53 protein-coding genes and 1 pseudogene (2 of these 54 cut by a window edge) are annotated in these 57,257 nt (G+C 62.3%); 6 read left to right on the top strand and 48 right to left on the bottom strand.

The window, feature by feature from the left end:
* The 5 genes from EGM87_RS23830 to EGM87_RS23810 form a co-directional block, all read right to left on the bottom strand.
* A protein-coding gene (locus EGM87_RS23830) for a DEAD/DEAH box helicase (protein ID WP_171010096.1) crosses the window boundary here: on the bottom strand, positions 1 to 844 show its 5' portion. Its footprint begins 1,958 nt before the window's first position; 844 of the gene's 2,802 nt are visible here — the first part of the coding sequence; it begins with the start codon at positions 842 to 844; its stop codon lies beyond the left edge, outside the window.
* On the bottom strand, positions 841 to 5,955 hold the full coding sequence (locus EGM87_RS23825; protein ID WP_015449354.1) for a DEAD/DEAH box helicase family protein: 5,115 nt from the start codon (positions 5,953 to 5,955) through the stop codon (positions 841 to 843). Before EGM87_RS23825 ends, EGM87_RS23830 begins: the two co-directional genes overlap by 4 nt.
* 168 nt (positions 5,956 to 6,123) lie before the next feature.
* On the bottom strand, positions 6,124 to 8,754 hold the full coding sequence (locus EGM87_RS23820; protein ID WP_015449353.1) for an AAA family ATPase: 2,631 nt from the start codon (positions 8,752 to 8,754) through the stop codon (positions 6,124 to 6,126).
* A complete protein-coding gene (locus tag EGM87_RS23815) occupies positions 8,751 to 9,860 on the bottom strand; it encodes a metallophosphoesterase family protein (protein WP_030091334.1) in 1,110 nt (369 codons plus the stop codon). Before EGM87_RS23815 ends, EGM87_RS23820 begins: the two co-directional genes overlap by 4 nt.
* A gap of 3 nt (positions 9,861 to 9,863) precedes the next feature.
* On the bottom strand, positions 9,864 to 13,163 hold the full coding sequence (locus EGM87_RS23810) for a TM0106 family RecB-like putative nuclease (RefSeq protein WP_015449351.1): 3,300 nt from the start codon (positions 13,161 to 13,163) through the stop codon (positions 9,864 to 9,866).
* Between the two features lie 104 nt (positions 13,164 to 13,267).
* On the opposite strand from EGM87_RS23810, the gene EGM87_RS23805 reads away from it, so the two are divergent.
* Positions 13,268 to 14,251, top strand: coding sequence for a helix-turn-helix transcriptional regulator (locus EGM87_RS23805; protein ID WP_015449350.1), 984 nt, complete (start codon positions 13,268 to 13,270; stop codon positions 14,249 to 14,251).
* Between the two features lie 36 nt (positions 14,252 to 14,287).
* Here the strand turns inward: EGM87_RS23805 and EGM87_RS23800 are convergent, their stop codons facing one another.
* The 20 genes from EGM87_RS23800 to EGM87_RS23705 form a co-directional block, all read right to left on the bottom strand.
* A complete protein-coding gene (locus EGM87_RS23800; RefSeq protein WP_050983539.1) occupies positions 14,288 to 15,064 on the bottom strand; it encodes a protein NO VEIN domain-containing protein in 777 nt (258 codons plus the stop codon).
* Between the two features lie 60 nt (positions 15,065 to 15,124).
* Complete coding sequence (locus EGM87_RS23795; protein WP_015449349.1) at positions 15,125 to 15,817, bottom strand: HEPN domain-containing protein; 693 nt, start codon at positions 15,815 to 15,817, stop codon at positions 15,125 to 15,127.
* A gap of 45 nt (positions 15,818 to 15,862) precedes the next feature.
* Positions 15,863 to 16,726, bottom strand: coding sequence for an LPD7 domain-containing protein (locus tag EGM87_RS23790; protein ID WP_015449348.1), 864 nt, complete (start codon positions 16,724 to 16,726; stop codon positions 15,863 to 15,865).
* Positions 16,716 to 18,677 (bottom strand): type IV secretory system conjugative DNA transfer family protein, encoded by a 1,962-nt coding sequence (locus tag EGM87_RS23785; RefSeq protein ID WP_015449347.1) that lies wholly within the window; start codon positions 18,675 to 18,677, stop codon positions 16,716 to 16,718. The genes EGM87_RS23790 and EGM87_RS23785 overlap by 11 nt, the downstream gene beginning before the upstream one ends.
* Positions 18,661 to 19,665 (bottom strand): P-type DNA transfer ATPase VirB11, encoded by a 1,005-nt coding sequence (gene virB11 / locus EGM87_RS23780; RefSeq protein ID WP_007684605.1) that lies wholly within the window; start codon positions 19,663 to 19,665, stop codon positions 18,661 to 18,663. Before virB11 ends, EGM87_RS23785 begins: the two co-directional genes overlap by 17 nt.
* A gap of 3 nt (positions 19,666 to 19,668) precedes the next feature.
* On the bottom strand, positions 19,669 to 20,892 hold the full coding sequence (gene virB10 / locus EGM87_RS23775) for a type IV secretion system protein VirB10 (RefSeq protein ID WP_015449346.1): 1,224 nt from the start codon (positions 20,890 to 20,892) through the stop codon (positions 19,669 to 19,671).
* A gap of 3 nt (positions 20,893 to 20,895) precedes the next feature.
* Positions 20,896 to 21,753 carry a P-type conjugative transfer protein VirB9 gene (gene virB9, locus EGM87_RS23770; RefSeq protein ID WP_137710504.1) on the bottom strand — a complete coding sequence of 286 codons (858 nt, stop codon included), beginning with the start codon at positions 21,751 to 21,753 and terminating at the stop codon, positions 20,896 to 20,898.
* Complete coding sequence (locus EGM87_RS23765; protein WP_015449344.1) at positions 21,750 to 22,448, bottom strand: VirB8 family type IV secretion system protein; 699 nt, start codon at positions 22,446 to 22,448, stop codon at positions 21,750 to 21,752. The genes virB9 and EGM87_RS23765 overlap by 4 nt, the downstream gene beginning before the upstream one ends.
* A 334-nt stretch (positions 22,449 to 22,782) precedes the next feature.
* Positions 22,783 to 23,727 carry a TrbL/VirB6 family protein gene (locus EGM87_RS23760; RefSeq protein WP_015449342.1) on the bottom strand — a complete coding sequence of 315 codons (945 nt, stop codon included), beginning with the start codon at positions 23,725 to 23,727 and terminating at the stop codon, positions 22,783 to 22,785.
* 18 nt (positions 23,728 to 23,745) lie between these two features.
* Positions 23,746 to 23,958, bottom strand: a complete 213-nt coding sequence (locus tag EGM87_RS23755; protein WP_171010097.1) for an EexN family lipoprotein — start codon at positions 23,956 to 23,958, stop codon at positions 23,746 to 23,748.
* The gene (locus EGM87_RS23750; RefSeq protein WP_015449341.1) at positions 23,958 to 24,677 is read right to left on the bottom strand and encodes a TrbJ/VirB5 family protein; all 720 of its coding nucleotides are present in this window, start codon (positions 24,675 to 24,677) and stop codon (positions 23,958 to 23,960) included. Before EGM87_RS23750 ends, EGM87_RS23755 begins: the two co-directional genes overlap by 1 nt.
* 3 nt (positions 24,678 to 24,680) lie before the next feature.
* Positions 24,681 to 27,092: a VirB4 family type IV secretion/conjugal transfer ATPase gene (locus EGM87_RS23745; protein ID WP_137710506.1), complete on the bottom strand. Its 2,412-nt coding sequence runs from the start codon at positions 27,090 to 27,092 to the stop codon at positions 24,681 to 24,683.
* Positions 27,085 to 27,435: a VirB3 family type IV secretion system protein gene (locus tag EGM87_RS23740; RefSeq protein ID WP_021245260.1), complete on the bottom strand. Its 351-nt coding sequence runs from the start codon at positions 27,433 to 27,435 to the stop codon at positions 27,085 to 27,087. Before EGM87_RS23740 ends, EGM87_RS23745 begins: the two co-directional genes overlap by 8 nt.
* Entirely contained in the window at positions 27,432 to 27,770 is a 339-nt protein-coding gene (locus EGM87_RS23735) for a TrbC/VirB2 family protein (protein WP_021245259.1), read from the bottom strand. Before EGM87_RS23735 ends, EGM87_RS23740 begins: the two co-directional genes overlap by 4 nt.
* Positions 27,767 to 28,435, bottom strand: a complete 669-nt coding sequence (locus EGM87_RS23730) for a lytic transglycosylase domain-containing protein (RefSeq protein ID WP_030089506.1) — start codon at positions 28,433 to 28,435, stop codon at positions 27,767 to 27,769. The genes EGM87_RS23735 and EGM87_RS23730 overlap by 4 nt, the downstream gene beginning before the upstream one ends.
* Positions 28,432 to 28,773 (bottom strand): hypothetical protein, encoded by a 342-nt coding sequence (locus EGM87_RS23725; protein WP_081876097.1) that lies wholly within the window; start codon positions 28,771 to 28,773, stop codon positions 28,432 to 28,434. The genes EGM87_RS23730 and EGM87_RS23725 overlap by 4 nt, the downstream gene beginning before the upstream one ends.
* A 50-nt stretch (positions 28,774 to 28,823) precedes the next feature.
* Positions 28,824 to 29,771: a phytanoyl-CoA dioxygenase family protein gene (locus EGM87_RS23720; protein ID WP_137710507.1), complete on the bottom strand. Its 948-nt coding sequence runs from the start codon at positions 29,769 to 29,771 to the stop codon at positions 28,824 to 28,826.
* 10 nt (positions 29,772 to 29,781) lie between these two features.
* Entirely contained in the window at positions 29,782 to 30,393 is a 612-nt protein-coding gene (locus EGM87_RS23715) for an acyl-homoserine-lactone synthase (RefSeq protein ID WP_030089508.1), read from the bottom strand.
* Between the two features lie 72 nt (positions 30,394 to 30,465).
* The gene (locus EGM87_RS23710; protein ID WP_244309909.1) at positions 30,466 to 31,209 is read right to left on the bottom strand and encodes a LuxR family transcriptional regulator; all 744 of its coding nucleotides are present in this window, start codon (positions 31,207 to 31,209) and stop codon (positions 30,466 to 30,468) included.
* Between the two features lie 16 nt (positions 31,210 to 31,225).
* Positions 31,226 to 31,987: a helix-turn-helix transcriptional regulator gene (locus tag EGM87_RS23705; RefSeq protein ID WP_015449332.1), complete on the bottom strand. Its 762-nt coding sequence runs from the start codon at positions 31,985 to 31,987 to the stop codon at positions 31,226 to 31,228.
* A gap of 220 nt (positions 31,988 to 32,207) precedes the next feature.
* On the opposite strand from EGM87_RS23705, the gene EGM87_RS23700 reads away from it, so the two are divergent.
* Positions 32,208 to 32,810, top strand: coding sequence for a hypothetical protein (locus EGM87_RS23700; protein WP_030089511.1), 603 nt, complete (start codon positions 32,208 to 32,210; stop codon positions 32,808 to 32,810).
* On the opposite strand, the gene EGM87_RS23695 is transcribed toward EGM87_RS23700, so the two are convergent.
* The 18 genes from EGM87_RS23695 to EGM87_RS23610 all read right to left on the bottom strand — a co-directional run bounded on the left by EGM87_RS23695 (position 32,807) and on the right by EGM87_RS23610 (position 46,625).
* Positions 32,807 to 32,980 (bottom strand): hypothetical protein, encoded by a 174-nt coding sequence (locus EGM87_RS23695; protein ID WP_171010098.1) that lies wholly within the window; start codon positions 32,978 to 32,980, stop codon positions 32,807 to 32,809. The two genes, EGM87_RS23700 and EGM87_RS23695, sit on opposite strands and share 4 nt — an antisense overlap.
* A 49-nt stretch (positions 32,981 to 33,029) precedes the next feature.
* Positions 33,030 to 33,386 (bottom strand): hypothetical protein, encoded by a 357-nt coding sequence (locus EGM87_RS23690; RefSeq protein ID WP_137710509.1) that lies wholly within the window; start codon positions 33,384 to 33,386, stop codon positions 33,030 to 33,032.
* Between the two features lie 110 nt (positions 33,387 to 33,496).
* Complete coding sequence (locus EGM87_RS23685) at positions 33,497 to 33,652, bottom strand: DUF488 family protein, N3 subclade (RefSeq protein WP_410483122.1); 156 nt, start codon at positions 33,650 to 33,652, stop codon at positions 33,497 to 33,499.
* Positions 33,652 to 33,981: a hypothetical protein gene (locus tag EGM87_RS23680; protein ID WP_015449330.1), complete on the bottom strand. Its 330-nt coding sequence runs from the start codon at positions 33,979 to 33,981 to the stop codon at positions 33,652 to 33,654. The genes EGM87_RS23685 and EGM87_RS23680 overlap by 1 nt, the downstream gene beginning before the upstream one ends.
* Before the next feature lie 78 nt (positions 33,982 to 34,059).
* Positions 34,060 to 34,305, bottom strand: a complete 246-nt coding sequence (locus EGM87_RS23675) for a hypothetical protein (protein ID WP_015449329.1) — start codon at positions 34,303 to 34,305, stop codon at positions 34,060 to 34,062.
* A 34-nt stretch (positions 34,306 to 34,339) separates the two neighbouring features.
* Complete coding sequence (gene metB / locus EGM87_RS23670; protein WP_137710510.1) at positions 34,340 to 35,512, bottom strand: cystathionine gamma-synthase; 1,173 nt, start codon at positions 35,510 to 35,512, stop codon at positions 34,340 to 34,342.
* A gap of 356 nt (positions 35,513 to 35,868) precedes the next feature.
* Entirely contained in the window at positions 35,869 to 36,078 is a 210-nt protein-coding gene (ccoS, locus tag EGM87_RS23665; protein ID WP_004212718.1) for a cbb3-type cytochrome oxidase assembly protein CcoS, read from the bottom strand.
* Positions 36,075 to 38,336 carry a heavy metal translocating P-type ATPase gene (locus EGM87_RS23660; RefSeq protein ID WP_004212717.1) on the bottom strand — a complete coding sequence of 754 codons (2,262 nt, stop codon included), beginning with the start codon at positions 38,334 to 38,336 and terminating at the stop codon, positions 36,075 to 36,077. The genes ccoS and EGM87_RS23660 overlap by 4 nt, the downstream gene beginning before the upstream one ends.
* A gap of 2 nt (positions 38,337 to 38,338) precedes the next feature.
* Positions 38,339 to 39,157 carry a DUF2189 domain-containing protein gene (locus EGM87_RS23655; protein ID WP_004212715.1) on the bottom strand — a complete coding sequence of 273 codons (819 nt, stop codon included), beginning with the start codon at positions 39,155 to 39,157 and terminating at the stop codon, positions 38,339 to 38,341.
* Positions 39,158 to 39,355: 198 nt separating this feature from the next.
* Complete coding sequence (ccoP, locus tag EGM87_RS23650) at positions 39,356 to 40,234, bottom strand: cytochrome-c oxidase, cbb3-type subunit III (RefSeq protein ID WP_004212713.1); 879 nt, start codon at positions 40,232 to 40,234, stop codon at positions 39,356 to 39,358.
* On the bottom strand, positions 40,225 to 40,395 hold the full coding sequence (locus EGM87_RS23645) for a cbb3-type cytochrome c oxidase subunit 3 (protein WP_004212711.1): 171 nt from the start codon (positions 40,393 to 40,395) through the stop codon (positions 40,225 to 40,227). Before EGM87_RS23645 ends, ccoP begins: the two co-directional genes overlap by 10 nt.
* A 15-nt stretch (positions 40,396 to 40,410) precedes the next feature.
* On the bottom strand, positions 40,411 to 41,163 hold the full coding sequence (ccoO, locus tag EGM87_RS23640) for a cytochrome-c oxidase, cbb3-type subunit II (protein ID WP_004212709.1): 753 nt from the start codon (positions 41,161 to 41,163) through the stop codon (positions 40,411 to 40,413).
* A gap of 3 nt (positions 41,164 to 41,166) precedes the next feature.
* Positions 41,167 to 42,810, bottom strand: a complete 1,644-nt coding sequence (gene ccoN / locus EGM87_RS23635) for a cytochrome-c oxidase, cbb3-type subunit I (RefSeq protein ID WP_004212708.1) — start codon at positions 42,808 to 42,810, stop codon at positions 41,167 to 41,169.
* A 345-nt stretch (positions 42,811 to 43,155) separates the two neighbouring features.
* Complete coding sequence (locus EGM87_RS23630) at positions 43,156 to 43,944, bottom strand: YbaY family lipoprotein (protein ID WP_004212707.1); 789 nt, start codon at positions 43,942 to 43,944, stop codon at positions 43,156 to 43,158.
* Positions 43,945 to 44,193: 249 nt separating this feature from the next.
* Positions 44,194 to 44,655, bottom strand: coding sequence for a hypothetical protein (locus EGM87_RS23625; RefSeq protein ID WP_137710511.1), 462 nt, complete (start codon positions 44,653 to 44,655; stop codon positions 44,194 to 44,196).
* A 12-nt stretch (positions 44,656 to 44,667) separates the two neighbouring features.
* On the bottom strand, positions 44,668 to 45,879 hold the full coding sequence (hmpA, locus tag EGM87_RS23620; protein WP_004212704.1) for an NO-inducible flavohemoprotein: 1,212 nt from the start codon (positions 45,877 to 45,879) through the stop codon (positions 44,668 to 44,670).
* Positions 45,880 to 45,919: 40 nt separating this feature from the next.
* Positions 45,920 to 46,195, bottom strand: coding sequence for a TehB family protein (locus tag EGM87_RS23615; RefSeq protein ID WP_004212703.1), 276 nt, complete (start codon positions 46,193 to 46,195; stop codon positions 45,920 to 45,922).
* A complete protein-coding gene (locus tag EGM87_RS23610) occupies positions 46,188 to 46,625 on the bottom strand; it encodes a group III truncated hemoglobin (protein WP_004212701.1) in 438 nt (145 codons plus the stop codon). The genes EGM87_RS23615 and EGM87_RS23610 overlap by 8 nt, the downstream gene beginning before the upstream one ends.
* A 109-nt stretch (positions 46,626 to 46,734) precedes the next feature.
* Between EGM87_RS23610 and EGM87_RS23605 the strand changes: the two genes are divergently transcribed.
* The 3 genes from EGM87_RS23605 (at position 46,735) to EGM87_RS23595 (ending at position 50,261) form a co-directional block, all read left to right on the top strand.
* Positions 46,735 to 47,193: an Rrf2 family transcriptional regulator gene (locus EGM87_RS23605; RefSeq protein WP_137710512.1), complete on the top strand. Its 459-nt coding sequence runs from the start codon at positions 46,735 to 46,737 to the stop codon at positions 47,191 to 47,193.
* 257 nt (positions 47,194 to 47,450) lie between these two features.
* Positions 47,451 to 47,915 (top strand): cupin domain-containing protein, encoded by a 465-nt coding sequence (locus EGM87_RS23600; RefSeq protein WP_004212697.1) that lies wholly within the window; start codon positions 47,451 to 47,453, stop codon positions 47,913 to 47,915.
* 78 nt (positions 47,916 to 47,993) lie between these two features.
* Entirely contained in the window at positions 47,994 to 50,261 is a 2,268-nt protein-coding gene (locus EGM87_RS23595; RefSeq protein WP_025549136.1) for a nitric-oxide reductase large subunit, read from the top strand.
* A 675-nt stretch (positions 50,262 to 50,936) separates the two neighbouring features.
* Here EGM87_RS23595 and EGM87_RS23590 read toward each other — a convergent pair.
* Positions 50,937 to 51,530, bottom strand: a complete 594-nt coding sequence (locus EGM87_RS23590) for a recombinase family protein (RefSeq protein WP_137710513.1) — start codon at positions 51,528 to 51,530, stop codon at positions 50,937 to 50,939.
* A 139-nt stretch (positions 51,531 to 51,669) separates the two neighbouring features.
* Here EGM87_RS23590 and EGM87_RS23585 point away from each other — a divergent pair, with 139 nt between their 5' ends.
* On the top strand, positions 51,670 to 54,627 hold the full coding sequence (locus tag EGM87_RS23585) for a Tn3 family transposase (RefSeq protein WP_137710514.1): 2,958 nt from the start codon (positions 51,670 to 51,672) through the stop codon (positions 54,625 to 54,627).
* A gap of 129 nt (positions 54,628 to 54,756) precedes the next feature.
* On the opposite strand, the gene EGM87_RS23580 is transcribed toward EGM87_RS23585, so the two are convergent.
* From EGM87_RS23580 to EGM87_RS23565, 4 genes and pseudogenes are all read right to left on the bottom strand, one after another.
* Positions 54,757 to 55,185: a TonB-dependent receptor domain-containing protein gene (locus tag EGM87_RS23580; protein ID WP_021245211.1), complete on the bottom strand. Its 429-nt coding sequence runs from the start codon at positions 55,183 to 55,185 to the stop codon at positions 54,757 to 54,759.
* Between the two features lie 201 nt (positions 55,186 to 55,386).
* The gene (gene istB, locus EGM87_RS23575; RefSeq protein ID WP_025549137.1) at positions 55,387 to 56,115 is read right to left on the bottom strand and encodes an IS21-like element helper ATPase IstB; all 729 of its coding nucleotides are present in this window, start codon (positions 56,113 to 56,115) and stop codon (positions 55,387 to 55,389) included.
* Positions 56,102 to 56,794 (bottom strand): annotated as a pseudogene (locus EGM87_RS23570) (Mu transposase domain-containing protein); the annotation flags it as partial. The gene istB and the pseudogene EGM87_RS23570, both read right to left, overlap by 14 nt.
* A gap of 401 nt (positions 56,795 to 57,195) precedes the next feature.
* Positions 57,196 to 57,257 carry the final stretch of a type II toxin-antitoxin system YafQ family toxin gene (locus EGM87_RS23565; RefSeq protein ID WP_004212690.1) on the bottom strand. 220 nt of this gene lie beyond the right edge of the window, so 62 of the gene's 282 nt are visible here — the last part of the coding sequence; its start codon lies beyond the right edge, outside the window — the gene reads right to left on this strand; the stop codon is at positions 57,196 to 57,198.

Here is a 57,257-nt window from a genome sequence, read left to right as displayed (position 1 = left end):
GCGCATAGGCATCCTGATTGCCGCTATGCGGGGTCGCTGTGAGCAGGAGCAGGTGGCGCGTGGCGTCTTCCGCGAGCCGTTCGAGCAGAGCGTAGCGTTGCTGTGTGCCCTTCTCGCTACCGCCGACGCAGGTGTGGGCCTCGTCAACTATGACGAAGCCAGGACAAGCCTGCGCGAAGCTTTCCCGCCGGCTGTCGGCCTTGATGTAGTCGAGGCTGACGACGGTGTAGGGATAGACGCCGAAGATGGTGTCGCCGAGCGCCAGTCCGCGTTCCAGCGAACGGGCGCGCGCCGATGTGACGGCCACGGCATCAATATCGAACTTTTCCGCCAGCTCGCCGACCCACTGATCCACGAGATGCGGCGGACACAACACGGAGAAGCGCTCGACCTCGCCTCGGTCGATCATCTCGCGGAGGATCATGCCCGCCTCAACGGTCTTTCCGATACCAACGTCATCGGCAATGAGCAGCCGTTTCACGTCGAGTCTCAGTGCCATGAGCAAGGGGACGAGCTGGTAGGCGCGCGGCTCGACGCCCAAATGCGCGGCGCTGCGGAAAGGCCCTGCGCCGCGACGGAGAGACAGGCGTAGCGCGTCGGCCAGCAGACGGGCGGCGTCCTGCGTATCGGGATGATCCGCCGCCGGCAGATCGAAGGTGGCGGGACGAACGGGCATCCGTTCAAGACTGGGGGCGATGATGATGGCGTCTTCTTCGGACCCCGAGAGGGGCCGCACGCGAACAAGCCCCTCATCCGGTTTACCAAGCACGATCCATTCCCGCCCACGGGCCTGGATCAAATCGCCCGTCTGGAGCTGGCCAGTCTGGAAGGCGGGCAGGTTCATGCGGATACTCCGAGCGCCGCGGCAAGGTCAGGCGGCATGGTTTCGTCAGGGGTTGCCGGCAGCGCGATCAAGTCGCGGCCAATTTCGGCGCAGCGCGTCACCAGTGCTGGCGGCGGCGGACCGGGCACAGCCATGACCATCAGCCCCGGCCAGCAAAGATGATAGGTCTCGCCGCCAATGGTTTCCGTGGAGGGCGTCGGCGCGCCCCACTGCGCCAGCGCCGCCATCCATGGATCATGCGTCCCGGCACCGGCGGGAGCATCGGCAGGCCAGTCATTCTCGCTGCGAGCTAGCCGATCGAGCACGTCAATCACCGCAGGATCGCGCCGGTCGATCAGTTCATGGTCCGGTTGGTTGTAATAGGACAGCAGGCAGCGGTAGCAACCAGCAACACAAGGTTCGTTGGCCTCGACCAGCTCGCCGTTGTCGCGACGGTAATGCATCAGGTCGAGCGCCACGTCCGCGATACGATGCCACCGCTCCGCGCCGTCCATCAGCCGCTTGAGAACCCCTGCCCCGCCTTCGGACGCCTCATAGAAGAGGATCGCCTTGCGATCGTCGCGGGTCGGTAACGGCTCGCCCAGAAGCTCGCCGGTTTCCAGGACATGCTCTGTCTCGATGGCGCGGATCAGGGCGTGCTGGAGGGTCGCCATCTGCGCTTCATCGAGGTCGAGCTGGCGATCGAATTGCAGCAGCAGCGCGTTCTTCGTGTCCTCGACCAGAGGCACGATGGTTTGACGAATGGCGCTTTTGGGATCGTCGCCCTCATCCTCACCTTTTGTCTCATTCTTGAGCCAGCGGCCCGAAATCGTGTCGATGTCGAAGCCGGTATCTTCCTTCTTGGCGCGGCGGCGCAGGCCGAGATTGACGCGGGATACGCGAGTCTGCGGTCCGTAGCGCAATACCGCCAGCGGGCTGTCGTCAGACTTCAGCAGAAGCTGGTCTTGGCGCATCGGTTCCCACTCGAAAATCGTGCGGATTTCAAAGCCGCGCCGCTGACGATCCTCGTCATTGGCGGTAATGCGCGCACCGGGCACGGCATCGACATTCTCGATCCGATAGAGCTTGGAAAGCCGCCCTTCCTCGGTCAGCACATCGCCGCAAGCAATGCAGCGCTCCTGCGTTTCCACGCTATGGGCCGCGCCGCACGAATGACAGCATCGCACAGTCATCGTCGTCAGCTTGTTGTCTGTGGTCCGCGTTCCGGCAGGCAGCTTGGCGCGATTGCAGCGATAGGCCTTGCCCTCATGATAGACGAGGCTGTTCGGACCAAACTCCGCGATCGCCAGGAAGCGCGGACGCTGGAGCACCGTCGATGACTTTTCCCCGTCGATGAAGGCGTAGAGCGGCAAGCGCGGGAAATTATAGCCAGGTAGGAAGCCTTCGGTCGCCAGATAGCGATAGGCATAGAAGTCCGAGCTGGTGGACGATGCGCCTGTTTCCAGCAGTTGCACCTGACGATCGGCCGCCAGATAGCGGGTCCGAGCCTCCTGACGTTCCTGCGCCGACAGCCCGGTTTGATTGCCGAGTTCGCTGGCGGCCTTTCGTTCTTCATGGGCGGAATTGTAGAGTGTTCGCCAGCGCTTGAACGCCGTGTTGAACGCCGTTGCCGCGTTGCTCCAGAGATGGCCGACAAAGTCCGAGGCTTCGCCGATTTCGGCTGCGCCTTCCTGTGGCAGGACCGAGACGACGACCCGCTCGGCACGATCACGGGCATCGACGTCCGCGCTGGCCACGGCAAAAGCTTTTTGCAGCCGTTCGCAGATCGGCAGATCGGTCTCGGTCATATCGAGGTTTTCCGGGATCGACTTGCCCAGCCCCTCCTGAGCGGCAGCGAGCCATTCGGCATGGACATGCGCGGCAAGCAGGTCGCGATTGATGAGGTCGATCGCGGGTGCGCGAACGATGCCGGCGACGAGATCGGTCCGGCGCTCGAAATAATATTGGTCGTGTGGGCTTTGCGCGGCGCAGTAGGTGATGACCAGCGCGGCCTGTCCGCTGCGGCCAGCACGGCCTGCGCGTTGCGCATAATTGGCCGGGGTTGGCGGCGCGTTGCGCAGGTACACGACATTGAGCTGCGATATATCTACGCCCAGTTCCATGGTGGGTGAGCAATAGAGCAAGGGCAGAAAGTCACGCTTCTCATTGAGAACGCGCGCATCGCCCGCAATTTCCTTCATGCGTTCATGGTCGCTCTTGCCGTACCGGAACCGACACTCACGCATTTCGCGCAGGAGGGAATCGACCTGCGCTGTATGCTCGCGCGCTTCAAAGGCCAGGGGCAGCCCGCCGGGTGTGGCGAGGCGCGCGGCTATATCGCTATAGAGCTGGCGGAAGAACGCATTGTCTTGGCTCGGGCTTGGTGTCCCCTTCCCTGCACGGAGCTGCAAGGCGCTCGGCGCGAGCCGCCAACCTGTGAGCGGACCGGCGGAAAACTGGCGCACGATCTGGTGGCGCGCGGCCGCCATCAACATGGCTTCGATCAACGGTTCGCGATCGGCAAGGGGCAGCGCCCCCGCCAACTTCGCCAATTCTTTGGCAAGACCGCTGCGCGCGGAAACCCGGATAATCCTGTCCGCCTTGCCGCCTTGTGTGCCGAGCACAAGCGTTGTTTGGCACACAAGATCCTTGTTCTCTTCTTCGCGGCTGATTGCCCAGGGGTCTTTGAGAAGCTGGCGGGATTTCTGCGCGACCTGCTCAATCTCATTGAGGTCCAGGGCATCGACGGCAACGGCGAGGCCTTGCCGCATGGCGTCGAACATCAGACGGAACATTTCGCGCCGAACGTCACTGGAGATTTGGGAAAGCAGCTCAAAGCCACGGCGCTGGCCGTCATTGAGCTGTTCCTGGTCCATGCCGGCGCAGGCGCGATCGTCGCCGGCGAGCATGGCGATGCCGGGATATTCGACGCGCAGCAGGTCCAACTGATTGAGGTTGGGATTAGTATAGCGCCAGCCCCGCCGCAGATCGTTCCAGAGGCGATAGGCCAGCACGCGGTTTACCGCCTTCTTGGCCTCGTCCAGCGCCGCGAAGCTGGCCGGGTTCGGATCGAGCATCCATTCCGCTCGGCGATCGACGCTTTCGGGATCGAACCCGAGCGCACGGCGCAGGACATCGCCAAATTGCTCATGGCTCAAACCATCCTCACCGGCTTTGAAGACGGCACGCAGCATGGCGCCGCGCAGGAGTGTGACGAAGATAAAGTCGTTGAAGTGTCCCGCCTGGAGTGCGGCATCCTGCCGGTTATCGGTGAAGCCGAGCAGTTTGCGGCGATGCTTTTCAGACGGGATGTGGCCCCGTTCCATCCAGTCGAGGGCCACCGACGTGATGAGCGTCGTGGCCGAACTACGACCTTCGGCCGAGAGGCCAGCCAATTTGTTGATGTCGCGAGCGCCTGGCGGCGGTTGATTGCGGCAATGCGGACAGAAGCGGAATTTACCGGGGAAGAACCACGAGCGAACGCCATGCTCATCGCGCCGCCCGTTAGCGCCCAGCATCATCAGGCGGCCGTCATGCTTGCCGCGATGGGAGGATTTGAGCCGCGGTTCGCCCGATGCCGTCAGCTCAATCCAGTCATCAGGATAATCATCGATAGAACCGGCGAAATTCAGATCACCCTTGGCGTCGGGCACGAGAAAGCCGTGCTCCGCCCCGCTTTCATCAACCCCGTCTCTCGGGGTCTGATCGATCGGGCGCGCGATGACAGTGCCATCATCGTCAATGGTGACGCTATGCACCTCCTGTCCACATTCGCGGCAGAAGAAGACCGGATAGAGGCGGGCCTCGCTATTGTCGCGGTCGAACTTTTCCGCCGCCAGTGCCACCCGGCGCTTCCCAGCAGCTTCGAGCGTCGCATGGGCGTCGCCAGCGCCGGATAGGAAGCGATGCAGCTTGAACGCCATGAAAGCCTGGTCGCGGTCATCCTTGAAATCGCTCATGGCGATCAGGCGATCCTGGAGGGCCTTGCGGCAAGCCTCCGCCTCGATCCCTGTCTCCTCGGACAGGCGGTGTGATGCATCAGTGAGGGTGGAGGGCTTCGCCCGCTTCAGTGTTTCGCCGACCTCAAGCCCAATATTGGTTTCTATCCAGATCGCGAGGGGATCGACTTTGAAGGCCTCTGCGGTGGATGGAAGGCCAGCGGAGTTGACGATCGCAGATTTAAGGGTGGCCTCGTTGGCGATGCCTTGGGTGCAGCGTCTCAGGCTTTCGGTGATGACATCATCCGGATGCACGGGGCTGCCGAAAAGGGTTGTGCCGACAGACGCCACCGCCTTGCGGCCCGCATCCTCATCCCCGGACGCCATGGTCGCCGAGGTGCCAACGCAGAGCATTTTCTGCGCTCCCATGCGTTCGCGCACCCGTCGCACCAGCAGCGCAACATCCGCCCCCTGTCGGCCGCGATAGGTATGGAGTTCGTCGAGAACCAGAAACTCCAGGCCCGCCATATTGGCGATGACCTGCTGGTCGAGTTCGTCCTGCCGAGTCATCAGCAGTTCGAGCATCATGAAGTTGGTGAGAATGATGTCCGGCTTTTCGTCAGCCACGCGCTTGCGCTCGGCTTCTTTCTCCTGGCCGGTGTAGCGGGCGAATGTCGGCTTCATCCCATCGGACAGGCCGCACTCCCCGATGAACTTCTCAAGCTCCTCCTGCTGCGAATTGGCGAGCGCGTTCATCGGGTAGATGACGATCGCCCGCGTGCGCTGGGCCTCGCCAGCGCGACGCGCCTTCAGGATGCGGTCAATGATCGGCACAAAAAAGCATAGCGACTTGCCCGAGCCGGTGCCGGTGGTGACGATATAATTTTTGGCCTGAAGCGCTTTCATGAGCGCTTCGTCCTGATGGCGATGCAGGCTAATCGGGCTGCGTCCGGCTCCTACGGCGAACACCTTGGGTAAATCCGGATCGACCACGCCGTCCTTGGCAAGATCGACGAGGCCGCGGCCTTCGAGGAAATGGGGGTTCAGACCGATCAGGGGTTCGGGCCAGAATTTCTGCCCGGCGTAAATCGCGTTGACCTGTTCGCTAATGTCGTCTGCGCGGATCGAAGTGAACGAACGCGCGAAATTTTCATAACGCTCTATTAGGTCAGTATCGAGATCAAAAACGTTCACGCGGCCCCCTCGCGACATGGCAATCAAGTTTCAGCCAAAACAGCACTTTCCTGTATTTTTCGATACTTAAAATATCATCGCCTTTGTCATTCTCGCACAATGCCCGTACTCGTGAACCAAATCCTACGTAACTCCTAAATCCTTCAATGCGAGCGCCAGGCAGCAGGCTCAAAGCTGCACCCGCGTTGCAGTCAAATGCCGGAACGCTCGGTCCCGACAGGTAAGCAGGATCACCTGCATGCGCTGGGAGGCTTCCTCCAGGATCTCGGTCATCAGATCGAGCCGGCCGTCGTCGGAATAGACCAGCGGATCGTCGAGGATCAGCGAAACCGGCATGCCCTGCTCCAGCAGCATGTCGGCAAAGGCAAGGCGGGTCAGCACCGCCAGCTGCTCCTGCGTTCCCTTTGAGAGCGTTCCGCAGGCTTCGCTCAGGCCTGATCGCGTGACCGAGGCCAGCCCCAATTCTTCATCGAAGCTCAGGTCTGCGCCGGGGAAAAGGCGCTCGACATGCACGCGGGCGCGCTGGGCCACTGGGCCAACGAAGGTTCGAGATGCCTCCGCGCGCGCCTCGTCCAGCACATCCTTGAGCATTTTGACCGTGGCCGCCTCTTCGTCGAGCCGAGCTAGCGCCTGCGTTGCGGCATCGGCTTCTTCGGCTGCAACTGCGGCCAGGCTCGCCAGACCTTTGCCACCCTCGCTCTCAATGATCGCCTCAAGGCGGGCGATATCCTTTTCGAGGTCGCTCCGCCGGATTTGCCCTGCCCTTGCCCGGCTATCGATCGTTTCGATCTTGCGGTTGATCGCCTGCGCATCATGCGCGGTGGCGTCGCGCGTCGCTTCGGCCAGCTTGACCGCGGCCTGGGCAACATTCTCCCGGGCTTTGGCGATGGCGTCGGCCAGCCCGGCAAAATCGGGCTTCTGTTCGAGCTGAGCGATGCGATCAGATGCATGGGTCTGATCTCGCTCGGCGCCCGCCTGCTTGGCGGCAAGCGGGCGGTCCCTATCCTCTATTTCTCGCAGGTCCTGAACGGCTTGGTCGTGCAGGGTTTCAGCGCGCACCGCGGCCGTTTCCGCCTCTTCCAGGCGTCGGGTGAGCTGATCGGTCGAGATCTCGTCTTCATCAGACGCCGGCGATTCCGCTGGGACACCGGCCACGAACAGCTTGAGAGCATCGGGGCCTGCCGCGAGATCCAACAGCGGCTGCGCCGGCGTGAGGCCGGTAATTTTGGTTTCGAGCAGTTGGACGGTCCCCTGCGCGTCGCGCGCAGTATCGTTTCGCGTCCGCGCCGCGGCGAGGCCGGCCACGTCCCATTCGGCCAGTTCCAATTCCTGTCGCTCGAGCAATTCGGCGAGGCGGGCTTCCGCACTGGTTGCCGTTGCCGGCGGACGGATGACGAGGATACCCCCGCCCAAGGCAATCTGCGTCTCACCGGTCAAGGTGCGCGGGCTATTTGGTGTCAGGGGCTCGCCGCCTATGGTGATGCCCGTAGCGTCGCCCGTAAGCTCGATAGTGGTAGCGCCGGCATTGACGGCTGCCCGCGCTTCAGCAACAGCACGGTCATTGGCCTCCAGGCGAGCGAACGCCTCAGCTGGAATGACCTGTGCGGCCTGATGGCGGGCATTGGCCAGTTGCTTTTCTAGATTTAGGAGTTCGGTGTGCCGCTGGCGTGCATCGGTGATGGCCGCGTGGCGCTGACGCCTCGCGAGACGTTCCTCCCCCTCGTTAAGCGCCTGACGGGCTGTGGCGCGATCATCACGCGCCTTGTCGAGCGTTGCCTTCGCGTCCGCGACTTTGGTGCGTCCCGCTTCCAGCTGACCTGCAAGCTGATCGCGATCGGCGGTGATTGCGGCCAAAGATTTGCCAGCGGCCGTCAGCGCTTCCTTCGCCGCCTCATGCTGCGATTGCAGATCGTCCAGACGATCGAGGTTTGCAGAGAAATTCTCATGCTCGGCTTTGCGGGTCTCCAGGATCTGCGCAGCAGCCCTGGCGATCTCCAGAGACTGAACAAGACCGGCGCGCTGTTCTTGCTCGGTCTCGTCCGCCAGCTCCCGCTCGATAACTTTCAGTCGGCCGCGCGCGATTTCCAGCTCGCCGAAGCTCGTTTCGAGCGCATCGAGCCGCGTGGTCGCGTATGCAGCGGTTTGCCGCGCCTGCTGGTCACGATCCCGCGCCGCTTGCCAGCGTCCCTTCGACTGCGCCTTGCCAGTCGGCGTCCAGTAAATGTCATACTGCTCATCGATCCGCTTTCGGACGCGCTCATAGGCAGCGCCGCCGACGATCGTGCCGACCTCTGCCTCCAGCGTCGCCTGGATGCTGCTGCGCACGATGCTGCCGGGCGCCGTCACTTCGAGCGCCTGCGCCTGCGGAACCCAAAGCAGACCGAGCGCGCCATAGGTGGTCGGGTCACCACGCTGGCTACTATCCTTGACGAACCCTAGAAGCGCCTGCAGCCGATTTTCAGCGTCCTCGCCCTGCGCTCGACCCTGCGGCCCCGTGACTTCGACTTGGGGGCTTTTGAGAAAGCGCTTGGCGATTTTCCAGCTGTCGGTGCCAATATCGAAACTGACTTCGATTTCTGGCGCGACCGCCTCGCCATAAGGCGCAAAGCTTTGGGCGAGCTGATTCTTCGTGGCATGGCGGACGAAGAAAGCCGCACGCAGGGCCTCAAGGATCGTGGATTTCCCACTCTCGTTGGGCTCGATGATGATGTTGAGCCCCTCGCCCAGCCCTTCGATCGTCAGGGGCTCGCGGAACTTGCGAAAATTGTTGAGGCTGATCCGTCGCAGCTGGAGGCTCATGCTTGGCTCCCCCGATGATATTCGACAAAGAGCCGCTCCATCGCGCGCCGCGCCAAAATGGCTTCAGTCCCGCCGGCTGCGATTGTCTCGGTGAGTTTCTCAGCCGCTATGCCGAGCAATCCCTCGACCTTGAGATCCGCCAAGTCCTGCTCGCCCGGCCGGCCGACAAGATCGTCCGCCCGGACATCCAGGAAACGGAGGCGATGCCGCAGGTCATCTTCGAGCCGCGACAGGATCTCGACACGGTCGGCAAGGCTCGTGATGCCTGCAAGCGAAAGGCGCAGCAGCGTTGCCGCAGGATCGATAGCCGAGAGCAGCACGTCGCATTCCGCCGAAAAGGCGGCCGTGTCCTGCAAGGTCCAATCCCTGAGCAGCCATTGAAAACGGCCGGTGCGCACGGGTTCCACCTTTGGCTCCACTCCCGGCGCAAGCTCGATCATCAGGGCATGGCCCGGCTCATCGCGCTGAAAACCATCGGTTTCGGGGGTTCCGGCATACCAGGTGCGCGGATCGACCTTGAGCGTGCCATGCCAATCGCCGAGCGCCAGATAGTCGAGACTGGACCGCTTCGCGCGATCCGGCGCGATCTGGTTCTTGGTCTCGCCACGCGCGGTAAAATCGCGGATCGAACCATGAGCAAGGCCGATACGCAGCTTCGCGCCTGGCGTTTCCATGCTGTCGAACAGCTCGGTCGGATCGTCGAGATGGTGCCGGTGGAGGAGCGGTGCGGGTAGCAGCCAGAGCCCTGCTTCCATCTCCTGCGCGACGGGCTCGGTGAGCAGGATGATATTCTCCGAGGCTTTGTGACGGACGCGGTCCCACAGTCCGCCGTTGCGGGCATAGTCGTGATTGCCCGGGAGCAGCCACCAGCGGCAGGGATAGCGCTGCATGCGTGAGACTGCCTGGACGATGACCCTATCTTCGGGACCCTCGGTATCGAAGATATCGCCTGCGACAATCACATGTTCTACCTGGTTGGCGGCAGCGACCTCGCCGATCCGGTCGATGGCGTCGAAGCGCGCTTCGCCAAGCGCCGCGCGCACCTCGGGCTCGAACCGGCCGAAGGGTTTGCCGAGCTGCCAGTCAGCGGTGTGGAGGAAACGCATGGATCAAGATCCCGTACTGAGAGGCGCAGAAAACGGCGGAAGGGCACAGAGCGTGTTGACGAGCCGCATCTGCTCGATGCTGCTGCAGTTGGCCTCGCGCAAGCGGTCGCTGCCAAAAACGAGCGCAAGCGCTTTGGCGCGTGAAACCGCGACATTGATGCGGTTGAGCGAGAAGAGAAACTCCATGCCGCGGGCCGTCTCGTCGGCCGAGGAAGCCGTCATGGAGACCAGGCATATAGGGGCTTCCTGGCCCTGGAACTTGTCGACCGTGCCGACGCGGATGCTGCTCGGCAGCCCTGCCCGCAGCGCGTTGACCTGTGCATTATAGGGGGCGACGACGATGATGTCGCCGGGGCCGATAGGGCGCGTGGCGCCGTTCTTGTCGGTCCAGCTCCCTTGCAGGAGATTCTCGATTGCCGCGCCGATCGCCGCAACTTCCTCAGCGGCAAACTGGGCATTACCGTCATGGACGACCGGCACCCAGAAGGCGCCGGCCGTGGGCCAGGCCGTTCCAGTAACGCTCTGGCGCTTGGTATCCCCATGGCTGGCAAGGCGTCCCTCGTAGACCTGGTCTGAAATGAAATCACAAACCGCGAGATGCATCCGCCGGGTCTCGGCAAGGAATATGCCCCGATCGGGAGGGACGGTGGCATGCTCGCCCAGCATCCATTCCAGGCATGACAGGTTGGCGGGCGCAGGATGCGCGCCCTGGATGACCTGAGGCAGCTGACGCGGATCGCCGACCAGCACGATATTGCGCGCGGCACGACCCATGGCGACCAAGTTGGCGAGGCCCACTTGCCCCGCCTCATCGACAAACAACCAATCGAAGCCCTGCACATTCTCATCGCGCGCGAAGAAGAAGGCCGTGCCGCCGACCACATTGGCGCGGGCGAGGATCAGGTCATCATTGGCCGTGGCGCGGTGAACGGGACAATCGCTAGCATAGCCATCATCACCGCTCGAAACTTTGTGGGCGAACGACACGGGAAAGGTGCCGCCTTCTTCCTCGCGCGCGCGCAGGCAGCCGAGCAGGACATTGCGGATCGCTTCATGGCTGTTCGAGGCGACGGCGACCCGATTTCCTGCTTTGACCAGCGCCAGGATCACCCGGGCCGTGACGTGCGTCTTTCCCGTTCCCGGCGGACCCTGGATCGGGAGCAATGTCTGATCCATGGCTTGCGCCGCGGCGATGGCGCCCGCCACCGGTTCCCCGCCGCAGAGGATATCGCCGTCGATGCCGTTCAGGCGCGGGGCGGCGCCCGACAGCAGATCATCGACGGCACGATAGCGCCGCGGCCCGCATTGATCCTCGATGACGTCGCGCACCGCTGCGGCCAACACCTTGGTATCGAGCGGCCAATCCGGATGCAGGGTCAGCCGATCGGTGAGGAGTTCGGCCCTTGCCACGCCGACCTTCAAGGTGATCGTGCACGCATCGCGATCCAGCGCCTCAATCGCAACGGTTGACGGCGGCCCGTCAATCCCGGGCACAGTGGCCTTGCCGCCTTCGCGCAATTTGGTTTCCTGAGACGGAAAGCGATAGGTGCGCATCACCGAGCGCTTGATGGGTTCGATCCCGGATATCGCCTCGAGTCCCGCCAAGGCGTCGAGATCGTCGACAAGCTCTTCCTCATCGCGCGCCGCGCTGTCGAAAACCGTCCACTGAGCAGGCTTGGCTTCACGCTTGTGGAACAGCCCCAGATTGAACAGCAATTCCTGACGCTCTGGAGTCAGAGAGGATGCGGCCAGGCGATCGCGCAGCGCCGTCGTTTCCTCGTCCTCGACCACCTCCTGCTCGGCCGCGTCCTGCGCAAGCACGGGCCAGGGACCATCGGGCCGGATGCCCGCTAGCCAATCGCGCAGTAGCTGGGTCGACTGGCAATCGATCCGATTATAGTCCTCGATCTCGTCGAGGATTTGCTGATCGCCCGTCTCGCGCCAATTTTCATAAGCAACGACCGACCCGCCCGCTGTCTTGACCTCGCCCTCGCGCTTCAAGCCATAAAAGGCCTCCAGCGCCTTTATGGAGTAGCTCGGTTCGGAAGCGATGAGCGCGCCGCGCACGACCGCATAGAGGTCGACAAAGCGGCGTTCGCGCATGAGGCGGTCGAGAAAGGCCTCGCCGATACCATAGCGCGTGGTGAGACGCCGCAGCGCGGTGATCTCATAGGGTGCATAATGATAGATGCGGGCCTGCGGATAAGCCGTGAGGCGATTACGAAAAAACGCAAGCAACCGTTCGAGCGCTTGCGCTTCGGCGGCATGGTCATGCGCCCAGAAGGCATGGAAACTATCATCGGCCCACACGCCGTGCAGATATTCAAGGCCTCCCTCGTAATGGGGGTCGCCCTCGATGTCGTAGAAGAGATCGCCCGCCTGCGGCCGAGGGAGCAGGTCAAAGCCTTTGCCTGGCTGTGCCGGACGCAACTCGAAGGCGGGTTCGCCGGTTTTGCGCGCGTGCTGCAGTCTGGCCTGGCCGACAAGCTTCTCCGCCGTCGCACTCGCAACGCCGCGCACCGGGCCGTCATGCCGAGCCAGCGCGGCCATGGTTTCGATGCCGGACGCCTCGAGCTTCTTCACTTGGCCGCGGGTAATATTGGCGACTTGGAACAGGCTGTCCTGGCTGGTGAAGACGGCGTCGCAATGGTCGGCCCATCGGCACAGCGAACAATCCGCGCAGGGGATCGGCCGCGTTGGCTCAGGGGAAGCAACAAAGACTTCGAGCTTAGCCCGCGCACCGCGCGCATAATGGGCATAGTCGGCCAACCTCAGCGTCGCGCGCGTGCCATCTCCTAGCTGCACATGCGCGCGCTCAGGCATCACGCCCTGGATCTCCGCCAAAAGGTCCGAATAGAGCACGAGCTGCAGCACATGCTTGGGATGGGCTTTGCGCTTCAGCTTGGTGTCGGTCACTTCGTAGCTGAACGGCCCCAGCAATGATGGTCGCTCGACTCGCTCGAGAAAATCGGACCACCCACCCCAACGCTCGGCGAGAAAAGCCCCTTGAAAGATGATCTGCGAGCCTTGCGCCAAGGCCGCTCGCGTCTCGTCTGCATTCTGTGCAAGATCGCCACGCGCAATCTCGACTACCCCGTTGCCCGCGTCTTTCAGCTTCTCCAAATGGGCGGCCTCATGGGCATCGCCTTGTTTCTGAAGCAGGGCTGCATCCTCGGTATCTTCCCGGGGAGTGAGCGGCTCGCCGCGCATATAGGCAAGGTCGAGCGCTGTCGCATGCGCGCAGCCGACGAACCGCATCAGGTCGGTCGCTGAAAACAGGATGGTGTTCCCGATCGTCCTCACTTGGCCCCCTTGATTGCCCAACGCCACCCACGAGGGAATCACCTCGACAGGCGCTACCCTGTTCCTTAGCATGCAAGGGTGTCAATCTCTGACATGGACGTATGATGACTTTCGCCAAGGCCAACGATCTTCTGCGCCTCGCCCAACTCGCCGCCTCGCGGCGTTTGGGTATCAGTCTTGAGGAAATCTCTCAGGAATTCGGCATTTCGCACCGAACGGCGCAGCGCATGACAAGCGCGCTGGAGGATAATTTCGCGAATGTCGTTGTTGTGGAAGATGATGATCGCCGTCGGCGCTGGCGCATCCAAAGTCCCATCCCTGAGCGGCTGCAACCGCGCCAGGAGAACACCATCGAGGCTCTGGAAATCGCCGCTCGCGCAGCCCGTGATGAGAACCGGCTCCGCCATGCCCGTGCGCTGGAAGATCTAAGAGACAGCCTGATCACGCGCCTCTCCCCGCGCGACGCGCTGCGCTCGGAAGCCGATGCGGAGGCGGTGCTATCGGCTTTGGGCCAAGTGGCGCGGCCAGGCCCAAAGGTCGCGATGAGACCTGAGGTCACCGACGTTCTGATCGAGGCGCTGCGCGGACCGTTCAAGATGCGCATTGTCTATGGCGACACCGATGCAGAAACCCGGACGGTCGAGCCGCATGGGCTCTTGCTGGGATTGCGCAGCTATCTCGTTGCTCGCCAGGCTGGTCGAGGCGAGAATCTCCGCCATTTTCGCCTGGACCGCATTCACAGCGCCGAATGTCTCGATGAGAGTTTTCCCATCCAATCCGGCTTTTCCTTGAACGATCATGCGGCGCAGGCCTTCGGCGCTTATCAGGACCCCGCCCAATATGGCGAGATCGTCTGGCGGTTTCTTCCCGAGGCAGCCTCGCGTGCGGCGGAATTCCAGTTCCACCCCAACCAGTCGGCCGAATATCGGGACGACGGCAGTCTGATTGTCCGGTTTAAAGCCGCAGGCTGGCTGGAAATGGCCTGGCATCTCTATCAATGGGGCGACAAGGTCGAGGTGCTGGAACCGGCGGGGTTGCGGGCGCTGGTCGAAGGCCACGCGCGTCCCGACTTCTCGGCCCTGCCCTGATTGACTGATTTGTATCGCCCTTCGTGGCGGCGGTTTTCAATTGAGCTCGGCGAGGAAGCTGGTCGCCGTCAATTGTGCGTGATCGCTCAGGGGCGAGCGCAGCGTGAAGGCGCTTGGCGCACGGGCGAAATTCCACAGCCGCATGAGGCACCATTCCTCGCGCCTCGTATCGGCGACGGCCAGCTCATTGCGAGAGATATGAAAAGGCGTGCGCTCCCATCCGTTGGTGGTCTTGACCTCGATCAGCTTCTCGCGCCCGTCCGCCTCAAAGCTCCGGATATCGAAGCCAAAACCATCGCCATCCTGCACAGATGTCCAGCGGACTTTGTCCGCGAGATCGTCGCGGCCCGCGGCAGATAAATGACGGCGCTCGTGATGCAGCACACATTCTTCACCCGCCTTGCCAAGCGCCCGGTTGCGCGCGTCGCGCTCGGCGACATCATATTTGCGGCCGATCGCGGCCATGAACGCTGGATCGATCGGCGACGGTTCGTTGCGCACCGTGGGCGGCGGCCCGATCCGCAGTGATCCTTGCGCTTCCGGTACGTTCAGGGCAGCTCGTGAGAGCCTGTCGGGAGCCAGCCATTCGGTCCGCGCCTCCAACCACCGCAGGACGCCATCGACCAGCGCATTCTGGAAATTGGCGGCCGGCTTATAGCCCTCGATCCAAGGCTGACCAAGGCCGAGCAAGACCGCGCTGATGTTCTGATGCTTGAACTCGATTGAGCCCTTGCTACGGTCGATCACGGCTTGAAGATCGCGGTTTCGCGCCGCTTTATTGAAGGAGCGACCAACCAGCTCGTCGGTGAGCATGGCGAAATAGTCGGCGACGATGTGATCAATTTCCTGATCGGACCAGACTTCCGCCACGCCCTACTCCACCACCGGGTAGTTCGGCATCGGCCATTCATGCCCGGCATTGTCCATCATGAGATCGATGAAGATCGGCAGCAAGCAGCCGAGCAGCGCGGCGCCATCCCTGACCTGGGCGCGATTGACATCGCTGTTCCATGTCGAGCCACCATGCACCAGTTGGTTGCGCAGCACATAAAGCCGGTCGAACAGGATCGAGAGTATCCTGGCCGTGTCATGATCGCGCAGTGCGGCGCCTATCGCTGTCCGCGACCGCTCGAGCCTGTCAGCCCAGTCGGCATAGCCGGACGCACCATTGTGATGCTGCCAAAAGGGATGGAAGACATAGCGGTTTGCGAGCAGCACCCGGATTTCCTGAGGGAAGCGCTGCCAGACCATGTCGTAGATGCGATGTTTGCCATCAAAGCCCACAAGGGTTGCGAAAAAGGCCTGGAACAATCCCCGCTCACCCTCGGGGATACCAATCACCCGCGATGCTTCAACGTCGCCGGCATAGGCAGCGTTGAAGCCGATCCAGAGCAGGATGAAACGTACATCCTCATCGGCCTGCTCGGCCTCGGCACGGCGCAGCCACGACAGCGCGCGATGCACCCTGAGCGTCAGCGGCTCCGGAAAATCGCCACGCAGCTCGCGCTGCTTGGCCTTCAAGATCTCATGGTGCAGCGGGCTGCCGGGCGGATAGCGATAGGCCATGACCGATATGGTAAAGCCTTGCTGGTCAGGCTCAATCCCTCTCGATCAACGGCCTCGAGATCGTTGCAGCGGCGCTCGTTCCTTGCCGGGTTCCTGCCGGTTCCGGCCTGACGGCTCAACCGCCCGGACCGAGGTGTCCCGCACCTTGGCTGCCTGAAACTGCCGACCTGCCTGCAGATGCGTTTGCACCTTGTCGTTTGCCACCTTCATTACCCTGGCAACGGCATCGGGATTGTCGAACAAGGCCGCGCGCACCACCGTCTCAATCACGCGAAGCTGGCTCTGGGCCGCCCGCGCATTCTTCACCCGGCTTTGCTCCGACGATGTTTGCCTAGACGCCTCATCGGGCTGGCGTCGATCCCGCCCAGGTTCGCGCGACGCCGGCGCAGTGACGGCAGGGGCGATGCTGTTACGACTAGCATCGCGCCGCACTCGGTCCAGCTCCTGCAAATCCCGTTCGCTCGGCCGATATCCCCGTACTTCCAAACCTTGGCGACTGGCTTCGAGCCACGCTGCCCTTCGGAACGTCTCACTGCCGGTAACATGGACGTGTGACCACCCGCGATGGCGAGCGATGGCAACGAGATCGCGCACAACTTCGTCGCTCTCGCTGGAGGTGATGAGCCGTCTGCCCTGGTCACGGAACGCCGGTTCCTTAGCCTGCGCACTCGTGAAATAAGCAGGCTCGCCCGACCATTTGTTCGTCGTGGAGAAATAGCGCTTTCGCAAGGCATCAGGAATGTCACCAGACGACGCCGCCTGGAGAACGGACGGATCGATCGACTTCCCCTTCTTGGTTGCTTCGGGCGACGATTGCGCCGCGTTCGCCGACTTGGCTGCCGCGTCCTGAGCGATCGTATTGCTACGCTTGCTCATACCGCGTGGCACCACAGGTTTTTCAGCGGCCATGATCTGTCCTTTCCTGGATGAGGGGTGAAGATGACGCCCCTTCCGTCTGCACGAGCGCCCGCTCGATCATCGATGACACAAAAGCGATGGCCGCTGCCTCATCGCCGGGCGGCGGCAAGTCGGTCAGGTTGCCCAGGACCAACATATCATCGGTAATCTTAGCCGCGCCCGCCAGTTCACCATCGGTCATTTCCCGCATCTTGGTCTCTTCCAGCAAGGCCCCGCCCGTGCTCTTCGCCGTTGATTTCTCCGCGTCATTGTAAGGGGACACCACCTGATGCTTGCCTGGCGGCAGAACAGTTGGGGGCTGAGCAGCGGGGATAGGCCGCGACGGCAGAATGGGCGGCGCCAACACGCGCCTTGTGAAGCGCGGCATTCGATAAAAGGCGATCTTCCTACCACGAACCGGCGCGATCCCGCCGCGCAGCAACAAGAGCTCGGTCTTGGGCATCTGCATCAGCTCCTGCGGCAGCAGGAGGGCGCGGCGCTGATCGGATTCCGATATGCTGCGATTGGCCAACAGCCCATGAATCGTTCGGCTGCGCGATTTTACATTCATCGTGAAGAAGCCGAGCCGCTCTGAAAGCTCGTTCGCGACCTTCAGCTCCTTGGGCGTGAACACCACCTCAAGCCCGCAATTGGCGATGATTTCGTCGGTAACATCGGGACCATAAATGGCCCGCAGCTGCGCCCGGCTCTGGATCACCGGCAGCAGGCGCAAGCCGTATCCAGCGACATAGGAAAAGCCGCCCGCGATGACCGAGGCCTTCCCCAGCCTTGCGAATTCATCGAGCAGGATCAGGACTGGGACATTGCTGGCAGCGTCGGGCAAATCGCGCGTGTTGAGATCCACCAGCTGCTGCAGGAAGAGGCTGTAAACCGGCGCGATCCGGTCGATATTGTCGGGCGAGACACCGAGATAGATCGACATGCGCCGCGCCCGGACTTCGCGCAGGTTGAAATCGCTTGCCGAGGTCGCGGCATCGACCACGGGGTTGAGCCAGAGATTGAGCCGCGCCGTGATCGTCTGCTTGATCCCGGAAAAGGTGTTGTCCGAAGCCGAGGCGAAATCCTGGATTGCCGAGACGCATGCCTGACTTAGGCGCTGTCCTGCCCCCCTCGCCTCTTCCAGGGCCTTGGGAAGATCGCTCTTGGGATCCCCAGTGGTCAGCCGTCGATAGATCTCGCCGATCGTGAAGGGCATGCCAGGATTGGCAGCAACGAGCGCGCCGACGCCGATGAAGGCCGCCCGCGCCGCTTCGGCCCAAAACGGGTCCGATCGTTCCGGCGCGGGGAAGAGCATGACTGCGATTTTCTGAAGCTCGTTGACGACTTCGGTGTCATCGGCTCGCCGGATATGCGCCAGGGGATTGTACCGTGCCGTCCGCCCTTCAGGGTCCAACGGATCGAAGAGGTAAACCGATTGACCGGCACGTTGGCGATAACCGGCGCTGGTACTCCAATTCTCCCGCTTCACATCGAGCACGACGACCGAATCCGGCCAGGTCAGCAGATTGGGGATGACAACACCGACGCCCTTCCCGGCGCGCGTCGGCGCTTCGAGCAGGACATGCTCGTTTCCGCCGAAAATGAGGAAACGCCCTGCTTTGCGTCCAACGACAATGCCAGACGGGGCACGCAGCCCCTCGCGTCGGATTTCGCCCTCGCGTGCAAACCGAGCCCTGCCGTGCAAGGATGGGCCTCGCCGCAGGATCGTGAGGACAAGAAGCGCGATTACGGCGGCGCCGGCCATCGCACCCCGCTTGATCCAATCCCCGAGCAGTGGATCACCACGATAATACCAGAGCCAGGCCGGCAGAGTGCCGAGATCGATATTAGGTCCGATCTGCCCGAGTCCGAACAAGGCAACGAACAGGGTAATGACAGCCCACAACAGAATTGCGCCGATCACGCACAGGCCAATCGCCCAGGGACTACGCTGCGCCAGCATCGCCCATCCTCGGCTCGAAATAGATCTCGTCGACCTCAAACCGCCCGCCGTGACGGCGTGTCTGCACAACGACGTCGACGAGCATGCGAAGGAGTCCGCGAATATCGTCGCGGGCGAGATCGCGGCCGCCTTCCGATTCCTTGACGAGCAGCGTCAGCTGTTCGAACGCGCCGGCGGGTGAACCGGCGTGGACGGTCGTGATCGATCCGGGATGCCCGGAATTGACGTTCCTCAGATAGAAGAATGCGGTGCCGTCACGCAGCTCCTGGAGCAGGATGCGGTCGGGCCGCATGCGCAGCGCGCTTTCGAGCAGCTGCTTGGCGCCAACCTTGGCCAGGCCCTGCCCCTCGCTCGAATAGACCATATGGACGACATTGCGATGAGGCACGACCAGCTCACGGGTGTCTTCGATGGTGAGCAACCGCTCCTCCGGTGGGATAAGCTGGATGAGCGCTTTCGCGAGGGTCGTCTTTCCCGAACCCGTGGCGCCACTGACCAGAATGTTCTTGCGTGCCGGAACGGCGACCTTGAAGAATTCCGGCCAGTCGCCCGCGTCGCGCAGCGCCACTAACCGCGCATCGACATCGGTGAGACCCTTGGCGCTGGCGCGCGTCATCCGGAACAGCCCGGCCCCAGCCAGTTGGTCGATCGGCAGGGTCACGGTCGACGGTTTGCGGATCGTGAAGGAAGGGCAACCGCTTGGGGTGACCGACGGTATGACGATCTGGCAGCGCTCGCCGCCCGGCAGGACTGTCGAACAGATCGGAGACTGACCATCGATATCCTGGTGCGTGAAGCTCGCCGCGGCAACAGCCAGGGTAGAAAGCCAGTCGCTGTCCAGCTCCGGCATCTCCTGCCAGCGCCACCCTTGGCGGTCCTCGATCCCCGCTTCTCCCGGGCGGTTGACCACCAGCTCCGTGACATCCTCCGGTTCCAGGAGGGGCAGGAGCGGCGCGAGATAGTGACGGAGGACGGCGGTATCGCGCATGGCTTACCGCCGCAGTTCCAGATTGTAGACGTCGGCGAAGTTGAAATCCTTGGCGACGAAGATGCCGACCTCCTCGCCCTGATTCTTCTTCAGGACCGGCCGGATATTGATATTGTTCTGCAAGGCAATCGCCGCGCCTTCGCTGGGCGCCCGGGTCACATTGTTGAAATTGCCATTGCCGCTCGAGGCGGCCTGTCCGGCGATATAGGCGGCATCATCGACGAGTGAGAGGAGCAGGGCGCCGCCAAAACGCGCCCAGAAGAAGCTGTCGACCGCGCCTGCAAGCCCGGCTCGGCCGAGTGCATCGGAGCCAGGCGAGGCAAGATCGATCCGCACGCCCTGGGGCGTTACCGCTCGCGTCCAGAGGACGAACAGGCGATTTTGCCCTTGCTGGATGCCGCCGCGATATTCGCCGAGAACGCGCGTGCCCTTTTCCATGAGTACGACCCGGCCATTCTCGGAATAGACGTCTCGCGGGATCAGGCAGGACGTGTAACCGGGCTGCGCGGAATTGATGGCGGTTTGCAGAATGCAGGGGATCAATGTGCCCGCCGTAATCAGAAAATTGCGGTTCGGCAGCATCGAGGCCCGCGCTTCCCCGATCGAGGAGCTTTGCCGCAAAAGATCGAGCGCGTTGGGCGCCCTGCCCTCGCCGCTCTCTGGCGCTCCGGCAGCGTTGTCGGGCGCTTCCCCGGCAGCCCCTGCAGCTGTGGGCGCGCCGGCCTCGCGGCCAAGATCGCGACCTCCATAGGCGATCAGCGTGGACCGCCGCGCCTGCTCGGCAAGCGTTGGCCGAGCGGCACTGGTCCCGCTCGGTGCCGCGCCCGGCTGCATGGCGGGCACAATTTGGCCTTCAGGTCCGGGAACGCCAGCGGCAGGATTGAGCACCGGCGCATTGGGATCCGTGTCGGCTGCCCCGAGCGGTCGGCGTTGAGGGGCGACCGCGGCATAATCGACTGTTTCCCGAGCGACGATATCGGGTCGTTCCCGGGCTGCACCTGCCGGCGCGGTGAGGTCACGAGACGAGGATTGCTGGCCCGTGCCGGAATTCACCCAGAGAATACCCAAGACCATTGCCGTGCCGGCGAAGATCAGCGCGGTGTTGCGCCGCGCGGGCGTCGTGCCGCCGATCGGCTCGATTCCACGCTCGTGAAGAATTTCGTGCCTTTCGGGCGTTGGATCGGCACCGGGCAGCGGGCGCACGACAGGGGACGGTTCATCGGCCATGGTTCATTCCTGCGGATGGGAGATGGTGCGCTCGACGTGAGACGATCCGGTATTCGTTCCATGATCGACGCCATAAGGTTCGGGCGCCTGGTTATAGATGCACAGCACCTCGCCGCCCCGGCGCAGGCGCAGTTGGCGCGCCACCAAATGAACGACGACGAATTCGTCGCGAACGTCGAACGGGACCAGCGTTTCGGACCCGTCTGGCCTCACCAGATAAATGGCAGGAACTTCCCGGTTCGCCGGAAACCGCAGCACCGTGAATTGGCCATTGTCGGAGACCTCCGACGGCTGCAACTCGCTCGAACCCTGAACCTTATAATTCATGTTGCGCGGACCCTCGATCACCGCATGGTCGAGGGCACCGCGAACAGCCTGGGCCTCCAGCGCCGCCGCTTGCATTGCGATCTGTGCCGCTCTCAGGCGTTCGGCCCGCGCCGCCTCGTCCCGCGGATAGCGGAAACGGACCTGGAAATAGGCCTGGCCGTTGCGGCCGGTGATCGGACCGCTACGAGCCGTGAGTTCAAAGGCATAGCTTCTTAAGGTTCCGCCGCGAGACGTGGTGACGATAAGGTTGGTCGGTCCAGCGCGTTCGCGCGGCTTGAGGAACAAGATGTGGCCGGCCACCGCCACCTCCCAGGAGACGGTGTCGCCCAGCGCTACGTGCTGAATCGTTTCGTCCTCGCTGAGGACAATCTGGGTTGCTGTCCGGAAGGTCCCGACGATGCGATAGACCTGCGCTTCCTCATAATCGACGAACTTGACGCGTGGGTCAGACGCAGCGCCACGCGGGACCTCAACCGCATGGGCAGCAGAAAGGGATGCAATCGCGATGAAAACCGCAGCGACCAATGTTTTCATCGGACTACCTCCGGGTCGGAGCGGTAATTCTCGACCTGGAAGCCGAGCGGGTTCCGATAGCGATCACCTTCGGCCATCGGCGCGTTGGCATAGGCGAAAGTGACCGTGGCGATCCAATCGCTGCTCTGCGTATCCGTCTCGGTCTGGACGACCCGTGTGAATCGCACATTGGCAACCCGATCATTGATGAAGGCGATGTTGCGTACCCGCGCCTGGACGACTGCGTTTTTCCCCCAGGCGTTCTGGGGACTGGCAGCATTGTTGTTGCTGAAGAAGCGTGCCCAGCGCTGCTGCTCCGCCGGCTGCGACAGGATTGTCACGAAGCGGAAATTCTCCTCGGCAGCCGCCGGCATCCAGCTTTCACGCGTCCGGACATATTGCGCGAGAAAGTATTTGGTGACCGCTTCATCATAGCGCATCGGCCGCTGGGTCAGCGCCGTCTGGACATCCACCGCGCCCGTCGTCTGATTGACCCGAATGACATAGGGCACGACGGTCTTGAGCGGGGCCAGCGCGGCGACAGCAAAAATGGATGCGGCCGCAAGGATCGAGGTTACCGTCGCCACGGTCCAAGCAATACGTGTCGATCGCAATGCCGATCGAACCCTGTCCTGGTCCCAGCTTCGCGCTTCCTGGAAATAGCGTTTGAGCCCGGAAGTAGGCACCGCCTCCGCGCCATTGTCAGCAACTCGCATAACGAATGTCCTTTGGCGCAAAGGAAACCTTGTCGTCCGGAGGCGCTGGCACTGCGGGCGGAGGCGGTGGATCGCCCACCTGCGGATGAGACAAGGGAGGAATGGGCGGTGCGGGGCGCGGCGCTGTAGTCGCCCGCACCGGCGATCCGGGCAGAACGCTCCCATAGATATTCACGTCACGCAGATGGTGCCCGTTGCAAACGGCCAGCTTCTTGGGTCCGGACGCGCATGCCGCGAGGCCCAGCAGTGGAAGGCTGCCGATCAGGCAGAAAGTAATCTGGCGGATGGTGAACGTCGATTTTTGAGGACAGGGCAAGGTCATGGTGATGTCTCACTATGCCGCTTCGATGGAGCCGCCCCGACGAGCGGCGCGCTCCAGATTGCGGCTGTTGCGCGCAATGCGGCGTTGTCGGAAGGGAGATGCCATTGTCCCCCAGGCGGTCCCGGCGAAGGCACCAACCCCCGCAGCGGCGCCGCCCGCAATGCCGGTGGCAATGGCCGGAGCCTGGAAAAAGAAAATCGTCCCGAGGAAGAGGTAGACGGCGTAGATGACTGCAGCGATCGTGACGTCCGACTTGGCCTCAGCCTCCGCCAACGCGGCCGCGCCCAAATCCGCGACCAGCACTGTGATGGCAATGATCACCGCAATTAGAATGATATAGTTGAAGGCTTGCCCGAGCCACCCATGAAAGAACCGACGAGTCGGCTCGAACAGAGCGAGAGCAATAAATATCGGGCCTAGAGCTATGAGGATCGCCAGCGCCACCTTGGCGAATATCGTAATGGCAAATCCTATAGCTGCGGAAAGGCCTGCCAAGGCGTATAATACAATCGCCAGCGTCAAAAGAACCAGCTTCCAGGGATTTATGTCGAGGTACGTCTCTGCTTCCGCCCGGATAAGACGGATGACATCGTCAACCTGACTAAAATAGTGGTCAAATGCCGAACCAGCGGTGCCGATCGTTTTACCGGCAAGAGCCTGTGCGATCGCATCGGGCATCCCGTGGAAGAGCGGATCGATAATCCACTCCGAATAGGCGACTGTCGTGGCCGCCATATACAACACACAGAGCTTGACCATCCGGGCGAACAGCTCGCCCCACGGCTCGCTAATTATACCTCGCATGACCATAAATCCGAACAGGGCGATATAGATTACGAGGCCGACGGCGAGTGGACCCCGGATTACTTCCACGACGTTTGACAATCGATCATTGAGAAAAAGATCGAGCTTGCCGTCGATATCGGCATAGATGGTCGAGAAAATGGTGGAGGACATTGAACGGTTCTGCGATCTTCATCGACCCAAGGATTGTTCAAGGTTTCTGGAATTCTCGACGCTTTTCGCGTTGCTGCACTCCTGCGGATCGATGTGGGTGCCGTTTGAGCAGGCCTCCAGAATTCGTGACATCTCCTGCGGTGAGTTCGCGAGTTCGTCCTTCCCTTTTGTTACGTCGCAGGCGCAGAGCAGCAGCGTTGCGACCAGTGCGGCGGGTCCGGCTAATTTCATCACCGGGTCTCGCCCAACGATTGTTCAAGCTTGGCCAGAGCTTCTTCTCCTTGGCGCTGCGAACGTAACCGATCCTCCGCATCCTGCCGCATGCGGAGCGCCTGCAACTGCAAGGCATCATTCTGGATGTGGGCGTTTTCGACCCCTACCCTTGCCTGGATGTCCATGACCTGTTTCGCGTCCGAAGCCGTATCGAGCGAGGTGCGCAGTTCTTCCAAGCCCGCTGTGCGTTGGGCCGAGACGCCATAAGCCGACTCCGCGATCGCGGCATCGCGGGCGGCTAGATCGCCATTTCGCAACAGAGTGTCGCGCGACGCCCGCTCATAGGCTGAGGCGCCTGGCCGCAGGTCCGGCAGCGCAATGCGGTTGGCATCGCGAATTCGGGTCGCGGCACTGCCAAGCGATCCCAGGCTGGCATTGTCCGACGACATCAACCTGCCGAGGTCGCGGGCCTCGCGCGGCAGAAGATGGCGCATCGCGTCGGTGGAAAGCGACGGGGCAATGCCGTTGACGTCGGTGACCTGATTGAAGCTACCGTAGAGCTGCTTGGCCTCGGCGATCTGCTCCTTGCCCTGCTCGATCATCGACAGGGTGTTCTTGACCGTGGCAAGCGCCTGCAAATAGCCGGAGCTGTCATAGACCGGTATGCCTTGGGCGGCGGCCGGATCTGCCGTTCCCAGGATAATCGCACCGATCGCTGCGAATCTGTCTTTACGCATAGCTCATCCTTTCTTGCTCGATGGAGACCGACGCTGCTGGTGAAAGAGAGGCAGCCAGTTTTCGGGATCGTCGCCGACCTCGGCGCGGATGGCATCGAGCAGCGTGACGGTTTCCGTTGTGCCCGAGAGAACTGCCAGCTCGTCGGAGAGACCGCCAAGATCGAGCTCGACGACGATCGAGTCATGGCCTTGCTTGACCAGGAATCGGCGGGATTCCGGATTCAGATCATGCCGGATGAGCTTGAATTCCGCCTGGGTCAGACCCAGTCCATCGACATAGTCCGTTTCGCGGCCGTAGGGGTTGGGAAGCAGTATCTTGGTCGCAACCTGCTCCATGATGCTGTGCGAAATGTCCGAACGCAGCGCATCCGCAGGGCTTTGCGTGCCGAAGACAAGAAAGGCATTCTGCTTGCGGTAGGTCTTGAGGCCGTCCTGCGCAAAGGCGCGGAACGCATCGTCCCCCAAGGCTTTCCAGAATTCGTCGATGTCGATCACAAGCCGCCGGCCGTCGAGGAGACCGTCGATCCGGTGGAACATGTACATCATGAGCGGCGTGCGAACTTCGGGGTTGTCGAGAAAATCGGTCATGTCGAAACCGACGAACGGCGCCTCCAGCGACAAAGCGTCGATCTCATTGTCGAACACCCAGCCGAGCGAACCGCCCCGCGCCCATTTCTCCAGCCGGGCACCGATGCCTTCCGGGTCGCGCTGACCGAGCAACTGGCGAAGCGCGAGAATGGAGCGGTCCTCGGGCGCGAGGCGTCCGAGCGAGGCCAGCCCCTCGTCGATCATGCGTTCCTGCGTGACCCCGAGCTGATCTCCGACCGGCGTCACCAGCTGGCGGATCAAGCGCCCCAGGAAGACAAGATTGCGCGGACCATAGTCGAGTGCCTGCAGAGGAGCGAAACCCGTAGGCTCCCCATTCTTCAGCGTCAGATAGATCCCGCCCGCAGACCGGACATAAATCTCCGCGCCGCGGTCCTTATCGATGAAGATCTGCTGCGCGCCCGTCTTCTCAAGCTGCGACATCAGAAAATTCTGGACGACGGTCTTGCCCGCGCCGGAAGGACCAATAATCAGTGTGTGGCCCAAGTCGCCGACATGGAAGTTGAAATAATAGGGCGATTGCGCCGCCGTCTTCATCATAGCGATCGCAGGCCCCCAATGGTTCCCCTTGGCCCGGCCTGCGGGATAGGTATGGAACGGCGCCAAGGCAGCAAAATTGCGCGAGGTGATCGCCGCCGGCCGCGCCCGCCAAGCAAAATTTCCGGGCAGCTGCGCCCAGAACGCCGCTTCGAGCGCTGGTCCTTCGCGTGCCGCCACCAGGCCGGCATCGGCCAGTGCAGCGCGCGCGGCCGAGAGATTATCGGCAAGCCGCCTCTGGTTCTCGGCGAATACGGCCAGCGAGAAATGATGCTCACCAAGAACGAAGCGGTTGCTTTGCAAATCGTCGGCGGCATCGGCAAGATCGAGCGCCTGGCTCGCGGCCGCATCCTCGGTTGAGGCCATCTGGTTCTGCCGGCGGCGCAGACGTTCGGCTGCCCGCGCCTTGCCCATGAAGGTGAAGGATTGCGAGACGACGAAGGCGAAATCCTGGCCGAGCAAGGCATTCATCTGGCCCGGGCGCGTCAGCGCGGGATACTCTCTGATCCCGAAGATACCCTGCCAGCGACTTGCGTCATGGGCACGGATCTCGACCGTCTCGCGTCCGAAAATCACGCGCTCGCCATAAAGCGCCGATCCCAGATGACCGCGGACGAGCGGAACCCTGGATCGCGCGCCCATCATCACTTGCTCGAGCACCTCAAGCGGGGCGGAGAAGATCAGGCCATTATGCTCGTAGAGGGCGAGGCGCGTCGGGCTGCAGCGGCGGAGCAGCTTCTCGATGTCGCGCGCCTTCTCCTCGAAGCGCGCCAGTTCGTCGGGATCGACTTCCTGCTCCGCCGCCCTGGCTTTCGAAATCCGCTTGAGAAGCAACCCGGTCCGGTCGGCCGATCCGACGGCCGGACGCATGAGAAGCGTTAGATAATGCTCATTGACGAACATCCGCTTGGCGGTGACGCGCGCCCGATATTTGCTGTCGAGCTCGGCGGCGAACGCCGAGCGGAACTGCCCTTCGGGATAATCCCCTACGGCTGAGCGGACGATGTGGGTCCAGATCGCAAGCCGATCGTCGGCGATGTTGCGCCAAGTGCCGTTGAGCTTCTCGTGCCAATCGTTGAGGTGGATCGGATCAGCCGTCTCGAAAGCCAGCCCTTCGAGACGGAACATCATCATGAGATCGCCGCTATCGAGCGCAATCACATCGGGCGTCACATGGCGGGCATAGGGCAGATAGCGCCCGGGCTCCGCCTCTCGGGCCAGAACCCGCCAGGGGGTCTTGCGTGGCGGCAGCTGGGCGGCGGCGCTAGCCACGCGCGAAACCCTTGCGCTTCATCCCCGCGACCGGTAGCGGCGAATAGGAACTGCCACCCCACCAGCCGCGGTTTCGGCAGCGCGCCTTGGTCAAAGTCCATAACCATAGCAGGCGAAATGCATTGGCGTCGTGGCGCACGATGAGGCGCGCCACCGCGAGGCACGCGCCGCCGATCGCCCCCGCGTAAAGCGGATTGCCGCTGACGATCAGGGTGAGACAGGCAGCAAGCGCAATCGGCAAGGATGCTTCGAGCGGCACGCCCAGCCACATCGTCGGCCGGGTCACCGCAAGGAAAAGCGTTTCCTCGCGCAGCCGCTCGTTCGAGGGCGCTGCCTCCTTCACGCGCCACCTGTGATGGTATCGACGATCCACTGCGCGCTGAAGACGATGAAAATGCCGACGATGACCGTCACCAAAAGGCCAAGGCTCGCCCGTCCGGTGAAGAACATGAAACCGACGATGACGACGGCGATGACGGCGATCGTCTTGGCAAAGGTTCCCGTCAGCCAGGTCTTGATGTTCTCGGCCATGGAGGTGATGCCGTCCGCGCCTTGCGCATGAGCAGGATCGCTCAGCAGCAAAGAGAGAAGCATCGCCAGGCCGACGATGCCGGCGATGCGCAGCAGAAGACGCGCCCATTGGGGCTGGGAGCCCAGGCGGGCGGTGATCGCTGTCATGGATGCTGTCCTTTCTGAGAAGTTGTCCCGTCCCCGAAGACCATGAGCGAGGCTTGCCGGGCATCGGCGGCGGTGTTCCAACCGGCCGCCTGCGTCGCCGCGAGCCCATAGGGTTGCGGTTTGGCGATCGCCGCGTCGGCAAGCTGGACGCGCGCCGGCAGGACCGGCGCTGTTGGCCTGCCGCGGATCAGGGGGATGATGGTCGACGCGCTGGCATAGACCCGGGCGACATAACCATTGCGAAAGCCGCGCCGCCGATCGCCGGTATTGTAGAGCGAGAGCGCTGTTGCGATCGCATGGTCCGAACTCTGGGCGGAGTGCGCCACCGACTGATAGTTGGTCGTCAACACCCGCGCGGCGGCGGCAAGGTTGCGGCACGGCTCGAAGGCATCCTCCACCGAAAGACCGAGCCATCCGAGGTTGGCGCTGTTGATCTGCCCCAAGCCCAAGTCGATGTTGTAGCCTTGGCGAATGAGGCGACGCGCTACGGCAATCGCCTGTGCTCTCGTCGCCGGCGCCGGCTTGCGCACACCCGGACTGTTAACCCCGATCGCAAGCGTGTTGAACCGGCTTTCCGTGTGAACGATCGAGATCAGCGTCTCAGGCGCCACGCTCGGTGCGCATGAGCCTGCAAGGGCGACAAGACTGGCGACGTCGAGGATCATCGAGCCCCGTCCTGCAGCCGCTCGATATTGGCCAGCGAGTAGGTTTCGCGGCGTCCATCGCTGAAGGTCATGACAACCCGGCGCCGCGTTGCGGAATCGCGATCGTAGACCTTGGTACGAGCAACACCGCCGCCGCTACAGCCGGGAAAAGAGCCGCCCGTGGCCAAGCGCTGCCACAGCTTGGTCATGGGCGCGACGCACTGGGCATATTGCGTCGCGCCACCAGGATTGGAAAGGCACAGTAGAACCTGGCAGCCCAAGTCATTCGCTCGCGCGGGAGCCGGTTGAAGGGCGGTGCCCATGGCGAGCACCGCCAGGCTTAGAGTCACGCGTTGCATCGGGTCATTCCCCAGCGAGAGACACCTCCCGCGTCGGGAATTGGCATCAGCTATCCGTTGGATTTCACCTCTCTTTTGTTCCGCCCGGCCCCGATTTCGGCAATCCCCCCAGCCGGGGGGAGTTGGCCGGTGCGTTGCTGGTCCAGAAATTCGGCCAGCGCACCTTCCTGATCGGGTCGCAGGGCATCGGTGGCAGCCAGATATTCCGGCGGTTCGCCCCGAAGCAGGATGGACGGACACTGGCCATCATAATTGCCGAGATTGGGACGGTGCTGCTGGTAGCCGACCAGCGCGGCAAGCTCTGGATCGAACGCACGGGCCGCATTGGGCGGATAGGTCAGCCATTGATTTTCGTAAGGCTTCAGCCAGCCCAGGCAATAGCTGACGATGATGCCACGCCGGATCGCGCCGGTCATGTTGGCGCCGGCGCCATGCAGCGTAGAACCGAGGAAGAGGATCGCCGAGCCCGGCTCCGCCTCAACCGCCATGGGCTGCGCTTCCTTAACCGCGGAGCCGGCATTATGGCTCCCGGGCCAGATCAACGTGGCGCCGTTTTCAGCCTTGAACGGAGAAATCGGCCACATCACGTTGACGAGATACTCGATCTGGCCGGTCGGGCCGCGCCACATATCCTGATCCCTGTGAGGAAACTGCGCCGGCGCTCCTGGATGCAGTTCGAGCGCCTGCGTCAGGTTGAGCTGGATGGTATCGCACCAGGGGTCGAGAACCGACCGCACCAGGCGCATGATCGCAGGATGGCGCACGAGTCGCTCGACAGCGGGCACGCGTTTCAAAAGGCCGCCGAAGCGCTTGGTGCGCGGACCGTAGAAGCCGCCCAGACAAAAGGGTGTGGCGGCAAAACGCGGATCGAGGGCCTGATCGATCTCCACGATCTCTGTCTTGGATGCGATGTCCCGCAACACGCAGAAGCCCTGCCGCTGCAGATCGTCATCGACCGCAGGTTCGACAGCTGGGCCATAGGAAGAGAGATTTGTCATAGCGCCCTCCTCAAGCAGCCTTGGCAAGATCGGCAAGGCCGACCGGGCGCCAGATGCCGCTGACCTGCAGCTGCTCGCGGGTGCGGCCATCGATGTCGATCTGCAAGGCGACAAGGCAGCGCCCACTTGTCGAGCCGGGCAGGCCGAGGGGACGGCATGCCCAGCCAAAGCTCAGGATCTGCTGGAACCAGCACCACTCCGCGACGCCGGAGTAACTGCCGATATGATTGCCGAGCGCATATTCGACGAGGGCGGACACCAGCCGATTGCGCACCTCCAGGCGCTCTCGTGCGCGCAATCGTCGTGCAAGACAAAAGCGCGTGATCTCGAGGATCGCACCACCCTGGGGAGGCGCTTGTTCGCATAGTTCGGAGAAAATGGTGCCGAGAATATGGTCACCGGTCGTGGGAAGCAGCCGCGCCGAGGCAAGGTGCTCGCCCTCGGCGTCGGCTATCACGATGTAGACGGCACGGTCATTGTCGAACTGGTCGATTTCATAGCGGCCGGCGACGACCGGCACGTCCCAACGCAGAAGATCGACAAATACCCGTTTGCGTTCCTCGAACATCGAACGGAACAGGCGGTTCTCCATGGCGCAGGCAGCGCCGGTTTCGATATGCATGACAGCCTCCTTTGGTGAGGCGGTCAGTCGATCAGGCCCGCGTCCTTTCGGTTATCCCCAGTCCTGGGGAGATCATCGGCCGAAAACATCTGCGAAGCTGATCTGTCCATCGAACAATGCGCGGATCGCCAGCAGCGTGCGCTTCGTCACGCCGTAGCGGTCGCGCGCATCCTTTACATGCTGGATCACCGTTTCCTGCCCAATGCCGAGGATTTGGCTAATCTCCCAGTCGGTTTTCCCGCGTGCTACCAGCGCCACACATTCGGCCTGCCGCTCAGTCAGGCTCGGGCCTTCGCACGGAGCTAGGGTTTGCCGGGAAAGCCTGCGCGCGGCTTCGAATGCGAAGCTGCCAATGAGCTGGACGAGCGGGAGCTGACGTTGATCGAGCACATCGCCCGCCCCCATGGCGAATGAGCACGACCCATTCACCTCACCAGGAATATGGGCAGGAACCGTGAAACCATCGCCCAGTCCGGCGTCGTGCGCCTCCGCCAGGATCGACCGATCGGCAGCGCTGAGCGTGATGAGGGATTGCACCGCCGACCAGGCAAAGCCGACATTGGTGCGATGGCTGGCACGGTGGATTGGGTCACTGGCATAGAGGCGGCGCGCCTGGAAACGCTCCACCCAGTCCGGCGGATAATCGACAACATGGACAGAGCTAACCGCTGGCTTGAGGTCGATATGGTGGTCCAGGGCAAAGTACCGAAAACCCATTGCGCCCGTGATCTCGGCCATCAGGTCGGCGAGTGCTCGGCTATCCTTGATTGTCGCGGCAACCGCGCAGAATTCCTGAACTTGCCCAAGCCCGATCATCACGGCCCAAGCGAGATCAGAGGAGCGCGTCCATGTTGAGATGACCGTCGCGAACCGCGCGCAGCACTAGCTGGGTTCGGCGCCGCACGCCGTAGCGCCGCCGCGCGGATTCAACATATTCGTGCACGGTGTCGCGGCTAAGCCCAAGGATCTGGGCAATCTCCCAATCGCTCTTACCTTGCGCCACGAGCGCGATGCACTCGACCTGGCGCGGACTGAGAGGAACAAACACGAAGGTCCTTATCCCTTCGCCGAGCAGTTCACGCGCACGGTCATAGGCGACCGAACCCAGCAAGCGGGCGGTGAGAATTTCCGCCGCATCCAGCGGTTCATCGCGCGGTCGGGCGACGGTGAAAATCGCCTCAGGCTCACCCGGCGTCCTGATCGGCAAGCTATAGCCCGCTGCCAAGTCATGATCCCTGGCGCGTTTCAGGATGCTCCGCTGGCGCGAAGAAAGCTCAAGCACGTCGCCTACCCGATCCCAGGCGAGCCCCGATGGCGTGCGGGCGCAGGCCGCATGGATGGGGTCCTCCACATAGTGGCGCTCCGCCAGCACCTCTTCGAGCCAAGCCGACGGATAGGTGGTGAGAAACAGGCTCTCCCCGCATCCGCGCCGAAGATCGACATTGTGGAGCAGCGTGAACCAGCGGAAGCCAAGTTCGCGCACGGCCGCATCGATGGTGCCTTGCAGATCGCCGAGGTTTCCAACACGCGCACATTCCTGTGCGAAACGCGTGAGGTCATCCAGGCGGCCGCAGTCTCTTATCCTGTTCGCCATAGGCAGTCGAAGCTCGCCGCTGGGATAACGCCAAGTCCAGCGCTAAGCGGCCAGCGCGGCGAATATCGCGGCGAGTTGAGAACGATTCGCAACAAACTTCGCGGAATGAATCGTCTATGACACTTTGCCTGCTGGTAAAGTGTCATAGACGACAAAGGGAGCTCCACGCGCGGATTTCGGATTCACATTGATCCTTGTCTGTGCTTGATTCAGTCGCGTTATGTTTCATCCCGCCACTCCCCTCGAGCGCTCCGACAGCTGCGATATCGCAGCCGTGCTCGAGAGATTGGCGCAGGTCTCTAGCCGTCCCCGCTACGCCTTCATGCTTCTCAACCTGATTGCGCAGGTTGCCGGCCCCGACGGGAGCGCCGGTCCGTGGATCAAGCGGGACAACGAACTTGTTTCGCTACGCGACTGGCTCTGCGACGCGCTCACGCCAATGGCCCAGCGCAGCACGCGTAACGTCGCCTTGGCCGAGCGGGTCCATAGGGACCTCGTCAGAGGCGGGGTGCTCCCGCGCGATGCGGAGGATGCCCAGCGGGCGGTCGCCGAGGAAATGCGCGCGCGCATTCGAACTGCCGGCAAAAGCAATCTCAGCCGCGCCGTTTCCGAACTCGTGAATGCAGGATTCCTGCGCCGCCACTATCAGGGCTATCGCGTCGACCACCCGAACCGCGGCGGACAACGCCACGCCGTCTACACGTTGATCGGCGATGCTCGGCTTCTTGTGTCGGCGGCCGGTGGGACAAGCAGCACCGTGCAGGGAGAGTTCGTCTTCCCTGCGAAGGTGAATAATGAATTGTTGTCCGCCACCGGCGGCTAGCAGCGCTGGAAGGGACCGTCAGGCGCCGCCACATTCTCTGACTCGCATTGCGACCAAAAGGCCGCGAAGCGCCCGGGGATCACGCCCGGCGGCTTGCGGTAGCGATCACGGCGATTGAAGAGAATCTCGACGAGGATCTGCCTCTCCGCGATCTTGCACGTCTGACCCAAGTCCGACTTCCCATGCGCTATTCGCCTTTCAGGTAATCGCGATGAAAGCTCAGCATCGTTCTCCGGCTTTGGCACGCTGTCCAGCATGACGCCCAAGCGCGGCCGCTTCCTGGCGCAACCAGGCATTGGCAGCCCCTTCGCCATCCGCTCGCACGCGCCGTTGGTACTCGGGACGAAGCCGCTCGCGCTCTTGCGCGATCGAGCAATTGACGCGGTGCGGACTCGCCTTCCGCTTCCGAACGTTGCTGCTTTTGTTGTTGGGTGCGGTCTGCTGCTGGAGCAGATTACCCTGGTGCATGATCATCGCCTGGTTGCCGGCATCGATCAGTCCTTGGGCATGCGCGCCGGACGACAGGCCCAGCGCCGCGCAAGCTATAGTGGTCCATACCGGCCAGCTTCGCCGCATTAAACGTCTCCGTCACGTTACGAGTTGATCCTGCCTGGTTCCTCTGACTGAACAACCGAAACGCGACAGCCGGTCCGCTATATGCGTTCGGCACATGAGATCGTCGCGAGCTAGCCCATGCGAAATCGGTTTCGCCAAGGCGGTTGGCGAAGAGAGCCTGCGGGACTGGGCAGACCCCCTCTCGGCCATAGCCGATCCACGAACACAGGGCAGCCATCGCCTAGTTCGACAGGCGCATAGCTCCGCTTGATATGAATCTTTTTCATCAACCGTCTTTGCGCGGTTTGTGCCCAATCCAGGCTGGAGGATCGCTTGCTGGAAACGATTCGATCGAAGCCTCATCAATCTCATCAATAAACTCCCCGCTTGCGACCAGTAGGCGGACCTGGCGCGTTATCTCCGTTTTGAGACCGGCCAGAATCGAAGCGCTGCGGCTTTCATTCACCGAAGTCACACAACCGCAGAATCGATCAAGCACGACCTCCTCAACAAGCAGATCAAGAGGTCGATCTTCAACGCGCTGCTGCTCGGCGATGTACCGAGCGGCGGCCGCGACCGCCTCGGGATCGATCGGGTCATCATATTCGTGGGTCATCGGCCTACTCCGGGTTCTCCTAAACGATAGCGATGCTGCCGCAGCAATCGGACTGTCGAGGCTTCCCCACCCTTCCCGTCACGCCAGGTTGAAAAGGGTCAGCATCCCACCGATCGCAATACCGAAGATCATCAGCATGACGCCCGCGATCCGCAAAATATAGGTCAACGGATCGGCATTCTCACTTCCGCCTCGCACACGGTTCGGGGGTGGCTTCGGACGTCCGATTATCCGCCTGAGCGCGGTCTGGCGAAACGCCATGTTGAACCCGAGCAGAGCAAGTAGGAGCCCAAAGGCATCGACAATCCATACATACCCAGGCACGTCCAAATCCTTCAAGTACCGGAATCGTGCCCGCTCATGCTGCGCAAGCCGCCAGTCCTCGTTCGAGGCCGGCGATCAGATCCTCTTCAGCCTCAAGACCGACCGAAAGCCGCAGCAGGCCGTCGCCTATACCCGACCTTGCACGCGCCTCTTCGCCCATATCGGCAGGGGTCATGGTCGCCGGATGTGCGACGAGGCTCTCGATCCCGCCGAACGATTCGGCGACGGTGAAAAAGCCGACGGTCGCCACGAACCGGCGCACCGCGTCCACCCCTCCGGCGAGCTCGAAGCTCAGCATTGCGCCGAAGCCGCGCTGTTGGCGCGAAGCGATCCGATGTCCGCTATGCCCAGGAAGTCCAGGGTAATGCACCTTCGTCACTGCCGGATGCCGCTCCAGATATTGGGCAACGATCATGGCGCTACGCTGTTGCTGGTCCATCCGTGGAAACAGTGTGCGAAGGCCGCGCAGTGTCAGCCAAGCATCGAACGGCGCCCCGGTCAGCCCGACGATGTTCGCCCAATGGCGGAGGTCCTCGACTTGCGCCGGATCGGCCGCAGCGACCGCTCCCCCGATCACATCGGAATGGCCATTGAGAAACTTTGTCGTGGAGTGAACGACATAGTCGGCGCCCAAGGCGATCGGCTGCTGGATGGCCGGCGAGAGAAATGTGTTGTCGACGGCCACCGCGGCACCCGCCGCGCGCGCCATGGTCGCCAGCGCCTCGATGTCGACAACCCGCATCAGGGGATTGCTCGGCGTCTCGACCAGGACCAGCGTCGGCACATCCTCCAGCGCGGCCGCATAAGCTTTCTCGTCGCCCTGGTCGACGAACCGGACAACACAATGGCCGCGGTTCGAGCGCGCCTTCAGCAAGCGCATCGTGCCGCCATAGCAATCATGGGGCGCGAGTATGAGATCGCCGGGGCCCATCCGTCCGACCAGAAGGTCGAGAGCCGCCATACCACTCGACGTCATGATCGCCCCGGCACCGCCCTCCAGCTTCGCGAGCGCCTCCGCAAGGAGATCGCGGGTCGGATTTCCGGAACGGCCATAATCATAGGGACGCGGTTGAGCATAGCCGGCAAATTCATAAGTGCTCAAAAGATAAAGCGGCGGGGCAACCGCCCCATAGGCAGGGTCGCTGGCAACGCCGTGCGCTGCGGCTATCGTTTGTGGCCGGGGCGGAGGATTCCTGGGTTCAGTCATTGACGAAACATCCCTTGGTAACTTCGCTCACGGGCACCCAACGGATGGTTACGTCGCCGGGCCGCCGCTCCCGGGCAAGACGCCCGAGCTTCTCCACCGGCATTTCCCCGAATTATCCCCGTGCCGACATTCTCGATCACCTGCGGTTGAGCCGCTTGCCGTGCTGTCCCTCCGTCAGACCGATGCCAGCCTCACAGGAGGTTTCGGGCAACAGCGGCAAGACTGAGTGCAAGCGCGACAAGGCTGGGAATGATGACCGCCGCCCCGCAGATGAAGGCAAGGACGCCCACCCAATTCCAACTCGGTGCCTGCATCATCACTTCGTCCTTTGCCCAATGGTGTCCACACCACCATCCTTATCGCAAACGATTTGCCTCGCCCTCGGTTTCGGGTCGCCAATCATCAGGTTCGACAAGAGGCTGGTCTGACTTGGCGTCGGTCACGACTCGCTCGGCCGCTCCATCCAGATCATCATACTGCCCGGTGCGCATCGACCAAAGAAAGGCGCCCAGCCCAGCAAGGCCCATCAGCAGCGCGACTGGCACCAGCCACAGGATCCCGCTCATCGGGTAGCGGCCAGGGGAACGAGGGTCGGTGCCGGCGCCCGCCTGCTAAGCCGTGATCCGCGTGCTGCGGGAATTCGCAGAGAGTTCGCAACGACCGAAATCGACGAAAGCGACATGGCGACGGCAGCAAGCAGTGGGGTGACATAGCCCGCCATGGCCACAGGAATCACCAAAAGGTTATAACCGACGGAAAGCGCCAGGTTCTGGCGGACACGTTGCCGGGCCGCGCGCGCGATCTGCACAGCGCGCGGAACCGCATCGAGATCCTGGCCGAGATAAACAATATCCGCGGCCGCCCGACCGATGTCGGCGGCATTGGAAGGAGCCATCGAAACGTGCGCCGCCGCCAGTGCCGGTCCATCGTTCAGCCCATCACCCACCATCAAGGTCAGGCGCTGACTGTCCGCCAGCGCCTGAAGCCGCTCCACCTTATGCTGCGGCAGCAATCCGGCACGCCAGTGGGCGATACCGATCGCGTTCGCGAACCCCGACACAGAAGCAATGTGATCGCCCGAAAGCAGTTCGATAGGCAGCCCAAGCGCGTCAAGCTTGGCCACCGCTTCCCGCGCACTCGTCTTTTCAACGTCCAAGAAGGCAAAATGGCCGGCAAGCTCACCATCGACCGAGAACACGGTCTGGAAACCGCCACTCTCGCCCGTGCCTGGATTCAAAGCCCAATCGGCACGCCCCAGGCGAAACAGATGGCCGTTCCGCTGGCCCTCCAAACCCCGGCCCGGCAGCTCGGAAAAACTGTCCAGATCGAGGCCGGACAAGGCGCCGCCGTTGGCGGCAATCGCGCGTGCGACGGGATGGTTGGAACGCGACGCCAGCGCCATCACGATTGCGCGATAGGGTTCATCGATGGCGATCTTGCTCACTCGCAAATCGCCATGAGTGAGCGTGCCGGTCTTGTCAAAAATCACGGTATCGACCTGTGCAAGCCGCTCGAGCGCGCTTCCATCCTTGAGCGCGATGCCGTGCTCGAACAAGCGCTTCGCCGCGGCGACCTGAACCATGGGTATGGCGAGACCAAGCGCGCAGGGACAGGTCACAATGAGCACCGAAATGGCAATGGTCAGCGCCCGATGCCAATCGCCTGTGTCAAGGAACCACCCGGCAAACACGGCCAAGGCCAGCGAATGGATGATCGGCGAGTAATAGGCCGCAACACGGTCGGCGAGACGGCGATAGCGTGCTCTGCCCTGCTCGGCCGCTTCCATCATTCGCACCATTTCGGATAGAAAGGACCGCGCGTGGCTGTTGGTCACACGCACCTTGAGCGAACCATTGAGATTCAGCATGCCCGAAACGAGCGTGCTTCCCGGTCGTACCGGCACCGGCATCGCCTCGCCCGTGACCGCGGCAGTGTCGAGATCGCCCTCGCCCGCAAGGACAAGACCATCCAGCGGAACACGCTCGCCTGGCGCGACGAGGATGACATCACCCACCGAGACATCCTCGAGCGGTCTAAAAGCGCGCGATCCATCCGTGCCGATTACATTCGCGCCCGCAGGCGTCATTCGCGTCAGCCCGAGCACGGCCGAACGGGCCTTGTCACGCATGGCATGGTCGAGCGTTCGTCCGACAAGCAGGAAAAAGATCAGCGTCACGACCGCGTCGAAATAGGCATGGCGTCCGAAATGCAGCGTGTCGTAGATGCTGAGACCCAGTGTCAGGACGATGCCGATCGAGATGGGCACATCCATATTGGTGCGTCCCGCGCGCAATGCCGACCATGCCGACAAGAAGAAGATGCGCCCCGAAAAGAATACCGCGGGAAGCGCGAGCAGCGCCGAGATGAGATGGAACAGCTGCCGCGTAGCGGGGTCGGCGCCTGACCAGACCGACACCGAAAGCAGCATGATGTTCATCGCCGCGAAGCCGGCGACCGCTGTCGCGACGATCAGCCGGCGCTTTTCGGGATCGGCGCGTTCGTCCGGTTGGCTGAGAAGATTTGCCTCGAAGCCCGCCTCGTTCAGCGTTGCCAGCAAAGGCGGTGCACTCGCGGTTTGCGCTTGCCGCCATGTGACGGTCACACGCCGCGTCGATAGATTGACCCGAGCCGCTACGACGCCCTCGAGGTTACCAAGGATGCGCTCGATCTTCGCCATGCATCCGCCGCAATGCGCGGTCGGGACCGACAGTTGCGTCCTCATCGTTCCGTCATCCAGCGATTGGCTGGCGAAGATGAGTTCATCGACCGATTGCCCGGTCAATGATGTCGGCGCCTGGACGGCAGGCATGGCATGGCTGGCCATGTCTAGGCCTGCGTGTCTGAGACCGCGCGATAGGCATGCCATGTGGCATGTCCAAGCCACGGGAAGATGACGATGAGGCCGATCAAGCCCGTAGCCGCGCAGAGTATGAAAAGCGCAAGGACGATGGCGCCCCAGACGATCATCGGCGCAAGGTTGTTCCAGACGAGCGCCGTGCTTGTTCCCATCGCCGTGAGCGCATCGACCTTGCGATCGAGGAGCATCGGAATGGCAAAAACACTGATCGCAAAAGCGAATGAGGCGAACAGGCCGCCCACCGCCGTGCCGACGCCGAGAATAATCCATCCCACCGGCTCGGTCAGCAGGAAGGCGGTTATGTGAGGCAGGCCGGGAAAGGGGCGCACGCCGAAGAACAACGCATAGATGAGCACCGCGGATCGCATCCACAGTAGCATCAGCAGGCTGAGCAGGACCCCGGTGAAAAGCACCTGCGGGCCCGCCGCCGGTTTCACCAGGAGCATTTCGCGCAGCGACGTATCGCGTCCCGCTTCTCGGTTGCGGCTTTTCTCATAGAGTCCGATGGCCAGCAGCGGGGCAATGATCATGAAGCCGGCGAGCGCGGGAAAAAGAATATAGTCGCGGCCATACAGCGCGAGCATCGCGACAGCAGCGAGAGACAGAAGGAAAATGCCCAGACCGTAGGCCAGGCTCGGCATCGGCCGATGGAAAAGATCCTGCCATCCGGCCTTGAGCCATTGGAAGCCGATGGAAGCGGGAAGATGGCGCTGAAACCGCGCGCTCTTCGTCTCCTCGATGCCCGAGGTCTGGCTCAGCAAGCCATAAGAGGGGCTTTTATCGCTCATGTCCCGCTACCTTTCAGCATGCCGATTTCGCCGCGCGATACTGCCCGCTCCCGTTCGCGCGTTCCTTCAAATGTCCCACGCATTCGGGCTGCGAGCGAAAGGCGACGTAGAAAAAATGCGCGTTCGCAAGAACGAACAGCAAAAGGCCTGCTGCCACCAGCGTCCAGACCAGCCACCGGGATCGGGATCGCATGGCCGTCATCGCTGAGGCGCGCTCAGCGAATGAACATAGAGCGCCAATATCTTGATATCCGAGTCCGTAAGCCGCTCGTCCCATGTCGGCATATGCCCCTGGCGTCCGCCATGGACGGTCTCCACGATCTGATCGATGTCTCCTCCATAGATCCAACGCGCGTCCGTCAGATTGGGAGCGCCGACATCGCGCTTCCCGCGCGCATCCTCGCCATGGCAAATCGCGCAATTGGCCATGAAGACCTCGCGCCCCGATACAATCGACGTCCGATTGGCATTCGTCACGAACTTGGGATGCGACAAGGCGTAGACATAGTTGGCCGCCAGACTGACCTGATCGGCATCGAGTATCCCGTCGCGTCCGAACGAGGGCATCTGCGAGACGCGCCCCTGCGGATGCTCCACATTGACCCCAACGCGCATGGTCTGCGCGATCGTCTCAAGGTCGCCGCCCCAGATCCAGTCGTCATCGGTCAGATCGGGATAACCATAACCCCCCTTGGCATTAATGCCGTGGCAGGCGGCGCAGTTGTCGCCGAACAACCGGTGGCCGGTGCTACGCACGATGGTCATGAGCCGGGGGTCGGCCGCGATCTGCTCGAGGTTCTCGCTTTCGATCCGCTTTATCCAGTCGGCCCGTCCCGCCTGCGAATCGACCAGGTGCTTTTCGACCGAGGTGCGCTGGTCGATGTTGAGAATTCCCTTGGTGTAGGTGTCGCCCAAGGGCCAAGTCGGCATGAGAATCCACCAGGCGAAAGCGAAGAGATGGGTGACGATCAGAAAAATCAGCACACCCTTGGGGACCGGCGTATCGAGCTCCTTGATGCCATTCCAGACATGGCCGGTCGTTTCATGACCGCTGACGGGATCGCGCTCTACGTCCATGGCTTGTCGTCCTGATCGAGAACGCTTTGTTTGGCTCGGTTGAACTTGCCACGATTGGACGGCCGGAACGTATAAATGAGGACACCGATCATCAGACCGATGAGGTAGAACAGCCCCCAGCTTTTCGAGAATGCAACAAGAGCCTCGTGGCTTATGTCCATGCCTGCCTCCTCATGTCATTTCACCGGCTCTGGCGGCTTCTGCGGCGCGGCCGTATTCTTGTACGGCACGTCGGTCAGCCGGCCGAGAACCTGAAGATAGGCGACGAGCGCGTCCATCTCGGTGACCTCGGTCGCCACATCGTCGAACACGCGAACCTGCGTTTCTTCGCCATACCGCTCGGTGATACCGGACGAGGTCGAGCTTTCCGGTGTCGCCTGGTCGAAGGCATCGACGCTCGCATTCTCGATCATGGCATCGGTGTAGGGCACCCCCGCGGCCCGCAGCGCCTTGAGGTGCAAGGGCAGATCAGCGAGGCGCAAGGGCGTCCGCGCCAGCCAGGGATAGGCCGGCATATTGGAATCGGGCACCACATCGCGCGGATTGGTCAGATGGGCGACGTGCCAGAAATCGGAATATTTGCCGCCAACGCGGGCGAGGTCGGGTCCGGTGCGCTTCGAACCCCAGAGCATCGGATGGTCATATTTGGATTCGACCGCGAGCGAATAGGGACCATAGCGCTCAACTTCGTCCTGCAGCGTCCGGATCATCTGGCTGTGACAGGCATAGCATCCTTCGCGCACATAGATGTTTCGCCCCGCCAGTTCGAGCGGCGTGTAGAGCCGCATGTCTGGCGCCTCCTCGACCGTCTCGTCGATCGTGAAAAGCGGAGCGATCTCGACGAGGCCGCCGACACTGGCAGCCGCGATGATGGCGAGCACGAAGCCGATCGCCGAACGTTCGAGCTTGCGATGAAACAGTTCCGCCACGGCTCAGGCCCTCCCCGCCGCCGTCGCGGCCTGTAGCGGGACGTCGCCTTCGAACGGCGCCTGGGCCGAGGCGGCGCGAATGGTCCTCCACATATTGTAGGCGCCGATCACAGCACCGATCAGGAACAGAAGGCCGCCGAGCGTACGCGCGATGTAATAGGGATACATGGCTCTGAGCGAATCCAGGAAGGAGTAGGCTAGCGTGCCTTCCTCCGTATAGGTCCGCCACATCAGGCCCTGGATGATGCCCGAGTTCCACATGGCAAAAATGTAGACAAGAGTGCCGGCAAGCGAGAGCCAGAAGTGCCACTCGACCAAGGCGGGCGAATACATCGCCTCGCGCTTCCACAAGGACGGCACCAGCGTGTAGAGCGAGCCGAAGGTGATGAGCGCCACCCAGCCGAGCGCGCCGGCGTGAACATGGCCAACCGTCCAGTCGGTGTAATGCGAAAGCGAATTGACGGGCCGGATGGCGAGGAACGAACCTTCAAAGGTCGAGATGCCATAAAACACCGCCGCGACCATCATGAAGCGGAGCGTCGCATCATCGCGCACGCGGTGCCAGGCGCCGTTCAATGTTAGCAAGGCGTTGCCAGCCGAAGCCCATGACGGCACGAGGAGCATCACCGAGAAGGTCATGCCCAGCGTCTGAACCCAGTGCGGTAGGGCGGTATAATGAAGGTGGTGGGAACCCGCCCACATGTAGAAGAAGGTAATGCCCCAAAAGCTCAGGATCGAGAGACGGTAGGAGAAGATCGGCCGCTGGGCCCGGATGGGCAGGTAGTAATAGAGCATGCCCAGGAAGCCCGCCGTCAGGAAGAAGGCGACGGCGTTATGACCATACCACCACTGCACCATAGCATCCTGGACGCCCGACCAGATGGTGTAGCTCTTCGCATGGCCCAGCGAGACCGGAATCGCGAGATTGTTGATGATATGGAGTATCGCGACGACGAGAATGAAGGCCATGAAGTACCAGTTGGCCACATAAATGTGTGGTTCCTTGCGGCGTGCGAGCGTCCGGATGTAGAGGATGAAGTAGGTCACCCAGACGATCACCAGCCAGATGTCGGCATACCATTCGGCCTCGGCATATTCCTTCGATTGGGTAACCCCGAGCAGATAACCGCTGGCCGCGAGGATGCAGAACAGGTTGTAGCCCACCAGCACGAACCAGGCCGAAAGCTGATCGGGAAGACGCGCCCGCGAGGTCCGCTGCACGACATGCAGCGAGGTGGCGATGAGCGCGTTGCCGCCAAAGCCGAAGATCACGCCGCTGGTGTGCACCGGTCGCAAGCGGCCGAAGCTCGCCCAGGCACTGTCAAACGTCAGGTCAGGGAATGCCAGCAGCGCGGCGACCCAGACCCCCACGAACATCGCCACCACCGCCCAAGCCATGCTGGCGATGATGCCGGCCTTGATGGGCTCGTCATAGTAGCTTTGCAAACGGGATTTTGGCGGTTCCGGTCCCCAGATGCCGCGGATTACGATGATGGCGCAAATGGCGGCAATGGCCAGGATCAGCCAGCCGTGGATTTCCATTGTGTCCTGATTGCCTGCCGCTGCGAGAACGAGGCCGCACAGACCGACGGCAACGGAAATGGCGAGCGCGATCTGGCGTTCGGTCTCGGTCAAGGTCAGTATCATGGCCGATCTATTTCCCCCCTCATCGGTCATCGCCACGGGCTGACAGCGCAGCAGCAGGTTCGCTCCCGATGGGAACACAGCTCGCGCCGAACCAGCAACACGCGGGTCGGACGGAAGTTCCCAACTATTGCCCTGCCGTCTCCCGCGGTAAACACCAAAAAATCAGTGGTCAGCGTCGCTCGCCACGCATCGCGGCCGAATTTGAACCTGTGTTTGGCGACGGCGCAATGGACTTTTGCCGATCAAGCTCTTGGACCGTTAAGCCTGTGTCCAAGACTGGCTCGACCTCCGTCTCCGATCGGTCAGGACTGAGCGGCAGCCGCTCTTCAGCATACTGCGGTCGAATCAGCGTATCGCCGCCAGGTATCGTCCGTCGTCGGCACGGAAGAGCACTGACCCATTGCTGTTGACGGACCATGAGGTCACATCCTGCAGAATGGCCAGGAACCTGGTTTCCTGGTTCCCGAGCGCCGGCACGCAAGCCCGGCGCGTCACGGCGAGCGGTCCGATCCGAAGCGACTGTTCCTCGATCGAATAGTCGCCGGTGAACCTGTTGCAGCCGGCCGATCCGCTCACTCGGCCGTCTTGCGAAAACTGCACCGTCACATTGGATTTGTCGATCAGACCGGTCTGATTGATGTCCTCCACCTTGAATTGCGGGCCGATCAAGCCTGAAGCCGCCGGGCGGTCACCAACGCGAACCATATTGAGCGTCCCCAGATCCTGCTCGAACCGCGTGGGATCGACCGAATGAACCGTATCCGTGGTCCATATCGGGTTGCCCTCGGGATCGGTAATCGTCGCACGGACTGCGTAACGCATGTTGGTCTTCAAGTCCTGTTCCTTCACCCTAATCGAAAATGGCAAAGGAACCTGCTGCCCTGCTGTCTCGCGCGTTTCCTTGGCAATGATCACCGATCTCGCATCGGCGCGCGAAACGTCCAGCAGTCTCACGTTGAATTTCGCGCGGGCGGGCAGAGCGATGCGCTGTCGATAGGATGCGTTGCCGGTTACGACCTTGTCTCTCAGCTCCGCAATGGGGGCTTGGGGATCGACGTATCGCGCGCCTGTCGCGCAGCCGCCGAGCGCGAGCATGGTCATCGCCAGTACGGCTGTGAATGGCTTGTTGAACATGGCGTTTCACTTTGCTGTGCGATTGGAGCGGAAGAGAGCAGGTCAGGCGGAACCCATGGCATCGGCAATAATGGGAGGGCTTCGAGCGGCAGTCCTGTGGGAATCGACTTCGCATAGGATGGTTCCGAACCACGAACGTCCGATGGCGGGCGGAAGATTGGGCTGGATTGGCGCGGGCGGCCCCGGCGGATATCTGATCCCCTCTTGGGAGACAGCCACTGAATTTTGGAACCACACGAAAAGCGCAGTCTAGAACCCGTGGCTTCCCGCCACTGCGCCGAGAACCGTGACAGCCGCGATACCCAGCAATATTCGGTGAAGGGCCTCCATTCGGGCAAAATCTGCGGCGGGCTTGACCGATGTCATCATTCGGCGGTGGAGAAACAGCGGCTCGATCACGAAAAGCATCGCGGCGAACACGGCCCACAGCCCTACCATCGCATGCATCCACCAGAAGCGAAGATCGAAAAAGCGGTCCCACATCTGCGCGCGATAGATCATCCAGAAGCCGCTCAGTCCTGCCAATAGCACCCAGATGCGCGCCTGCGCCGCAAAGCGCCCCTCCAGTCGATGAAAGGCCGCCAGCCGCTCCGCCGGCGGATTGGCGGCGCGCACGGACGGCATCACCACAAGCGTCACGAACGCCACGCCGCCGATCCAGACAAGGACCGCCAGGACATGAACGGCCCGGGCCAGGATGATGTCGTCCATGCCTCCGCTCCCTCAGGCCGCGAGCAGTTCGTCGGCCGGGCCGAAGAACTCATAGTGGATCCTGTCCGACGGCACACCCGCCAGCGACAGGGTCGAGACCGCATGACGCAGGAACGGACGCGGCCCGCAGATGTAATAGTCCGCTTGTGCGACCGGTGTGCTGGCGACCAACCATTCATCGGTAATTATGCCGGCCACATCGTAGTCGCTGCCCTCTGTTTCATCCTCGAGCGGGGTCTGGTGAAAATCGGTGATCGCGATCGATTGGCCATGGCTCGCCACAGCGCGGACATGGTCGCGCATCGCATGGGTGTCGCGGTCATGCGTGCCGTGGATGTAATGAACCGGCACTTCGGCGCCGTTCTGAACGAGGGCTTCGAGCATCGCCACCATCGGCGTCAGGCCCACGCCGCCCGACAGCAGTACGACCGGCCGTTCGACATGATCGGCGAGGAAGAATTCGCCAGCAGGCGCGGCCACCTTCAGGATCGTCCCGGGTTTCGCCTCGTCGTGCAACCAGCCCGACGCGAGCCCTTGCGGCTCGCGCTTGACCGAAATGCGATAGGTTTCGCCATTGGCGGCGGCCGAAATCGAGTAGTTGCGCTTGACCGGCGGATGTCCGGGAATTTCGAGCCAGAAGGTAAGATACTGGCCCGGCTTGTGGCGCATGACGGGGCCGCCGTCGACGGGGCGAAGGACAAAGGAATTGATGACGCTGCTTTCGCGCACAACGTCTTCGACGCGGAAATCGCGCCAGCCGTTCCAGCCGCCGGCCGCGTCCTTCTGTTCGGTGTAGACGCGCTGTTCCCGCGCGATCAGGATATTGGCGAGAAACCAGTAAGCTTCCCCCCAGGCCCCGAGGATTTCGTCGGTCGCCGCATCGCCCAGCACCGCCTTGATCGCACCGAGCAGTGCTTCGGCGACGTGCGGATAGTGCTCCGGCAGTATCTGGAGACCGACATGCTTTTGCGCGATGCGCTCGACCGCGGGAGCCAGCGCGCCGAGATTGTCGATATTGCTGGCATAGGCGAGAATGGCGCCGGTGAGCGCGCGCGGCTGCGAACCGGCGTCACCATGATGCGACTGGTTGAAAAGATCGCGAATGTCCGGGTTCTGGAACATCCTGGAATACATTTCATGCACGATATCCAGACCATGCGCTTCGAGCGCGGGGACCGTCGCCTTGACGAGCGCGATGGTCTGATCGCTGAGGGGCTGCGACATAAACTTCTCCTTGTTGGAAGGGATTCGAGTTTCCCGGCGATCAGGCGCCGGGCGGCTGATCATAGAAATCGACCCGCATTTTCATGGCGCCGATGGGCGTCACGAAGTGCGGCTGCTGCGGCAAGATCAATCCGGGCCGTTCGGGCGTCAGGACAACCTCCGACGGTGGATCGAGATAGGTCAGCCGAAGCTCACCCTCCAGAACGCGGATCAAACCCCAGACACCCGCCTTGGTATCATGGCGTGCCCGCAGGGCGGCCGGGAGCGTGTCCTGATCGAACACCGGCGTCGAACGATAGGGTAGAATGTCAGGCATGGGTGGGTACTCGCCGTTCGCAATGAATGGACCCGGCCTCGCCGTCAGCGACGCTTGGCCGATCGAGCCGAAAAAACATGGCAAGCTGCAGGCTCTCGGCAATCCGCTTCGCTTTCGCCTGCAGAGCCGCAGCTGCGTCGGGCGCCATCATCTCGTTTGTCGTACAGTCCCACAGCGCGAGCCAGCGGTCGAAAAGCGCTGGCGTTATCCTCGACCTGTGCTTCAGGTGCGCTGGCACGGGCTGGCCCTTGTATCGGCCACTGGCGAGCATGACGGATGACCAGAACGCCGCCAGCTTTTCGAGATGTTCCGGCCAGTCATCGATCGCGTCGTTGAAAATCGGCCCCAGGTCGGCATCTGCGCGAACGCGCGCGTAGAAGGCGTCGACAAGCTGCTTGAGCGCCTCATCCTTCAGTTCCAGCTCGGTCATTCGCCCGACTCCAATCATGTATCCCGAATGCATCTATACTTTTCCCTGAAAACATGCAAGATGAATACATCTTAATGCGACGAGCTGAGGAAGAGAGTGGGAACGCCCCATGAAACTGACCCTGTTCACCGACTATTCGATGCGCGTGCTGCTCTATCTGGGCGCGCGGCCTGACCGCCTGTGCTCGATCGGTGAGGTCGCGCAGGGCTACGGAATCTCGCAGAATCACTTGATGAAGGTGGTGAACCAACTCGCACGCAGTGGTGATGTGGAGAGTGTGCGTGGACGGTCGGGCGGCATCCGCCTGGGGCGGCCGCCCGAAGAGATCAACATCGGCGCACTCATACGCCAGACCGAGGACGGCTTCGATCTCGTTGACTGCGGCGGATGCGTGGTCGCGCCTGCATGTGGGCTGACGGGCGTGCTGAAGGAGGCGCTCGGCGCGTTCCTGGCGGTACTTGACCGCTATACGCTTGCCGACCTGCTGACGAAGCGGCGAGATCTCGCGTCGCTCTTCGAGCGTAACGCGGCCGATCGGTTCGAAACCCCTGCGGCGCGAGATGGATGATTGACGTCTTGGCGCATCGAAGCCGAAAAGGAGGAACGTGACATGTTCTGTCCAGAATGTGGTGAACCGGTCGATCCCGCTCCCTTTGACGGTCGTCGCCGCGCGTCGCGGTCATGGATCGCCGCAGGACTCCAAATCGGCGCGCGATGGGTAAAGCTATTGCGCGCTGGACGCTCCAAGCCGGACCGCACGCGGCAGTCCGCTTGCCCGTCTTGCTCCAATCATAAAACCACGAACACGGAAAGGAATTGAACGATATGGCCCTTCACCACGCAGCGCCCGGAGAAGTCGTCGATCTCTTGCCCGAGAACGTGACGACACATGAAGAACATTCCACAGCGATCGTGAAGGCGGACCATTTCGAAACCATCCGGCTGGTGATCCCGAGCGGCACCGAAATGCGCCAGCATCAGGTGCCGGGCAGCATCATGCTGCATTGCCTCGAGGGCCATGTGAAAGTCGAGCTCAGCGCAAGCTCGATCGAACTGCGGCGTAACCAGTGGGTCTATCTCGAAGGAGGCGCGCCGCACTCGGTCAAGGGCGCGGAAAACTCTGTGCTGCTTCTGACGATCCTCTTTCCGCCTGTAGAAGGATCACAGGCAAAAGCCGGCGCCGAGACCTTGGCGGTCGATGCCTATGACGATTGCGACTGTGTCGACCGGTGGGAAGCGGAAGGCGGTCCGGTCGTTCAATCGGATCAGCCTGCCCCCAGGAAGAATTGATCACGGGCGGCATGATGGCACGGCGCGCAGCGCGCTAGTCGCTTTGCTGTACCGCCTCGTAGCCCATAGGGGAGAACCATGGATCGAACACGTCAGCTCTGGATTTGGCTTCTATCATTGCTGGCAGTCTCTTTTGCCGTCCTGCTTCTGGTTGGCCGCGACATCAGCATTCAGGCGCCGCCGCTTCCCGCCAAGGTCGTGACCGCAAACGGCGAAACCGTCTTCACCCGTGCCGAGATGCAGCGTGGCCGCCAGGTCTGGCAATCTATGGGCGGCATGCAACTGGGCTCGATCTGGGGACACGGCGGCTACGTAGCGCCCGATTGGTCAGCCGACTGGTTGCACCGGGAATCACTGGCACTTCTCGATCTCTGGGCACAGCGGGATCTGGGCGGCGCCTTTGAGAGTTTAAACGAGGAACACAAGGCGCTCCTCCAGCGGCGGCTGCAAACGGAAATGCGCCGAAACACGTTTGAAGCGAGCACGGATACCATCACGATCAGCAACGATCGCGCGGTGGCAATCGAGCGGGTGGCAAAGCACTACGTCAATCTGTTCGGCAACGACCCCGCCACGGCCGAGCTGCGCGAAAACTATGCCATGAAGAACGATACGGTCCCCGACGCAGGGCACCGAGCCGCCATGACCTCCTTCTTCTGGTGGACGGCCTGGGCGGCCACAACGGAACGACAAGGGCGGACGACAACGTATACGAACAACTGGCCGAGCGAGCCGCTGGTCGGGAATCGCCCACCATCAAGTACATTCATCTGGTCGGCCTTCAGCGTCACCTTCCTGCTTGCCGGCATCGCGCTGTTGGGTTGGCACCATGCGGTGACGCACGGACGAAGGGAGAAGGAGCACGACCTCCCCGCGAAAGATCCGCTGCGCGAGATCGCGGTGACGCCTTCGATGCGGGCGACAGCCAAATATTTCTGGGTCGTTCTCGCACTGTTTCTCGCGCAGATCATGCTGGGTGCAATGACGGCCCACTATCAGGTCGAGGGGCAGCTGGTTTATGGCTATGAAGCGGCCGAGATCCTGCCTTATTCGATCACCCGCACCTGGCACACGCAGCTTGCCGTGCTGTGGATCGCGACAGCCTGGCTGGGAACGGGCCTCTACATAGCTCCTGCGATCTCGGGCCATGAACCGAGGTTCCAGGCTCTGGGTGCCAACATCCTCTGGGCCTGCCTCCTGATTATCGTCGTGGGCTCCTTTGCCGGGCAATGGCTCGCGGTGATGCAGAAACTGGGACTGGAGAGGAACTTCTGGTTCGGACACCAGGGCTGGGAATATGTCGATATGGGGCGCTTCTGGCAGTGGTTTCTCTTCATCGGCCTGATGCTCTGGCTTGTGCTCGTCGGCCGGGCGCTCTGGCCTGCGCTCAAAGAGAAGTCCGAATCCCGCCACATCACGATGCTGTTTTTCCTATCCGCCGTAGCCATCGGACTCTTCTACGGTGCCGGGCTGTTCTGGAATGAGCATACAGCGCTCTCCATGATTGAATATTGGCGTTGGTGGGTGGTCCATCTGTGGGTCGAAGGCTTTTTCGAGGTGTTCGCCACCGCGGTCATCGCCTTCCTCTTCACGCGCCTCGGCCTCATTCCGACACCCACCGCCACGGTCGCCGTCTTGTTTGCCACGATCATCTTCATGGCAGGCGGAGTGCTGGGAACGTTGCACCATCTCTACTTCGCGGGAACCTCGATCGCGGTGCTGGCGCTTGGCGCGAGCTTCTCAGCGCTCGAGGTCGTGCCGCTCGCCTATATTGGCTTCGAAGCTTATGAACACTGGAAGCTGAGCAGCGCGACACCCTGGATGCAGCGTTATAAATGGCCCGTCATGTTCTTCCTGGCGGTATCCTTCTGGAATCTCGTCGGAGCAGGCCTGTTCGGCTTCCTCATCAATCCGCCGCTGTCGCTCTATTACATGCAGGGTCTCAATCTGACGCCGCTGCACGGACACACCGCATTGTTCGGCGTATACGGCATGTTGGGCGTCGGGCTCGTCCTGTTCTGCCTGCGTGGCATGTTGCCGAACCTGATCTGGAACGAAGGCGTGCTGAAGACGAGCTTTTGGTGCTTCAACATCGGCCTTGCGTTGATGGCGCTCCTGACCTTGCTGCCACTTGGTACGCTTCAGCTGACCGCCGCGATTGACAAGGGCTACTGGTACGCTCGCTCGGCCGAGTTCATGCAGCAACCGGTGGTCGATCTGCTGGTGTGGCTGAGGGTTCCTGGAGATATCGTCTTTTCTGCCGGGGCGGTAGCGCTCGCCTGGTTTGTCGCCAGTCTTTGGCTCAGACCCCGGTCTGACGACAGCGAGGCGCAAATTGCACAGTGATCGATCGAGGAGTCCGATGCCGCGCAGTCCCAGCCAACCCTTGCTCGTGGGCTAGCCACGTTCTGTCGACAAACGCCACACTTGGATGCGAGTTTCGGTGAACCTTTTGTCCATGCGCACCAAACTTCTGTTCGCAGGTCTGGCAGCCGGGTCGATGGCTGCTCTATCCTCGCCCGCGATTGCTCAGATGCCGCCCGGCTCACGGGACTGTTCATTCCAGTCGCTATCGCCGGAGGAAAAGTCTCGGTACCAATCCCGTTACCGGCGCCGCGTGCGCGTCGATGGGCAAGCTTTTGCCGATAATGGCTGTATGAACAGGTGTGCATGACAGCCTCTGAGCGCAAAGCCCTCCGGCGTCCCCGCAAGGGCAAAAACTGCCGCGCCGTTTCGCGCCCCGTCACCAGCTTGGACGGATCCATGACAGTTGGCATCGGGCGCAAATGCGACTGACGCGCTCGATGCCGCACATGGCGATCATGGTGCGTTTCCAGGAGGGGACCAAATCCTACGCTAAGAATTTTGGCCAGCGATATTCTTCGCCGGTCAGGGTTATGTGCTCCCACCCCGCTCCTTACGGAGATCGAATCCACTGATCACTGAATTCTGACTTTAGAAACGTTTCTTGAATCGGGATCCATGGATGGGGTGACTACACGAAAGTGACGTATCTGCACGCTAAGGACGAACGGAGCGGGAACGCTTTGGCTTTGCGTCCTTCTCCGTGACTTCGAGGGCTTTGTAGAGGGCGGTTTTTCCGATCTTGAGGCGGGCGGCGGCTTCGCGGACGGTGAGCCCCGCTGCGATGTGCGCCCGCGCCTTGCGCAGCTTGTCCGGGGTGACGACGGGACGACGGCCGCCCTTGTTGCCTCGCTCGCGGGCAGCCTTGAGACCGGCATGAGTGCGCTCGCGGATCAGATCGCGCTCGAATTGGGCAAGCGAGCCGAAGATGTTGAACACCAGCATCCCGCCCGAAGTGGTGGTGTCGATGTTCTCGGTGAGCGAGCGGAACCCGATGCCGCGCGTCGCCAGTTCGCCGACTTTCTCGATCAGGTGGCTCATGGAGCGGCCAAGACGATCGAGTTTCCAGACCACCAGCGTATCGCCGGTGCGCAAATAGGCGAGCGCCTCGGCCAGGCCAGGCCGATCGGCTTTGGCCCCGGATGCGTGATCGTCGAATATCCGGTCGCACCCGGCGGTGTTCAGCGCATCGAGTTGGAGTGAGAGCTTCTGGTCTGCGGTCGAGACGCGCGCATAGCCGATCAACGCCACATGCAACCCGATCCTGTCCGTTTTCCCGTCATTATGCGATCCTGTCCGAATCGCCGTTACAGGTCCAGAGTTAACGGACATATTCCTGTTGGCCGCCAGAGGACCGTCTGACGGACAAGGGCGAAGAAGGAGATAATGCTTGGCGAGAGGGCGACTGGTGAGCCCGGAAATCTGGGCGGGGCATTATGGCGCGCCGCTCGATGAGCGCGAGATTGCGCGGCACTATACGTTGACCAGCGACGATCTGGAAATTGTCGGCCGTCGTCGCGGCGATGCCACCCGGCTAGGCTACGCCATGCTCCTGCTCACTATGAGATGGCCTGGCCGTGCGCTGGAAGCGGGCGAAGTCCCGCCCGCTCCTGTGCTCGCCTATGTGGCCCGCCAACTCGGCGTCGCGCCCGAAGCCTTTGCGGACTATGCTTATCGGGACCAGACTCGTCGCGAGCATCTCGTTGAAATCCGACGATCGCACGGGTTCAGGGTTTTCGACCGCAACGCGTTCCGCGAAGTCGTCGCCTTCTCGATCCCGATCGCACAGACCATCATCCATCCCGGTCAGATGGCAGGCGTCATCGTCGATGAACTCCGGCGCCGGCAGATCCTCCTGCCTTCTCCGTCGATTCTAGAAGCGGTGCTGCGGCGGGCGCGTCAACAGGCCGAACAGCTCACCTATGAAGTGCTCACGAACGGCCTGCGGCCCGACACACTACAGGGTCTGGACGATTTGCTGGCGCGACGGACGGGGCAAGCCGCGACATGGCTATCCTGGCTGCGCAATGCGCCACAGTCGCCGGCAGCGCGCAACATCCTGCGCCTGATCGAACGGCTCGCCTATATCCGCGCGCTGGGCCTCGATCGCGCCCGTGCCGACATGATCCCGGCTTTGACTTTTGACAGGCTGGCGGACGAAGGTAGCCGCATCACACCTCAGCACCTTGGCGAACTCAATGCGCTGCGACGCCATGCGACGCTGGCGGCAACCGGCATCCGCCTTGAGGAAAGCCTGACCGATGCCACCCTGACGATGTTCGACAAGCTGTTGGGCAGCATGGCGCGCCGCGCCGAGAACCGGACCCGCGACAAAGCCCTCAAGACGGTGCGCGAGCTGCAAGGCCATCTCCGGACGCTCACGGGGTCTTGCCGCCTCCTCATCGACGCACGCACCAAGGGCGTGGATTCGCTGGCGCAGATCGAGGCGCTGGACTGGCAGCGCTTCGCTGTGGCCGTCGAGCAGGCCGAAGTGCTCGGTCGACCGGAAACCGTCGATCGCACCGCTGAATTGATCGAGCGGCATCGCACGGTGAAGCTCTTTGCCGGCTCCTTTCTCAACACCTTTGAATTTCGCGGCGCCGGTGCGGTGCAGGGACTCCTGTCAGCGCTGGCCATCATCGCGGAGCTATACCGGACCGGCAAACGGCGCTTGCCTGATCGCGTGCCGCTGCGCTTCGTGCCGTCGGCATGGCGGCCGTTCGTCCTGCGGGATGGCATCGTCGATCGCGCCGCCTATGAACTATGCGCCTTGTCGCAGCTACGCGAGCGGTTGCGAGCTGGGGATATATGGGTCGCGGGAAGCCGCCAGTTTCGCGATTTCGACAGCTATCTCATCCCGCCGGCGACCTTTGCGGCGCTTCGCGAGAAGGGGCCGCTGCCGCTTGCCATCGAAACGGACTTTGAGCGCCATATCGAGGAAAGGCGCACCAGGCTCGACACGGCGATCGAACAGGTGACGATCCTCGCCCGACAGGGCGAACTGCCTCAGGTCAGGCTTGACGAAAACGGCCTCGTCATCTCGCCGCTGAAGGCGGCAACACCACCCGCTACCGAGATTGCCCGTCGCGCCGCCTATGATCGACTGCCGCGCGTGAAGATCACCGATCTTCTGCTTGAGGTCGATGCCTGGACCGGGTTCAGCGAATGCTTCATCCACCGGCGTTCTGGCCGGGAAGCCGACGATCGCAATGCGCTGCTCACCGTCATCCTCGCCGATGGCATCAATCTCGGCCTCACGCGCATGGCGGAAACCTGCCGGGGCGCTAGTCTGCGTCAGCTCGCCCATCTTCACGACTGGCACATCAGCGAGGCCGCCTATGGCGAAGCGCTGGGAAGGCTGATCGACGCCCATCGCGCCATGCCGCTCGCCGCGCTGTGGGGAGACGGCACCACTTCGTCGAGCGACGGTCAGCAATTTCATGCCGGGGGCCGTGGGGCCGCGATCGGCGACATCAACGCGCGGAGCGGCAATGAACCAGGCGTCGCCTTCTACACCCATGTCTCGGATCGATATGACCCCTTCGCAAGCCGGGTGATCGCGGCGACCGCTGGCGAAGCGCCCTATGTCCTGGATGGCTTGCTGTATCACCAGACCGGCCTGACGATCGAGGAGCACTATACCGATACGGGCGGGGCATCGGACCATGTGTTCGGCCTCATGCCCTTCTTCGGCTACCGCTTCGCGCCGCGCCTGCGCGACATCAAGGAGCGTCGTTTACACCTCCTGCCCGGCCAGGAATCCGGCCCCTTGCTCGCCGGCATGACGGCCGAACCGATCGCATTGGGTCATGTCGCGGCGCATTGGGACGAACTGCTGCGGTTCGCCACGTCGATCCGCACCGGCACCGTCACTGCTTCGGCGATGCTGCGCCGCCTGTCCGCCTATCCGCGACAGAACGGACTGGCCCTCGCGCTACGCGAACTGGGCCGCCTCGAACGCTCGATTTTCATGCTCGACTGGCTGCGCGACATCGACCTGCGCCGGCGCACCCAGGCGGGCCTCAACAAGGGCGAGGCCCGCAACGCGCTTGCGCGCGCGCTCTTCTTCAACCAGCTCGGGGAACTGCGCGATCGGCGGTTCGAGAACCAGACCTATCGCGCCTCCGGCCTCAACCTGCTCGTGGCCGCCATCATCTTGTGGAACACCCGCTATCTCGAAATCGCGCTGGCGGACATCGGCACGCCCGACGACATCGCGCGCCATGTCGCGCCATTGGGTTGGGAGCATATCTCGCTGACTGGCGACTATAGCTGGAATATCGAAGATCGGCCCGACCCGGATGCCTTGCGGCCGTTGCGCGCCGTCAGCTCCCTGCTCGCCGCGTGACGTTCGCTATCCGTTCGTCCTTAGCGTGCAGAGACGTCACTTCCGTGTAGTCACCCCTGGATGAAAAGGGGCCGACTCTCTGCATTCAGCGAATATTCGAACGCGAAGGCAGAAGGCCGGCCTGATCGATCAGAAGCTGATCGTTGCCGTGCCCCAAAAGCGGCGCCCTTCATCGAGCATCCAGTTGCCGTCGAGACCATCAAACCGGCCGCGGTCATCGACCGGCACGATCTTGTCGGTGACGTTGAGCACCGCCGCCCTCAGCGCGAAATTCTCATTGATCGTGAAATTGATGCCGACATCGAAGGTCGTGCTCCCTTCACGGGTGCGGGTGTTGAGCGCGCCGTTGCGGAACCCGCTGAAAGTCTGCTTGCCCGAGTAGTAGCCGAGCACATAGGCCGCGATCTGCTCGGTCGCTTGCCAGTCCAGGCGAACGTTGGCCATGTGCCTGGGCGTCTTGTCGAGCGGCGTTCCGTCAAGCGAACTGCCGTCGAAAGCGGGCTCGCCGCCACCCTTCCGGACGGAATCGGTGTAGGTATAATTCGCGGTCAGCAGCAATGCCGGGGTGATCGGCAGTCTGCCATTCACTTTGTCAAACGGCGCGCAAACGGGACCCCGTATAGGCGTTGAAGGGGGACCCCCTTTTCGAGATTGAGCGGAGGGTTGATGCCCTGCGCTGTGTGCGGCGGAGGTCGGGCGTAGCCCGGCCGGAGGCGTACACAGCGCAAGTTCGTTTTGAAGCTGGGGTGAGAGTGGCGGCTAACTGCGGTTTTTGAAGCGCCAGCTGTCGTTGCCGGTCTCGACGATATCGCAGTGATGAGTGACGCGGTCGAGCAGAGCCGTGGTCATTTTGGGATCCCCGAACACGGTAGGCCATTCGCCGAAGGCGAGGTTGGTCGTGATAACGACGCTGGTGCGTTCGTAGAGCTTGCTGATCAGGTGGAACAGGAGCTGGCCACCAGAGCGCGCGAACGGCAGATATCCCAACTCATCGAGCACCACCAGGTCGAGCCGTGAGAGCTGTCCCGCCAGGGTCCCGCCCTTGCCGATCCGGGCCTCCTCTTCGAGGCGTGTCACCAGATCGACGGTGTTGAAGTATCGTGCCCGAGCCCCTTTGCGCACGACGTTGGCGGTAATCGCGATGGCGAGGTGGGTCTTGCCGGTGCCCGTGCCGCCGACGAGCACGATGTTGCGACGCGCCGGTAGGAAGGAGCCATCATGCAGGGAGCGGATCAGTCCCTCGTTGATCGGCGTCCCTTCGAAGCTGAACCGCTCCAGGTCCTTCACCACCGGCAGCCGCGCGGCCGTCATGCGATATCGGATCGAGGCGGCGTCGCGATGGGTGGCTTCCGCGCGGAGCAGATCGGTCAGGATCTCCATGGTGGTGCGCTGGCGCTGGAGGCCGGTGGTGACGGCCTCGTCGAACGCGGCCACCATGCCCTTGAGGCCCAGGCCGCGCATTGTGTCGATCATCTCATGCCGCTGCATCATAGCCTCGCAGTCGGTCATAGCTGGCACAGTCGGCGATCGGCGGGTGACTCAGCATCCGGTCTTCCGAAGTGACGATGCTATGGGGCGTCGCCGGCTCGCGGCGACGGGAGAGGATGTTGAGGATCAGGTCGTCGCTGACCGTTCCGCTCGCCAGCGCTTCGCGCACCGCCGCCTCGACCTGCTCCAGCCATCGGTGAGCACGGCCGAGAGCACCCGCACGAACCTGCGATCCGCCTCATCCCCGTGCCCCAGCCTGCGTCGCAGGCGATGGAGGGATGGCGGCAACTCCCAGTCCTGGAACGGCGCGCCGTTGCGCAGGGCACCGGGCTTGTGGGCCAGAACCGGCAGATAATGCCAGGGATCGTAAATGGTGCGGTTCCGCCCGAAGTGACGCTCATGTTCCCCGACGATCTCTTCGCCGCAGCGGATGACCATCCGGCCCGCATAGGCGCGCACCTGCACCGTGCGCCGCGCCGCCCTGGACATGACCGAAGCGGTTGCGGTCGAAGCTGATGAGGCAGGTGCCGGTGACGGCATGCTCGCTCTCATGGAAGCCATCGAAGGGCGCCAGGATCGGCTGCAGGACAGGCCGCTCCATCTCCAGCGCCTAGGCCACGGTGATATCGCCGCGCTCGGGATGGGTGTGGTGCTCGGCCCAGCGCCGGCACTCCGCCTTCCTTCTCACGATCTGGCTTTTGAGCCATTCGAGCATGGAATCTTTTGCCATCATGGGCGTCGTCGTCGCTCTCGGCAGCATCGTCTACCGGGCCAGCATCCGCCGGTCATCAACGTAGGGGTCACGACGGTGGAGCGAGCGGTCGGCTCTTCAAGCCCAACGCGATCGGCTCATTTCTCGCTCACCAGTCGTGAACTAACGGCAAATTTGTCAGAATTTGAGGGTGAAAGTGATTTATGGCCCTCATTTTTGTTTCAAGCAGCGCCTGCCGAATGCATCTCTGCGATTGATGTCTTCTGCAAAAGCTTGTTGGCATCGGATGCTCGCTGATCACACCTAACCCGTAATCGTGCCTCTGGCTGACATACCCGACAAACGTATAAGCTCGCCATGCGCGGGCGTCACCAACCCAATTCCGCGTGCGATCCCAAGCGCACAAGCTGCAAGGTGTCGTCATCGGGCT

Source organism: Sphingobium sp. RSMS (genome assembly GCF_005406185.4).
GTDB lineage: Bacteria > Pseudomonadota > Alphaproteobacteria > Sphingomonadales > Sphingomonadaceae > Sphingobium > Sphingobium fuliginis.
Note: the sequence above shows the minus strand (reverse complement) of the source record. Positions and strands in the feature narration are given on the sequence as shown.

Excerpts from the sequence above, each read along its gene's own strand:
- EGM87_RS23760 (WP_015449342.1), bottom strand. The coding sequence starts at position 23,727 with ATGTCCTCCACCATTTTCTCGACCATCTATGCCGATATCGACGGCAAG.
- EGM87_RS23765 (WP_015449344.1), bottom strand. The coding sequence starts at position 22,448 with ATGCGAGTTGCTGACAATGGCGCGGAGGCGGTGCCTACTTCCGGGCTC.
- EGM87_RS23680 (WP_015449330.1), bottom strand. The coding sequence starts at position 33,981 with ATGACCCACGAATATGATGACCCGATCGATCCCGAGGCGGTCGCGGCC.
- EGM87_RS23625 (WP_137710511.1), bottom strand. The coding sequence starts at position 44,655 with ATGGACGACATCATCCTGGCCCGGGCCGTTCATGTCCTGGCGGTCCTT.
- EGM87_RS23820 (WP_015449353.1), bottom strand. The coding sequence starts at position 8,754 with ATGAGCCTCCAGCTGCGACGGATCAGCCTCAACAATTTTCGCAAGTTC.
- EGM87_RS23790 (WP_015449348.1), bottom strand. The coding sequence starts at position 16,726 with ATGGCCGCTGAAAAACCTGTGGTGCCACGCGGTATGAGCAAGCGTAGC.
- virB11 (WP_007684605.1), bottom strand. The coding sequence starts at position 19,665 with ATGCGCGATACCGCCGTCCTCCGTCACTATCTCGCGCCGCTCCTGCCC.
- EGM87_RS23785 (WP_015449347.1), bottom strand. The coding sequence starts at position 18,677 with ATGCTGGCGCAGCGTAGTCCCTGGGCGATTGGCCTGTGCGTGATCGGC.
- EGM87_RS23605 (WP_137710512.1), top strand. The coding sequence starts at position 46,735 with ATGAAACTGACCCTGTTCACCGACTATTCGATGCGCGTGCTGCTCTAT.
- EGM87_RS23705 (WP_015449332.1), bottom strand. The coding sequence starts at position 31,987 with ATGGCGAACAGGATAAGAGACTGCGGCCGCCTGGATGACCTCACGCGT.
- EGM87_RS23725 (WP_081876097.1), bottom strand. The coding sequence starts at position 28,773 with ATGCAACGCGTGACTCTAAGCCTGGCGGTGCTCGCCATGGGCACCGCC.
- EGM87_RS23720 (WP_137710507.1), bottom strand. The coding sequence starts at position 29,771 with ATGACAAATCTCTCTTCCTATGGCCCAGCTGTCGAACCTGCGGTCGAT.
- hmpA (WP_004212704.1), bottom strand. The coding sequence starts at position 45,879 with ATGTCGCAGCCCCTCAGCGATCAGACCATCGCGCTCGTCAAGGCGACG.
- EGM87_RS23710 (WP_244309909.1), bottom strand. The coding sequence starts at position 31,209 with ATGATCGGGCTTGGGCAAGTTCAGGAATTCTGCGCGGTTGCCGCGACA.
- EGM87_RS23600 (WP_004212697.1), top strand. The coding sequence starts at position 47,451 with ATGGCCCTTCACCACGCAGCGCCCGGAGAAGTCGTCGATCTCTTGCCC.
- EGM87_RS23755 (WP_171010097.1), bottom strand. The coding sequence starts at position 23,958 with ATGAAATTAGCCGGACCCGCCGCACTGGTCGCAACGCTGCTGCTCTGC.
- ccoS (WP_004212718.1), bottom strand. The coding sequence starts at position 36,078 with ATGAGCGGGATCCTGTGGCTGGTGCCAGTCGCGCTGCTGATGGGCCTT.
- EGM87_RS23735 (WP_021245259.1), bottom strand. The coding sequence starts at position 27,770 with ATGACAGCGATCACCGCCCGCCTGGGCTCCCAGCCCCAATGGGCGCGT.
- virB10 (WP_015449346.1), bottom strand. The coding sequence starts at position 20,892 with ATGGCCGATGAACCGTCCCCTGTCGTGCGCCCGCTGCCCGGTGCCGAT.
- EGM87_RS23750 (WP_015449341.1), bottom strand. The coding sequence starts at position 24,677 with ATGCGTAAAGACAGATTCGCAGCGATCGGTGCGATTATCCTGGGAACG.
- EGM87_RS23645 (WP_004212711.1), bottom strand. The coding sequence starts at position 40,395 with ATGGACATAAGCCACGAGGCTCTTGTTGCATTCTCGAAAAGCTGGGGG.
- EGM87_RS23715 (WP_030089508.1), bottom strand. The coding sequence starts at position 30,393 with ATGCATATCGAAACCGGCGCTGCCTGCGCCATGGAGAACCGCCTGTTC.
- EGM87_RS23800 (WP_050983539.1), bottom strand. The coding sequence starts at position 15,064 with ATGCTCACCGACGAGCTGGTTGGTCGCTCCTTCAATAAAGCGGCGCGA.
- EGM87_RS23595 (WP_025549136.1), top strand. The coding sequence starts at position 47,994 with ATGGATCGAACACGTCAGCTCTGGATTTGGCTTCTATCATTGCTGGCA.
- EGM87_RS23700 (WP_030089511.1), top strand. The coding sequence starts at position 32,208 with ATGTTTCATCCCGCCACTCCCCTCGAGCGCTCCGACAGCTGCGATATC.
- istB (WP_025549137.1), bottom strand. The coding sequence starts at position 56,115 with ATGCAGCGGCATGAGATGATCGACACAATGCGCGGCCTGGGCCTCAAG.
- EGM87_RS23690 (WP_137710509.1), bottom strand. The coding sequence starts at position 33,386 with ATGCGGCGAAGCTGGCCGGTATGGACCACTATAGCTTGCGCGGCGCTG.
- EGM87_RS23655 (WP_004212715.1), bottom strand. The coding sequence starts at position 39,157 with ATGAGCGATAAAAGCCCCTCTTATGGCTTGCTGAGCCAGACCTCGGGC.
- EGM87_RS23730 (WP_030089506.1), bottom strand. The coding sequence starts at position 28,435 with ATGATCCTCGACGTCGCCAGTCTTGTCGCCCTTGCAGGCTCATGCGCA.
- EGM87_RS23610 (WP_004212701.1), bottom strand. The coding sequence starts at position 46,625 with ATGACCGAGCTGGAACTGAAGGATGAGGCGCTCAAGCAGCTTGTCGAC.
- EGM87_RS23795 (WP_015449349.1), bottom strand. The coding sequence starts at position 15,817 with ATGGCCTATCGCTATCCGCCCGGCAGCCCGCTGCACCATGAGATCTTG.
- EGM87_RS23805 (WP_015449350.1), top strand. The coding sequence starts at position 13,268 with ATGACTTTCGCCAAGGCCAACGATCTTCTGCGCCTCGCCCAACTCGCC.
- ccoN (WP_004212708.1), bottom strand. The coding sequence starts at position 42,810 with ATGATACTGACCTTGACCGAGACCGAACGCCAGATCGCGCTCGCCATT.
- EGM87_RS23660 (WP_004212717.1), bottom strand. The coding sequence starts at position 38,336 with ATGGCCAGCCATGCCATGCCTGCCGTCCAGGCGCCGACATCATTGACC.
- EGM87_RS23815 (WP_030091334.1), bottom strand. The coding sequence starts at position 9,860 with ATGCGTTTCCTCCACACCGCTGACTGGCAGCTCGGCAAACCCTTCGGC.
- ccoP (WP_004212713.1), bottom strand. The coding sequence starts at position 40,234 with ATGGACGTAGAGCGCGATCCCGTCAGCGGTCATGAAACGACCGGCCAT.
- metB (WP_137710510.1), bottom strand. The coding sequence starts at position 35,512 with ATGACTGAACCCAGGAATCCTCCGCCCCGGCCACAAACGATAGCCGCA.
- virB9 (WP_137710504.1), bottom strand. The coding sequence starts at position 21,753 with ATGAAAACATTGGTCGCTGCGGTTTTCATCGCGATTGCATCCCTTTCT.
- EGM87_RS23685 (WP_410483122.1), bottom strand. The coding sequence starts at position 33,652 with ATGAAAAAGATTCATATCAAGCGGAGCTATGCGCCTGTCGAACTAGGC.
- EGM87_RS23615 (WP_004212703.1), bottom strand. The coding sequence starts at position 46,195 with ATGCCTGACATTCTACCCTATCGTTCGACGCCGGTGTTCGATCAGGAC.
- EGM87_RS23630 (WP_004212707.1), bottom strand. The coding sequence starts at position 43,944 with ATGTTCAACAAGCCATTCACAGCCGTACTGGCGATGACCATGCTCGCG.